Genomic DNA, 55,862 nt, shown 5'->3' with positions numbered 1-55,862 from the left:
CGGCGGCCCGCATTTCGCGCGCGAGCCGATCGACCCGCGCGAGCCCGACCGCACGCCGAGCCCGCGCCAGGTCGCGCTGATCCAGGATTGCCTGAAGCGCTATCTGCCGGATGCGGCCGGCGCGCCGCTCACGCTCAAGGGCTGCGTCTATACCGTCTCGCCCGACGAGGATTTCATCATCGACAGCGTTCCCGGCGTGCCGCAGGCGGTCTTCGCCTCCTGCTGCTCGGGACATGGCTTCAAATTCGCCAGTGCGATCGGCGAGATCCTGGCCGACCGCGCCACCGACACCCCCTCCCCCTTCGATCTCTCCCCCTTCTCGCTCGGCCGCTTCGCAGCGTGAGACGTCTCCGACAGGACAAGCCCCTTGGCCAGCGCAGCCGATAACCGACGCGGCATCATCTACACGCTCGTGGCGATGCTGCTGTTCGTCTGCAACGACGTGTTGATGAAACTGGCGCGCGAGGTGTTCCCCGCCGGCCAGGCGATCGCGATCCGCACCGGCTTCGCCGTCATCGTCGGGCTCGCCATGGTCTATGCGCTGCGCGACGGCGACAAGCTGCTGATGGGGCTGAGGCCGATCCTGCTGCTGCGCGGGATCATCGAAGCCGGCGTGGCGCTGACCTTCATCTGGTCGCTCGGCCTGCTGCCGCTGGCAAACATCACGGCGATCGTGCTGGCGACGCCGATCATCCTGGTGGTGATGGCGGTGGCGTTGCGGATCGAGACGGTGGGCTGGCGCCGCACCCTCGCCATCCTGGTCGGTTTCGCCGGCGTCCTGCTCGTGGTGCGCCCCACGGCGGAAGGGTTCAGCCCGGCGGCGATCGTCGCGCTGATCAGCGCCGTGCTGGTGGCGGCGCGCGACCTCACCACCCGCCGCATCCATGCCACCGTCCCGACCACCGTGATCTCGCTGACCACGACGGTGATCGTCGGCATCGTCGCCGCCATCTTCGGCAGCCTCGAAGTGTGGCAGCCGGTCTGGCGGCTGGAGACGGTCTATCTCGCGGTGGCCGCGGTGCTCGTCGCCTCGGGCAGCTTCTTCATCGTCGGCTCTTTCCGCAACACCGATGTCGGGGTCGTCGCCGGCTATCGCTATGCGGTGGTGATCTTCGCCCTGATCGGCGGCTATCTGGTCTGGGGCGACGTGCCGGACGCGCTCTCCTTCGCGGGCATCGGGCTGATCGTCGGCGCCGGCCTCTACACGATGCACAGGCAACGGGTCCGGCCGGATTCGCGGCTGAAGCCGACAGCCGGACCGGCGCCGTGACCGAGACACCGGCGAAACCCCGCCCGACGCTGCTGATCCTGGTCGCGATCTCGACGCTGCAGCCGATCGCGCTCAACCTGCTCGCGCCCTCGACACCCACCCTGGCCCGGCATTTCCAGACGAGCTACGCCGCGATCCAACTGACGTTGACCCTTTTTCTGGTGGCGGTCGCGGTGATGCAGCTGATCATCGGCCCGCTCTCGGACCGGTTTGGCCGCAGGCCCTGCGTCAATGCCGGCATCGCGCTCTTCGTCGCCGGATCGGTGTTGGGCGCGCTGTCCGACACCACCGCGGTGCTGCTCTTGGCGCGGATCCTGGAAGGGGCCGGCTCCGGCATCGCCTTCGCGCTGTCGCGGGCGATCATCCGCGACACGGCCAGCCGCGACCAGGCGGCCAGCCAGATCGCCAGCGTCACCATGGTGATGGTGGTGGCGCCGATGCTGGCGCCCTATCTCGGCGGGCAGATCGAGACACTGGCCGGCTGGCGCGCCATCTTCTGGTTCATGACCGCGGTCGGCGTGGTCGTGCTGCTGCTGACGCTGGCGAAACTGCCGGAGACCGCGCCCCATCTCGGCCGGCGCAGCTCGCTGCTGGGGGTGTTCAGCGCCTTCCCGGCGCTGATCCGCGACAGCGGCTTCGTCACCAACGTGATCGCGCTGGCGATGACCTCGGCCGCCTTCTTCTCCTTCGTCGCGGCGGCGCCCTATGTCGTGGTGGAGACGATGGGTCGGGGGCCGGATGTCTACGGCACCTATTTCATCATGACCGCCTTCGGCTACATGGTCGGCAACTTCCTGATGTCGCGGATCGCGATGACCTATGGCACGCGGCGGCTGGTGCGCATCGGGCTGGTGATCTCCTGCGCCGGCATGACGATCGCGCTCGCTCTGGCGCTCAGCCCCTATTGGACGCCGCTGACGCTGTTCCTGCCCCTGGTGCTCAACGCCGTCGGCAATGGCATGACGATCCCGGGCGCGACCGCCGCCGCCCTCTCGGCCCGGCCGGACCTCGCCGGTTCCGCAGCGGGATTGATGGGGGCGCTGCAGCTCGGCTCCGGCGCGCTGGGCACCGTGCTGATCGGCTGGCTGGTTACGCTCTGGGCGCCGTCGCTGGTGGTGCTGATGTGGCTGCTGACCTGCATCGGGCTGGCCGTGTTGCGTTTCGAGGGTCAAAAAAGCAGCAATTGAATCGGTGGGCAGCCGCTCGCGAAATCTTGTGCTGGTCCGAGCCTTCGTATAACAGCGCGGCATAGCTCGCATGCAAGGCGCGCATCCGTCTCGCAGACGGTCACGCGGAGGGATATTCGTGCAAGGATTGCTCAAGATCAGCCGTGTCATCGACGCGGTGAACAGCCAGATCGGCAAGAAGATCGCATGGCTGATCCTGCTGGCCGTCATCGTCGCCACGGTCAACGCGATTATCCGCAAGCTCTTCAACGTCTCGTCCAACGCCTGGCTCGAGCTGCAATGGATGTTGTTCGGCGCGGTGTTCCTGATGTGCGCCGCCTGGACGCTGCAGGTGAAGGAGCATATCCGCATCGACATCGTGAACAGCCTGCTGCCCCGCTCGGTGCAGCGCTGGATCGACCTGATCGGCCACACCCTGTTCCTGATGCCGTTCTGCCTGCTGATGGTCTATCACTCCTGGCCGTTCTTCGTCCGCTCCTACGCGATCAACGAGCAGTCGCTGTCGGCGGGCGGGCTGGCGCAATGGCCGGCCAAGGGGCTGGTGGTGATCGGCTTCGTGATGCTGACCTTCCAGGGCGTGTCGGAGATCATCAAGCAGATCGCGATCATGCGCGGACAGCTCGACGATGAAGAGACGCTGCGCGGCCATGCGGCGGCGGCGGAGGCCGAGGCGCAGCGCCTGCTCGACGTCGCCAAGGCCCAGGGCCTGGCCCCGTGACGAAGCGGCCAGCCGCAGCGCCTTCCGACAACCCGCGTAACTCGAACGACGTCCGGACCCCCTCCATGACCGCTTTCCGCCTCGCGCGTGTCGCCGGCCTGCTGCTCGCCGTGACCGCGGCAGCCTTCTTCACCCTGCATACCGGCGAGGCCCATGCGGCGGTCGGCGATTTCGTGCGCGCCAACATGGCGCCGGTGATGTTCGCCGCGCTCGTGGTGTTCCTGCTGCTCGGCTACCCCGTCGCCTTCGCGCTGGCCGCCAACGGCCTGCTCTTCGCGATCATCGGCATCGAGCTCGGCCTGTTCCAGGAGAATTTCCTGCAGGCGATGCCGGAGCGCATCTACGGCACGATGAACAACGACGTGCTGCTGGCGATCCCGTTCTTCACCTTCATGGGGCTGGTGCTGGAGCGCTCGGGCATGGCGGAGGATCTGCTCGACACGATCGGCCAGCTGTTCGGGCCGATCCGCGGCGGCCTCGCCTATGCCGTCATCTTCGTCGGCGCGCTGCTCGCCGCCACCACCGGCGTCGTCGCGGCCTCCGTCATCTCGATGGGCCTGATCTCGCTGCCGATCATGCTGCGCTACGGCTATGACCGGCGGCTCGCCTCCGGCGTCATCGCCGCCTCGGGAACGCTCGCCCAGATCATCCCGCCCTCGCTGGTGCTGATCGTGCTGGCCGACCAGCTCGGCCGTTCGGTCGGCGACATGTATGAGGGCGCCTTCATCCCGGGCCTCGTGCTTTCGGCGATGTATGCCGGCTACGTCTTCCTGGTGACGATGATCTATCCGCAGCGCGCGCCGGGGCTGCCGCCCGAGGCGCAGACGCTGCGCGATGCGGACGGGCAGACCCGCCGCTTCTCGCTGCTGGTGATCACGGTGATCTCCTTCGGCCTCGCCTATGCCTATATGAAGCTGTTCACCACGGTGAAGGCGGGCGCCGATTTCGTGGTGCTGACCATGTCGATCGCGGTCGGCGTCTCCTTCGTCATCGCCATCCTGAACAAGGTGCTGAGGCTCAACCTGCTGTCGCGCATGGCCGAGCAGGTGGTGTTCGTGATGGTGCCGCCGCTGGCGCTGATCTTCCTGGTGCTGGGCACGATCTTCATCGGCCTCGCGACCCCCACCGAAGGCGGCGCCATGGGCGCGGCCGGCGCGATCCTGCTGGCGCTGGGCAAGCGCCGTCTCAGCTTCGACCTGCTGCGGCAGGCGACGGAATCGACCGCCAAGCTCTCGGCCTTCGTGCTGTTCATCCTGGTGGGCGCGCGGGTGTTCTCGCTGACCTTCTACGGCGTCAACGGCCATATCTGGGTGGAGCATCTGCTGATCGGCCTGCCCGGCGGCGCGACCGGCTTCCTGGTCGTCGTCAACGTGATGGTGTTCCTGCTGGCGTTCTTCCTCGATTTCTTCGAGCTCGCCTTCATCATCGTGCCGCTGCTCGGCCCCGCCGCCGAGAAGCTCGGCATCGACCTGATCTGGTTCGGCGTCATCCTGGGCGTGAACATGCAGACCTCGTTCATGCACCCGCCCTTCGGCTTCGCGCTGTTCTACCTGCGCTCCGTCGCGCCCAAGCACGTCTATCGCGACAAGGTCACCGGCAAGCAGATGGAGCCGGTCACCACCGGGCAGATCTATTGGGGCGCGGTGCCGTTCGTGGTGATCCAGTGCATCATGGTGGCGCTGGTCATCATCTTCCCGCAGATGGTGATGCACTACAAAGCCTCGGCCGTGCAGCTCGACCAGAAGGCGATCGACAAGCAGTTCGACTCGATCCAGATCCCGGGCTTCGGCGCACCGGGCGGCGGCGGCGGGCTCCCGGGCCTGAACCTCGACGAACCACCCAAGCTCAACCTCAACTGAGCCGTGAGACGATGAAGGCCCCGGAGCGATCCGGGGTCTTTTTTGTGGCGCGGGCGTTCTTGAAGGTCGGGCGTCCTTGCGAGGAGCGTCGGCGACGAAGCAACCCAGGGGGGCGTGGAGCTCGACGCGCTGGCTTGCTTCGCTACGCTCGCAATGACGCCCTCACCGTCATTGCGAGGAGCGTCAGCGACGAAGCAACCCAGGGGGCCGTAGAGCTCAACGAGCTGGGTTGCTTCGCTAACGCTCGCAATGACGGGTTGGCGTCATTGCGAGGAGCGTCAGCGACGAAGCAACCCAGGGGGCGTGGAGCGCTACGATCTTGGGTTGCTTCGCTGCGCTCGCAAAGACGGATCAGCGTCATTGCGAGGAGCGGAGCGACGAAGCAACCCAGGGGGCCGTGGAGCTCGACGCTCTGGGTTGCTTCGCTACGCTCGCAATGACGGGGGCGTCCTTGCGAGGAGCGATAGCGACGAAGCAACCCAGGGGGCGTAGAGCTCAACAACCTGGCTTGCTTCGCTCACGCTCGCAATGACGGTCACGGTCACGCAGGTGTCGTCACGGTTCGGCAGACTGCCGCCATGCGCGAACCGGCTGTTTACATCATGTCGAGCCGTCGCAACGGCACGCTCTATACCGGCGTCACGTCGGATCTGTCGCGGCGCGTCTGGCAGCATCGCACGGGAGCGTGGACGGGTTTCAGCCAGCGCTACAATTGCAAATGGCTGGTCTGGTATGAGCGGCATCCGCGCATGGACGAGGCGATCGCTCGCGAAAAGCAGATCAAGGCCGGGTCGCGAGTCCGCAAGCTGGCCCTGATCGAAGCGATGAACCCGACCTGGCGCGATCTGTATGAGGAGCTGGCTTTGTGACGCTCGGTCGTTATTGCGAGGGGCGTTGGGGACGTCCTTGCGAGGAGCGTCAGCGAACGAAGCAACCCAGGAGGCGACAGAGCGCTATGAGGCTGGGTTGCTTCGCTACGCTCGCAATGACAGGTATCCGTCATTGCGAGGAGCGTCAGCGACGAAGCAACCCAGGGGGCGACAAAGCTCAACGAGCTGGGTTGCTTCGCTACGCTCGCAATGACGGATGAGCGTCTTTGCGAGGAGCGCAAGCGACGAAGCAACCCAGGGGGGCGTGAAGCGCTACGATGCTGGGTTGCTTCGCTCACGCTCGCAATGACGGGTGGGCGTCATTGCGAGGAGCGTCAGCGACGAAGCAACCCAGGGGGACGTAGAGCGCTACGATTCTGGGTTGCTTCGCTGCGCTCGCAATGACGGGTGGGCGTCTTTGCGAGGAGCGCAAGCGACGAAGCAACCCAGGGGGGGCGGGGAGCGCTATGAGCTGGATTGCTTCGCTAACGCTCGCAATGACGGGTGGGCGTCATTGCGAGGAGCGATAGCGACGAAGCAACCCAGGGGGACGTGGAGCGCTACGAGCTGGGTTGCTTCGCTACGCTCGCAATGACGGCTCGTCATTGCGAGGAGCAACTGCTCCGCTCACACTCGCAATGACGGCTCATTCCTCCAGGCGGGCGATCAGGCTCGAGGTGTCCCAGCGGCGCCCGCCCATCTTCTGGACTTCGGCGTAGAACTGGTCCACCAGCGCCGTGACCGGTAGCTGCGCGCCGTTGCGGCGGGCCTCCTCCAGCACGATGCCGAGGTCCTTGCGCATCCAGTCGACGGCGAAGCCGAAATCGAACTTGCCGGCATTCATCGTCTTGCCGCGATTATCCATCTGCCAGGAGCCGGCGGCGCCCTTCGAGATCACCTCGAGCATCGCCTCGACATCGAGCCCGGCGCGCTTGGCGAAATGGATGCCCTCGGAGAGGCCCTGGACCAGCCCGGCGATGCAGATCTGGTTGACCATCTTGGTGAGCTGGCCGGAGCCGGCCGGCCCCATCAGCTTGCACATGCGGGCGAAGGCGGCGATGGCCGGCTCGGCCCGGGCATAGATCTCGGGGGCGCCGCCGCACATCACGGTCAGCACACCGTTCTCGGCGCCGGCCTGGCCGCCGGAGACCGGGGCGTCGACGAAGCCGAACCCACCCGCCGTCGCCGCCGCATCGAGCTCGCGCGCCACACCGGCCGAGGCCGTGGTGTGATCGACGAAGATCGCGCCCTTCTCCATGCCGGCGAAGGCACCGGTCTCGCCCAAGGTCACCGAGCGCAGATCATCGTCATTGCCGACGCAGGCGAAAACGATCTCCTGGCCGCGCGCGGCATCGGCCGGCGTCGGTGCCGATGTCCCGCCATGCTGCGCCACCCAGGCCTGCGCCTTGGCCGGGTTGCGGTTGTAGACGGTGACGTCATGGCCCTTGGCCTTGAGATGGCCGGCCATGGGATAGCCCATCACGCCGAGACCGATGAAGGCGACTTTGGTCATGTTCCGCTCCGCAGCTGGTTTGCAATTCGCGGTCATGGGCTTAGCCCGCGGCGGCGCGGCTGGGAAGGGCGCGCCGCCTCAGCGCAGGACCATGTGCCGGGTCAGCCGCAACTCCATCCGATCCCAGACCCGGCGGATGAGCTCGACCATCAGCAGGTAGATCAGGGCGGCGTAGAGATAGATGCTGAGATCGAAGGAGCGGGCGAAGGCCATCTTGGTCGCGCCCATCAGGTCATAGAGCGTCACCAGCGAGGCCAGAGCGCTGGATTTGATCATCACGATCAGCTCGTTGCCCAGCGGGCGCAGAGCCAGGATCATCGCCTGGGGCATGATTACATGGCGCAGGGTCGCCCAGCGGTGCAGGCCGAGCGACAGCGCGCCCTCGAACTGGCCGCGCGGAATCGACTGGATCGCGCCGCGCAGGATCTCGGCCTGATAGGCCGCCGTGTTGATGGTGAAGGCGAAGACCGCGCAATAGAAGGGCTCGCGGAAGAACCACCAGAGACCGACATCCTGCCAGAAGGGGCGGAACTGGCCGAGCCCGTAATAGATCAGGAAGAGCTGGCAGAGCAGCGGGGTGCCGCGGAAGAAGGTGGTGTAGAAGGAGATGGCGCGCTGCGCCCAGCGTGGCCCGTAGAGCCGCGCTATGGCGAGGGCGCAGGCCAGGATGAAGCCCAGCACCACCGAGATCACCACCATCTGGACCGTGATCCAGAGGCCGGTGGCCATGCGGCAGCCATAGTTCTGCAGGACCTCGCTGCCAAGCCAATAGCCCGGTTGCTCGCACCAGCTCATCGCGTCGCGCCTCCGAAAGCGGCTATGCCGCGATTGGCGCGCGCCTCCATCCGGCCGATGCCCCAGGCGGAGACCAGCGAGAAGAACAGATAGATCGCCATCGCCGCGCCGAAGAACAGGAAGGGCTCCTTGGTGGCGACATTGGCGCGGGTGGTGATGAACATGATGTCGGGCAGCGTGATGACCGAGACCAGCGAGGTCTCCTTCAGCAGCACCATCCAGTTATTGCCGAGCCCCGGCAGGGCGACGCGCAGCAATTGCGGGAAGACGACCAGGCGGAAACTCTGCCAGGCGGAGAGGCCGAGCGCCGCCGCGGCCTCGCGCTGTCCCTTGGGGATGGAGTTCAACGCGCCGACCCAGACCTCGCTGGAAAAGGCCGAGAGCACGACGCCGAGCGCGATCATGCCGGCGACGAAGGGCGGCATCGAGAAGGCGCCGGGCAGGCCGATCGCGGCCCAGAGCTTCTGCAGCAGGATCTGCACGCCGAAATAGATGATGTAGAGCGTCAGCAGCTCGGGAACGCCGCGGAACACCGTCGTGTAGACGGTGGCGAGCCAGCGCGGGACAGGCTTGCGGGAGCGGGCGCCGAGCGCCACGACCAGGCCGAGCAGCAGCCCGAAGGGCAAAGTCGCCAGGGCGATGGAAATGGTGATGCCGGCGCCCTGCAGCAGGGCGAGGCCCCAGCCGCCGGGCCCGAAGCCGAGCAGAGCGAATTTGTCGAACATGAACCCGCCGGACCGGAGGAACAGGCAGCCGGCCGGCGCGCGCGGCGCCGGCCGGTCGGGCCGGGTCGATCACATGACCGGGAACTTGAAGTACTTGTCGGCGACCTTCTTGTGCGAGCCATCGGCCAGGGATTCGGCGATCGCCTTGTCGAACATCGCCTTCAGCGCCGTGTCCTCCTTGCGCACCGCACCGCCGACGCCGGGGCCGTGGATCTCGGGATCGCGGGTGATCTCGCCGATCTTCTTGCAGCAATCCTTGCCCTTGCCCTGCAGGAAATCGTCGAGCGCCAGCGAATCCGCGACGATGTAGTCGAGGCGGCCGTTCAGCAGATCGAGATTGGCCTCTTCCTGGGTGGGATAGGGGCGAGCGGTCGAATCCTTATAGGCCTTCTCGACGTAATTGGCGTGGATGGTCGAGCCCTGCAAGCCGATCGACTTGCCCTTCAGCGCCGCCGGCGAGAAATCGGTCGAGGTGGTGGATTTCGGGCCGATGATCCAGATCGGCGTCTTGGTGTAGATGGCGGTGAAATCGACCCGCTTCTTGCGCTCGTCGGTGGCGTTCATGCCGGCGATGATGATGTCGTATTTATTGGCGAGCAGCGCCGGGATGATGCCGTCCCAATCCTGGACGACCCAGGTGCACTTCACCTTCATCTTCTCGCAGAGCATGTTGGCGTAGTCGATCTCGAAACCCTCGAGTTCCTTCTTGGCGTTGAGGTTGTTGAAGGGGGGATAGGCGCCCTCGGTGCCGATCCGGATTTCCTTCCACTCCTTGGCCTGGGCCAGCGCGCCCGTGACGCCGGCGAGGCCGACACCGGCGACGGTCAAGGCCGCGGCCGCAAACAACTTGACGAAACCCTTCATGATACCTCCCACGCGTTGACCGTCCGGGCTCGTTGGACCGGTACGGATGCTACTGACAGATTGGGCAAGTCCCTTCCGCAGCGCAAGTAGGGTGATGCGGCTTTTGTGAGCGCGGCGGCCCACGGAAGCGGCAGCCCAAGCCACTGAGTTCACTGTCGTTTTCGAACATGTCGGCGCCGAGGCTCACGCGGCCCGGCGGCCCGATGCGGCGCGGATCGCGGCGAAGACGGTTTCGCAGCGCGCCAATCCCCAATCGATCTCCTCGCGGCTGATCGTCAGCGGCGGCGCGAAGCGGATCACCGTCTCATGGGTTTCCTTGGTCAGCACGCCGGCCTGGGCGAGATCGGCGACGATGCTCTTCGCCTCCGCGACGGCGGGATCGATGTCGACGCCGACCCAGAGGCCGATTCCACGGACCTCGCGGGCGAGCCCCGCCGTCATCGCCGCCAGCCGCGCCTTGAGATAGGCGCCCTCCTCGGCCGAGCGCTCGACCAGGCGCTCCTCCTCGATCACGCGGAGGGCCTCGAGCCCGATCGCCGCCGCCAGCGCGTTGCCACCGAAGGTGGAGCCATGGGAGCCGGGATCGAAGACCTGCATCACCTCGCGCGAGGCGAGGAAGGCGGAGACGGGGTAGACGCCGCCGCCCAGAGCCTTCCCGACGATCAGCCCGTCGGGCAGGATCGATTCGTGCTGATGCGCGAACCAGCGTCCGGTGCGGCCGAGGCCGGACTGGACCTCGTCCAGGATCAGCAGCACATGATGCCTGTCGCAGAGCCGGCGCAGCTGCGCGAGATAGCCTGCCGGCGGCATCACGATCCCGGCCTCGCCCTGGATCGGCTCGATCATCACCGCGGCGGTCTGCGGCGTGATCGCGTGTTCGATCGCGGCGATATCGCCGAAGGGCACCCTGTCGAAGCCGGGCGCGAAGGGGCCGAAGCCGTCGCGATAGCTCGGCTCGCTGGAGAAGCCGATGATGGTGGTGGTGCGGCCGTGGAAATTGCCGTCGGCGACGATGATCCGGGCCTCGCCATCCGGGATGCGCTTGACCCGGTGACCCCAGCGCCGCGCCGCCTTGATCGCGGTCTCGACCGCTTCCGCGCCGGTGTTCATCGGCAGTGCCATCGCCATGCCGGAGACGGCGCAGAGCTTTTCGAGGAAGGGCGCGAGCGGCGCGCAATGGAAGGCGCGGCTGGTGACGGCGAGGCGCGCCGCCTGCTCGCTCAGCACCGCGAGAATGCGGGGATGGCCATGGCCGAGGCTGACGGCGGAATAGCCGCTCATCATGTCCAGCCGCTTCACGCCGGCGGTGTCGCTCAGCCAGACCCCCTCCCCGCGCTCCAGCATGATGGGCAGGGGCGCGTAGTTCTGGGCGCAGACAGCGCGCTCGCGCTCGATCGAATTCATGGCGTCCTCCCTGTTTCCCCCGAGCATAGGCGAAGAAGACAGGCCGAAGCTGATGCGACGCCGGGCGGCGCACAGCAGAAGCTGTCGTTTGGCTGCCGTTTTCTGTCGTTCGGCGAAGGAAGGTCCCTGTCGTGCGGAGGGGCGGCGTGATACAGCGGCCGCCTTCTCCTACGGAGCGCGCGCGTGATCCCCTGGACCCTTCTCGATACGGCGAGGCTGCCGGGTGGCGGAGAGTTGCGGCTGAAGCGGCGTGGCGGCGAATTCTCGATCATGCTCGGCAGCAACGAGCTGATGAACAGCCGGCTCAGCGGCTCGGAGGAGGCGCTGGCGACGCTGAGCTGCGCGCGACTGGCGGAGCGCCCGCAGCCCCGGATGCTGATCGGCGGGCTGGGCATGGGGTTCACCTTGCGCGCGGCGCTGGCGGCGCTGCCCGCTTCGGCGCGGGTCGAGGTGGCGGAGCTGGTGCCGCAGGTCGCGGACTGGGCGCGGGGGCCGATGGCGGAGGTCTTCGCCGGCAGCCTGGACGATCGGCGGGTGGCGCTCGTCATCGGTGATGTCTCGGCGGTGATGCGGGCCGGCGCCGGCTTCTATGACGCGATCCTGCTCGATGTCGATAATGGCCCCGACGGGCTGACCATCCCCGCCAATGACCAGCTCTATGGCGAGGCCGGGCTGGCGGCGGCGCGGGCGGCGTTGCAGCCGGGCGGCGTGCTGGCCGTCTGGTCGCAGGGGCCGGACCGCGGCTTCACGCAAAGGCTGCGCCGGGCCGGGTTTGCCGTCGAGGAGAAGCCGGTGCGCGCCGGGCGCGGCCGCGGCGCCAGGCACATGATCTGGCTGGCGGTCTCGCCCGTCACGGTTCCGCCAGCGGGTAGCCGTCGAACTCCTTCAGCGGCTTGAGCACGAAGGTGGTGGCGATGCGGGCGATGCCGAGATGGCTGTCGGTCAGCCAGGCACCGGTCATCTCCTCATATTCCGCCAGGGAATCCGCGACGATGCGCGCGAGATAATCCGCCTCGCCGCTGACGACATGCAGCTCCACCACATTGGGGCAGGCGCGCAGCACCTTCTCCACCCCCTCGCGGCGGCCGATCGAATGGTCGCGCAGCGCGAGCTGGGCGAAGGCCGTGACGGCATGGCCGGCGAGTTCGGGCGCCAGGCTGGCGTGATAGCCGCGGATCAGCCCGGACGCCTCCAGCTTGCGGACCCTCTCCAGGCAGGGCCGCGCGGAGAGGCCGACCTGTTCCGACAGCGCCTGGTTGGTGATGCGCCCCTGCCGCAGCAGGATCGCGACGATCCGGCGGTCGATGGCGTCGAGCTGAATCCGGCGCTTCACGGCCGGCCCTTGCCCAGGGCCCGCGCCTCCGCGATCAGGCAGAGTTCGGTGAACAGCACCTGCGCGGCGCAATGGGCGGTGTTGCTGGTGGCGTCGTATTGCGGCGCGATCTCGACGACGTCGGCGCCGACGATGTCGCGTCCTTTGAGGCCGCGCAGGATGGAAAGCGCCTCGCGCGGCGTCAGCCCGCCGACCTCGGGCGTGCCGGTGCCGGGCGCGAAGGCCGGATCGAGCGAATCGACGTCGAAGGAGACATAGGTCGGCCCGTCGCCGATCACCGAAAGCGCCTTGGCGATCACCGCCGGCAGCCCCATCGCATCGACCTCGTCGGCATGGATCACGGTCATCCCGGATTCATAGGAGAATTCCCAGAGATATTCGGCACCGCCGCGAATGCCGATCTGGATGACGCGGGCCGGGTCGAGCACGCCTTCCAGAACCGCCTGGCGGAAGGGCCCGCCATGATGGAATTTCGAGCCCTCATAAGGGCCTGAGGTATCGCAATGCGCATCGATATGCACCATGCCGACCGGCCGTTTCGCGCCGACGGCCTTGAGGATCGGCAGCGTGATCGAATGGTCGCCACCGACCGCGAGCGGCGAGACGCCGGCGCCGACGATGGTCTTGAAGGTGGCCTCGATATCCTCGTGGCAGCTTTCCAGGGAATAGCGCGAGCGGAAGGGGACGTCGCCGATATCGGCGGCCTTGACCATGCCGAAGGGCGCGGTGCCCATCGCATGATCCATCGGCCCCATCCGCTCGATGGCGCGGACCGCGCGCGGGCCGAGCCTCGTGCCGGCGCGGTTGGTGACGCCGAGATCCATGGGCAGGCCGATGATCGCGACGTCGAGCCCGCCGAGATCGGCGCTGGTCAGCGCGTCGGGGCGGTAGGGCGCGCTGATGAAGGTCGCGACGTCGGAGAAGGGCCATTTCCGCTTGTCGCCCTTGAACTGATCGGCGGCGACCTTGGCGAAGCGCGGATTATGGATATCGGCGCCGCTCGCATCCGCATAGCGCGCCCTGAGCTCGGCCAGCCTGTCCTGATCCATCGTGATTCCTCCAGTCGCGACAACCGGCCTCAGCCGGAAAGAACCCGCTCAAACGTGGTGACGGGGCTGTCCTTATAGCGAGCGGCAGCGAAGCAACACAGGGCGTTGAGCTTTACGCCCACCCGTCATTGCGAGCGTCAGCGAAGCAACCCAGATCGTAGCGCTCCACGCCCCCCTGGGTTGCTTCGTCGCTGACGCTCCTCGCAATGACGGACCGTCATTGCGAGCGTAGCGAAGCAACCCAGATCGTAGCGCTCCACGCCCCCTGGGTTGCTTCGTCGCCGACGCTCCTCGCAAGGACGTTCATCCGTCATTGCGAGCGTAGCGAAGCAACCCAGCGCGTCGAGCTCTACGCCCACCTAGGTTGCTTCGTCGCCGACGCTCCTCGCAATGACGGATCGTCATTGCGAGCGCAGCGAAGCAACCCAGATCGTAGCGTTCTGTCGCCCCCTAGGTTGCTTCGTCGCTGACGCTCCTCGCAAGGACGGACTGTCAGTGCGAGCGCAGCGAAGCAACCCAGCAGCGTAGCGCTCTACGCCCACCTGGGTTGCTTCGTCGCCGACGCTCCTCGCAAGGACGCCAACCCGTCAGCGCCCAGCCTAGCGCAAATATGGGCAGGCGGAGCATGTTCGGCTGGCGTAGAAACAGACAGCTGAGGACTGCGCCAGAGGCTTAAACAAAAGTCGTTAGGCCGCTCGCTTTCGCTCAGGCGCCCGCCCGCTCCAGCATGGTGACTTCACTGTCTTTGTAACGAGTCGCACCGAATGCCTTGTAGCCAAGCTTTTGCGCGAGGCAAAGCGAAGCCGCGTTGGCGGGATCGATGATGCAGACGCTGCGGGACGGACCATGGCTCTCGGCGAACCAGGCAAGGGCCGCCCGCATCGCCTCCTGGGCATAGCCATGGCCGCGGCCCTGCGGCGACAGCAGCCAGCCCGCTTCGGGATAGGGGTCGAATTTTTCGCCCAGGCCGCGTTCGGCCCGCATCAGCCCGGCCTCTCCGACCATGCGCCCACCGGCCTTCTCGACCACGACGAAGAAACCGAATCCCAGTAGCGCCCAATGCCCGGCCGCGCGCGTGAGCCGTTGCCAGCTCTCCTCCCGCGTCAGCGCCTTGCCGCCGATGAACCGCATCGTCTCGGCGTCCGAGCGAAGGGCGTGAATGGCGTCGAAATCAGCAAGCGCATAGGGCCTCAACAGCAGGCGTGGCGTGTCGATCATGGCGCAATTTTAAGCATGTGGGCGCGATCCGGCTCGCGCAGAGAGGGTTGCCGGGCAACTCCGCCACAGGCTAAGACAAAAGTCGATAGAGCGCCCGCTGAAAGCTCTCGCGGTTTGGCAAATCTTCATCTAGAAGGCGACCAAGCGCGGCTAAACCGCCACCCGGCTCGTGAAAAACGCCAATCCGCATTCATTTTTCCCAAGGAGTCTTTTCTATNGAAGCGTCGTCAATTCATCCAGAGCGCTGCAGCCGGTGCGGCCGCGAGCGCCGCCATCGCCATGCCGGCCGTCGCCCAGTCCAATCCCGAGGTGAAGTGGCGCCTGGCGTCGAGCTTTCCGAAGTCGCTCGACACGATCTATGGCGGCGCCGAAGTCATGGCCAAGATGGTCTCCGACCTGACGGACGGCAAATTCCAGATCCAGGTCTTCGCGGCCGGCGAAATCGTCCCCGGCCTGCAGGCGGCCGACGCCGTGACCAACGGCACGATCGAAGCCTGCCACACCGTGTCCTATTACTATGTCGGCAAGGACCCGACCTTCGCGGTCGCGGCGTCCGTGCCCTTCGGCCTGAATGCGCGCCAGCAGAACGCCTGGCTCTACCAGAACGGCGGCAACGAGCTGTTCAACGAGTTCTACAAGAAGTTCAACATCTATGGCCTGCCCTGCGGCAATACCGGCGCCCAGATGGGCGGCTGGTTCCGCAAGGAGATGAAGACGGTCGCGGATCTGCAGGGTCTGAAGATGCGCATCGGCGGCATCGCCGGCCAGGTCCTGGCGAAGCTCGGCGTGGTGCCGCAGCAGATCGCCGGCGGCGACATCTACCCGGCGCTGGAGAAGGGCACGATCGACGGCGCCGAGTGGGTCGGCCCCTATGATGACGAGAAGCTCGGCTTCTCCAAGGTCGCGCCGTTCTACTATTATCCTGGCTTCTGGGAGGGCGGGCCGACCGTGCACGCCTTCTTCAACCTGGAGAAGTACAACGCCCTGCCGAAGGCCTATCAGGCCGCGCTGCTCGCCGCCTGCACCTATGCCAACACGCAGATGGCGGCGAAATACGACGTGCAGAACCCGGCGGCGCTGAAGCGCCTGGTCGGCGCCGGCACCCAGCTGCGCCCGTTCTCGCAGGAGATCCTGGAAGCCTGCCTCAAGGCCTCCAACGAGCTCTACGCCGAGATCTCGAGCAAGAACGCCGATTTCAAGAAGGCGATCGACTCGATGGCCGCCTTCCGCGCCGACCAGTATCTCTGGTGGCAGGTCGCCGAGCTGACTTTCGACGTGTTCCAGGTGCGCTCGCGCGCCCGCTGATCCCGGTACCGATTCCCGAAACACCGATGCGCAGGCCCGGCACCCCGCCGGGCCTGTTTCATTTCAGCCGATCCCCTGCGGAGAAATGCAGCATCCACGGCGAATCTGCCGATAATCCCCCCATGCCGGAGGTGATTTCCCAAAAGTCATGCAGACGGCGCATGGCGGTCATGCTTTTCCACTTGCACTTCCCCTCAGAGCCGGTTTTGGTGGTGCTCAAGCGACGCTCGGACTGAACCGGCGCGCCGAAGGATCTCTGAGGGAGGCTGCATATTATGAAACGTCGTCAATTCCTGAAGGTAGCGGGAGCCGGCGCCGCCGCCGGGGCCATTGCGAGCCCGGCCATCGCGCAATCCTCCCCCGAGGTGAAATGGCGCGTCACATCCTCCTTCCCGAAATCGCTGGACACCATCTTCGGCGCGTCCGAGGTGATGTCGAAGGCGGTCTCGGAGGCCACGGACGGCAAATTCCAGATCCAGGTCTTCGCGGCCGGCGAAATCGTCCCGGGCCTGCAGGCCGCGGATGCGGTGACCAACGGCACGGTCGAGATGTGCCACACCGCCTCCTATTACTATGTCGGCAAGGACCCGACCTACGCCTTCGGGACGGCGGTGCCGTTCGGGCTCAATGCGCGCCAGCAGAACGCCTGGTTCTACCATGGCGGCGGGCAGGACCTGCTCAATGAATTCTACAAGAAGGCGAACATCTATTCCCTGCCGGGCGGCAATACGGGCTGCCAGATGGGCGGCTGGTTCCGCAAGGAGCTGAAGACGGTCGCCGATCTGCAGGGCGTCAAGATGCGCATCGGCGGCTTCGCCGGCCAGGTGCTGCAGAAGCTCGGCGTGGTGCCGCAGCAGATCGCCGGAGGCGACATCTATCCGGCGCTCGAAAAGGGCACGATCGACGCCGCCGAATGGGTCGGCCCCGCCGATGACGAGAAGCTCGGCTTCAACAAGGTCGCGCCGTTCTACTACTATCCCGGCTGGTGGGAGGGCGGCGCCTCGCTGCACTTCTTCATCAACACCGCCAAATGGGATGCGCTGCCCAAGACCTACAAGTCGATCCTCACCACCGCGGCGGCGCTCGCCAATGTCGACATGCAGGCCAAATACGATGCCCGCAACCCCGGCGCGCTGAAGCGGCTGGTGGGCGCCGGCGCGCAGCTGCGTCCCTTCTCCCAGGAAATCCTCGAAGCCTGCCTGAAGGCCTCGAAGGAGGTCTATGCCGAGACGGCGGCCAAGAACGCCGACTTCAAGAAGATCTACGATTCCATGTCCGCCTTCCGGAACGACCAGTATCTCTGGTTCCAGATCGCGGAATACACCTATGACAACTTCCTGATCCGCGCCCGCGCGGCCAATCAGCTCTGAAGAGAGCGACCGGCCGAGCGATCGGCCCAACTCGAGACTGTCGAACCCCGGTCGCGAGACCGGGGTTTTTCATGGGATCGCGCGCTTCGACCGCCTAGCCTCTGGCCCCTGCCCCGGGTTTCGGGCACCATGATGCCGCCCTGATCGGCAGTCTATCTGACGCGTCGCTTCGGTTCGGACATCTGACATGCTGCGCATCTGCCTCGCCTTCGTCGCCGCCGCCGCCCTGCCCGCACCGGCTTTCGCCCAATCGATCGGCGAGCCGATCCCCGGCCAGATCCGGAGCGAGGCGAAGCCGCGATCCGGCAAGCCGGAGAGCGGCGCGCGTCCCTGCCCGGAATACGGCCCCGGCTTCGTGCGGGTGGAAGGCTCGTCCTTCTGCGTACGCGCCGGCGGCTCGGTCCGCATGGAGATGGGGCGCAGCAGCATGAACCGGACCGGCACCGCCGCTTCGGCGATGGTGCAGTTCGAAGGCCGGGGCGAGACCAGCCTCGGGCCGATGCGCAGCGTCGTCAGGATGCGTGGCACGGCGGAGCGTGGGCTCGCCTCCGGCACCGGCGCCTATGGCACGCGCTACTGAGGCGCGGGGCCCACTAGTCGCGCCACCTCCTGCCGCAGGACCAGCAGGAGCTCCGCCTCGAACCAGGGATGGCGCCTGAGCCAGCCGCTATTGCGCCAGGACGGGTGCGGCAGGGGCAGGATCCGCGGCCGGCGCGGCGCCGACAGGATGGCGCGCCAATCGGCGACGGTCTCGGTCAGGCTGGCCGGGGTGTCCTCGCCGAGATGCCAGAGCTGGGCGTAGCGGCCGATCGCCAGCACCAGCTCGATCTGCGGCATGGCGGCAAAGAGCCTTGCGCGCCAGGCCGGCGCGCATTCGCGCCGGGGCGGGAGATCGCTGCCGCGGCTGTCGAGCCCGGGGAAACAATGGTTCATCGGCAGGATGGCGACGCGGGACGCGTCGTAGAAATCCGCTTCCGCCAGGCCGAGCCAGACGCGCAGCCTGACCCCCGAGGGATCGGTGAAGGGGCGGCCGCTGGCGTGAACCCGCGTGCCGGGCGCCTGGCCGGCGATGCAGAGCCGCGCCGTCGCGGAGGCCTGGATCACCGGCCGCGGCTCATGCGGCAGCGGCCCGCCATGCAGGGGGGCATCGCGGCACAGCCGGCAGCGGCGCAGATCCGAGAGCAGCGCCTGCAGCGGCGCCTCCGCCGCCCTGCTCATCTGTCGGCGGGCGGGGCCCGGAGCGCGGCGGGCCGCGGCGTCAGCGGCTGAGGCTTCGCCCGCGAGATTAGCCCGTCGCAATGCCAGGGTTCGCCGCCATCGCCATGGCTGCGGGGATTGCCCGGCTCGATGCTGGCGAGCGCGTTGATCTGCCCGTTCGAGCGGTTGCGCAGCACATAGAGCTTGTTGGACAGCTCGACGGTGAAGCAATGCACCGTGCGGTTCTCTTGCGGCCCGTAATAATAGCAGACGTCGCTGGCGCGCGTGGTCCAGCAGGCGTCGCGGTTCGGCTGCCAGCCATTATGGCCGAGCGCGCGGCCATCGACATGATGGTATTCGGTGAAGACGCCGCCATTGGTGTAGCGGCCGCTGACGGTGTTGCCCTCGAAGGCGCGCCGGATGGCGGGGCCGTCGAGCTGATCGACAGCCTGCGCCGGAGAGGCGGCGGCGAGCGCCGCCAGCGGCAGGACCTGGAGGAGGCGCCGCATCAGGCCTTCCAGCTCGGCCGGCTGGAGAGCTCGCCATGCCAGCGCCGGATGTTTCCGAACTGCTCGGGCAGCGGGATGCGCGAGGGCTTCATGAAATCGATCGCGATGCCGGCCGTGATGTCGGCGATCGTCAGCCGCTCGCCACAGACGAAGGCGTTGCTCGCCAGCTGCATGTCCAGCAGCCAGAGATGATCGTCGATCAGCTCGCGATTGGCCTCCGCCCATTCCGGCACCTGGCCCTCGAGCTCGGCCATGGACGGGTGGCTGTGGCGGAAGACGGCGGCGACGCTGGCGAAGAGGCCGAGTTCGACGCGGCGGTTCCACATCTCGATCTGCGCCTGCTCCTTGGCGTCCCGCCCGAACAGCGGCGGCTCGGGGTGCAGCGTCTCGACATAGCGGCAGATGGCGACGGTCTCGGCCAGGGCCGTGCCGTCGTCGAGGACCAGCACGGGCAGGCGCTGGAGCGGGTTGATGCGGGTGAAGGCCTCGGTCTTATGCTCGCGGGCGCCGATGTCGATCGGCACCAGTTCCGGCAGGGGCACACCCTTCTCGGCGAAGAAGATCCGCACCCGCCGCGGATTCGGCGCCCGCCCACCATCATAGAGTTTCATCGTGCAATTCCTCTCGCAGGACTGAACCGGACCATGCCAGGCCGCGCCCGGTCAATCCTCGCTCTTGCGCTTCAATCATCGAATGATGCCGAAATCAGGGTCCGGCTCAGCGCGGATGGGCGCGGCGCCAGGCTTCCGGCCGGTCGAAATTCAGGGCCCAGAGCCCGCGCCCCGCCGCCCGGGCCGCATCCTCCTCGCGGCGGAAGGCGCCATAGGCGACGGCGTGTCCCGCCGCCACCATCGCGGCGTTGATGTCGACGCCGTCCTGCCGGCAGCGGGCCAGGCCGCGCCCGTAGCGATCGGACTTGCCGATCTCGCAGCTCAGCGGGCCCTGCCCCGCCAGCCGGGCCAGAGCCTGGCGCGCCTGCCGGCCGCAGCCGACGATCTGCCCGGCGCGGTCGGTGCAGCTCTGGCGCAATTCCGGCGCGTCGATGCCTTCCAGCCGCAATTCCCGTCCGTTCAGCCGCAGGGAATCGCCGTCGATCACCGTCGCATGGCCGCTCAGATGCGAGCCCTGCCCGAGCCGCAGCTGCAGGACCGCGCCGGCGATGGCGAGGAGGCCGAGCAGGCCCAGCGCGACGACGATGTCGACCGGGCGCCCCACCCGCCGCCAGCCGAGAAAATCCATCCGCGAATCGTCCTCAATTCCCGTGCAGGCCATCAGTAAGAGCTTAACGATTTGCAGAGCATGATGACGAGCCGGCCGTGCCTCCCGCTCCGCCGGGGAAGGAATGCGCGTCCAGTCCATGGCGGAAATCACGGCCGAACAGGTGCAGCGCGGGCGCGGCCCCGACCCGGCGGTGCTGGCGCGGCGCAAGCTCGTCACGCGCGAGGTCAAATCCGTCCGCGAAAGGCTGACCTCTTCGACGGGGCTCGAGCGCGCCTTCGATTACGAGCTCCTGCGGCTCTTCGCGCAGTACCGGCTGAACGGCAGCATCGGCACGCCGGTGCTGGCCTTCGGCGTCGCGGCCGCGGCCTGCGTCTGGGTTCCGGCCTTCAAGGTGGCGATCTGGACCTTCTTCGTCATCACCAGCATCGGCCTGATGGCGCTGCTGTGCCGCCGCTTCACGCTGCAGACCACGGGCCAGGTCCGGCTCAGGGTATGGCGACGCGTCTTCGTGGCGGCGGAAGGGCTGCACGGGCTGTCCTGGGCGATGCTGCTGCTGCTGTTCAGCCCCGAGGCGCCCGGAGCCTCCGTCTTTGTCACCACCACGCTGCTCATCATCAGCGCGGTGACGGTGATGCTGTCGGCCTCCATCCTCAGCGCCGTCTATGCCGGGCTGATGCCGATCACGATCGGGATCGGGCTGTTCTTCTGGGGCCGCTCCGAGATCGACAGCGTCACCACCGCCTTGATGGCGGCGGCCTCGCAGCTGTTCTTCATCTTCCTCGCCAACCGGCTCTATGCCAGCTCGGTCGCGACCATCGAGTTCCGGGCCGAGAAGGACGCGCTGATCGCGGAGCTCGAAACCGCCACCGCCAATTCGGACGAGGCGCGGCGCAAGGCCGAAGAGGCCAATCTCGCGAAGTCGCGCTTCCTGGCGACGATGAGCCATGAGCTGCGCACCCCGCTCAACGCCATTCTCGGATTTTCCGAGGTGATGAAGAACGAGGTCTTCGGCGCGCACGCCAATTCCGCCTATCGCGAATATTCCGGCGACATCCATGATTCCGGCCAGCATCTCCTCAACCTCATCAACGAGATCCTGGATCTGTCGCGCATCGAGGCCGGGAAATACGAACTCAACGAGGAGGCCCTGTCGCTCGCGGCGATCGTCGACGATTGCAGCCACATGCTCAATCTGCGCGCCAAGGCCAAGGGCCAGAGCATCCGCGAGGCGGTGGAGCCGGATCTGCCGAAGGTCTGGGCGGATGAGCGGGCGATCCGCCAGGTGGTGCTGAACATCCTGTCGAACGCGATCAAATTCACCCCGCAGGGCGGCGAGATCACCATCAAGGTCGGCTGGACCGCCAATGGCGGGCAATATGTCTCGGTCACCGATACCGGCCCAGGCATTCCCGAGGACGAGATCCCGGTCGTGCTGCAGACCTTCGGCCGCGGCTCGCTGGCGATCAAGACGGCGGAGCAGGGCTCCGGCCTCGGCCTGCCGATCGTCAAGGGGCTGATCGACCTGCATGGCGGCGGCTTCCTGCTGAAGTCCAGGCCGCGGGCCGGGACCGAGGTGACGGTGACGCTGCCGGCGGAGCGCGTGATGGATACGCTGGCGGCGGTCCCGCAGCCGAAGCCCAGCCGCCGCTCGGCAGCGTGACGCCGCCCGTCCTGCGCCGGAAGCGGCCCCCCTCCTCCGCCTGCCTCCCGCTCATCCGCCGAAGCTGCCGCTATCATCCGGCGCGACCTGATTCCCTCATCCGAGCTTTGCCATGACCCAAGCGCCTGATTTCGACGAGCTGATCGACCGCCGCGGCACCCATTCCGCGAAATGGGACATGATGGAGCCGAGCTATGGCGTCTCCCCCGCCGACGGGATCGCGATGTGGGTCGCCGACATGGATTTCCGCCCGCCGGCCTGCGTACAGGCTGCGGTCACCGCCATGGCAGACCATGGCGTCTACGGCTATTTCGGGGATGACCGGGCCAATCTCGCCGCGATCGGCTGGTGGATGAAGGAGCGGCATGGCTGGGAGGTGGAGCCGGCCTCGATCTTCACCACCCATGGCCTGGTCAACGGCACGGCGCTGTGCGTCGAAGCCTATACGAAGCCCGGCGACGGCGTGCTGCTGATGACCCCGGTCTACCATGCCTTCGCCAGGATCGTGCGGGCCTGCGGCCGCCGCGTGGTGGAATGCAGGCTGGCGCTGGAGGATGGGCGCTACGGCCTCGACATCGCCGGCTGGGAGCAGCTGATGACCGGCGCGGAGCGGATGCTGATCCTGTGCTCGCCGCATAATCCGGGCGGGCGCGTGTGGACGCGGGAGGAGCTGCGCGCCATCGCCGAGTTCTGCCGGCGCCACGAGCTGATCCTGGTCTCCGACGAGATCCATCATGATCTGGTGATGCCGGGCCACCGCCACCTGCCGATGCCCGTGGCGGCACCGGAGATCATGGATCGGCTGGTGATGATGACGGCGACGACCAAGACCTTCAACATCGCGGGCGCGCATATCGGCAACGTGATCATTCCCGACGAGGCGCTGCGGGCGCCGTTCCGCGCCCGGATGAACGCGCTCGGCATCTCGCCCAATTCCTTCGGCATGGCGATGGCCACCGCCGCCTACAGCCCGGAGGGCGCCGCCTGGGTCGATGCCCTCGTGCGCTATCTCGACGGCAATCGCCGCCTCTTCGATGAGGGGCTGGCGCGCATCCCCGGCGTGCGCTCGATGGCGCTGGAATCGACCTATCTGGCCTGGGTCGATTTCTCCGGCACGGGCATGGAGCCGAAGGAATTCACCGCGCGCATCGAGAAACAGGCGAAGATCGCGGCCAATCACGGCGGCAGCTTCGGCAGCGGCGGCGAGAGCTTCCTGCGCTTCAATTTGGCGACGCCGCGCGCGGTGGTCGAGGAGGCGGTGCAGCGCCTGCAGCGGGCCTTCGGCGACCTGCAATAGGCGCCTCAGCCGCCGCGCGAGACCCTGGCCTGGTCGAAGGTGGCCATGCCGCCATGCATCGCCGCCGCCGCCTTGACCAGGCCGGCGGCGAGCGCCGCGCCCGTCCCTTCGCCTAGCCGCATCTCCAGCGCCAGCAGCGGCTGCTTGCCGAGCCGCGCCAGCACGTCGCGATGAGCGCCCTCGGCCGAGAGATGGCCGGCGAGGCAATGGTCCAGCGCCGACGGCTCCAGCGCCTGCAGCACGGCGGCGGCGGCACAGACGACATATCCGTCCAGGATGACGGGGATGCGCTGCAGCCGCGCCGCGAGGATGGCGCCGCAGATCGCCGCCATCTCGCGGCCGCCGAAGCGACGCAGCACCTCGAGCGGATCGCCGAGATGGGGCCGGTGCAGAACGAGTCCTGCCTCGACCGCGGCGATCTTGCGCTGCAGCCCGGCATCGTCGACGCCGGTGCCGCGCCCGCACCAGAAGGCCGCCTCGCCGCCATACAGCGCCGCATAGACCGCCGCCGCCGCAGTGGTGTTGCCGATGCCCATCTCGCCGAGACAGAGCAGATCGCAGCCGCCGGCCAAGGATTCCATGCCGAAGGCCATGGTGGCGACGCAGGCGCGCTCGTCCAGCGCGTCGCCCTCGGTGAAATCGCCCGTCGGCAGGTCGAGAGCGAGATCGAAGACCTTGAAGCCGAGGTCATAGGCGGCGCAGATCTGGTTGATCGCGGCGCCGCCCGCCGCGAAATTCTCCAGCATCTGGCGCGTCACGCCCTGCGGATAGGCGGAGACCCCCTGGGCGACGACGCCGTGATTGCCGGCGAAGACGCAGACCAGCGGCCGATCGACGCGCGGCGGCGCCTTGCCCTGCCAGGCCGCCAGGAATTCGGCGATCTCCTCCAGCCGGCCGAGGCTGCCCGCCGGCTTGGTCAGCTCCTTGTCGCGGGCGCGTACGGCATTGGCGGCAGCCATGTCCGGGCCGGGCATGCCGGCGATCATGCCGCGGATATCGTCGAAAGGCAGGCCGGACACGGACATGGCGGTCTCATCGAGGCTGGGGCAGAGCCGGCGGCACGGCGCTTGCCCATGGCAGCCGGCCCTGCGCTGCTGCTATAGGCTCGGGACGGGGAAGACAATTCTCGATGGGGATGGCGCGGCATGGCCGGGATGCAGAGCTCGGGCGGAGCGCAGGCGGAGGAGCCGCGGCAGGGCGCCGCCGCACCGGCCGCCCCCCCGCCGTTCTGGCCGGGCTGGCTGCGGGCCGGCGCCATCTGCATCCGCTTCTATTCGCGCCTGCCAGTGCCGGCACTCCCCGGCGAGGCGGACCGGCACGCCCTGCCCGATTTCCGGCTGGTGCCGCGGGCGGTGCCGCTCGCCGCGCTCGTCATCGCTTTGCCCGCCGCGCTCGTCCTGCTCGGGAGCGGTGCGGCCGGCGTCCACCCGATGCTGGCGGCGGGGCTCGCCATCGCGGCGCTGGTCGTGACCACCGGCGCCTTTCACGAGGATGGGCTGGGCGACAGCGCCGACGGGCTGTTCGGCGGCCATAGCGCCGAGCGGCGGCTCGAGATCATGAAGGACAGCCGCGTCGGCTCCTTCGGCGCGGTCGCGATCGGGCTCGCTTTGCTGCTGCGGATCGCGGGCCTGGCCTCTATCCTCGGCGCCGCCGGGCCTGTCGCCGCGGCCGGCTGCCTGCTGCTCGCCGCCGCCTGGTCGCGGGCCGAGGGCGTCGGGCTCCTGGCGCGCGAACCCGCGGCGCGCAGCGGCGGGGCCTCGGCCGCGGTCGGCCGGCCGCTTCGGCGCACCGCCTGGATCGGCTTCGTCCTGGCGGCCGCCCTGTCGCTCGCGATCACGCTGGCCGCTGGGCTGCCGCTCGCAGCGCTGGCGCTGGCGCTCGCCCTCTGCCATGCCGCGGCGCGGGGGCTGGCGGCGCTGGCGAGGCGGATGATCGGCGGCCAGACCGGGGATATCGTCGGCGCCGTGCAGCAGATCGGCGAGATCGCGGTCTATTGCGGCTTCGCCCTGGTTCTGGGCGGGGCCCGGCCATGAGCACCACTTCCAGCCCCTGCATCAGGCTCTGCGTCATCGATCCGGCCAGCCGGCTCTGCGAAGGCTGCGGCCGGAGCCTGCAGGAGATCGCGCAATGGGCTCGGCTGAGCGAGGCCGAGCGGCTGGCCGTGATGGCGCTCCTGCCCGAGCGCCGCAAGGCCGCGGGGCTGGTCCGGCCGCCGTCCCCCTGACGGCAAAGCGCCCTCATTCGCGTGCCGGCGTCAGCCCAGCAGCGAGATCACGAAGCGCGCCGCGACGACCAGCAGGAACAGGCCGAAGGCGACCTCCAGCCGGCGCTTCGACAGGCGGTGGGCCAGGCGCGCGCCGATCGGTGCCGTCCAGATCGAGGTCGGGATGAACAGCAGGAAGCCGATGAAGGAGACGTAGCCGAGCGAGAGCGGCGGCAACACGTCCATTTTGGGCCAGCCGGCATAGATGTAGCCCAGCGCGCCGGGGATCGAGATCAGCACGCCCAGCCCGGACGAGGTCGCCACGGCCTGGTGGATCGGCCTTCCATAGAAGGTCATGAACAGGCTGGAGAGCTGGCCGCCGCCGATGCCCATCAGCGCCGACAGCACGCCGATGATGCCGCCATAGATCGTCATCAGGATCTTGCCGGGCATCTCCGTGCCGAGCTGCCATTTGTCGGAGGCGAAGAGCAGGCGCAGCGCGCTCGCCACCGCGACCACGACGAAGACGATCTTGAATAGATCGGGCGGGGCGAAACGCGCGATATAGCTGCCGCCGATCACGCCGAGCACCACCGGCACGGCCCAGATCCGCAGGATCGACATGTCGACCATCCCCTTGGCGCGATGCGCCTGGAAGGAGCGGATCGAGGTCGGGATGATGATGGCGAGCGAGGTGCCGACGCAGAGTGGCATGCGTACCTCCTCCGCCACGCCGATGACGCGGAACACCTCATAGAGGATCGGCACGATCACGGCGCCGCCGCCGACGCCGAACAGCCCGGCCAGGACACCGGTGAAGGCACCGGCCAGGACCAGCGACACGGCGAGGAAGGCGAGATCGCCCAGAGGGATACCAGCGAGCATCGGGGAGTTCCGGTGGGATGGGGCCGAAGCTGTGCTCGATTTGAGCCGTCACGGCAAGCTGCACGGCACAGGGCTGGCATGCCTCAGACTGGGTGTAGCGAAGGCCACGGCAAGCAAGACGCAGGCCCGCGAGCATGCGGTGACGTCAGGTCCGCCCGCTCTTCATGAGGGCTCGACCGGAGCGTGCAGCGCTGCTGATCTGCAAGCGGCGCCCCGCATCGCGCGGCGCCCGATCCCCGCCCGCCCCAGGAGACCGCACGACGAAACGCATCTGAACCCTAAGTCTAAATCGTTTCAATCACTATAAAATCGAGGGAGGATACGATGGAAGACGATTTCGCAGAAACTCAAGCAAATGAGCGGCTCACCCGGCGAGGCCTGCTCGGAGCCGGCGCCGTCGGGCTGCTCGCCGCCTCGGCAGGACCGGCCCTCGCCCAGGGCAGCCCCGGCCCCGCCGCCCCGCCGAGCACGATCACGAATCCGCCACGGGACTTCAGCCGGCGCGGCGCGCCGACCACCTATTTCTGGGATCCCGACATCCTGACCCTCGACCCCTCCTTCGGCGGGCTAGCCCAGCCCAATGCCGCGATCGAGCGGCTCTGGACCGGCGCGCTCTGGTCGGAAGGGCCGGCCTGGAACGCCCAGGGCCGCTATCTCGTCTGGAGCGACATTCCCAACAACCGGCAGATGCGGTGGCTGGAGGATGACGGGCGGGTCAGCGTGTTCCGCTCCCCTTCCGGCAACAGCAACGGCAACAGCTTCGATTTCCAGGGCCGGCAGCTCTCCTGCGAGCATCTCAACCGCCGCGTGGTGCGCTACGAACTCGACGGCTCCGCGACGGTGCTGGCCGATGCGTTCGAGGGCAAGAAGCTGAACTCGCCCAATGACGTGGTCGCCCATCCCGACGGCAGCTACTGGTTCACCGATCCGCCCTATGGCGGGCAGCTCTATGAAGGCGCGCCGGATGCCGCGGGCGGGCCGAGCAACGCCAATGGCAGGATCAATCCGCGGCTCGGCCAGCCGCCCGGCATCGGCCTGGCGAAGCGCGAATTGCCGACCAATTGCTACCGCATCGATCCGAGCGGGCGCGTCGATCTCGTGGTCAGCGAAAGCCAGGTGCCGGACCCGAACGGGCTGTGCTTCTCGCCGGACTACAGGAAGCTCTACATCGCCTCCACAGGCAAGGGGCCGGGCGATACCGGGCCCGGCGGCAAGGGCGACATCCATGTCTTCGATGTCGGGCCCGACAACAGGCTCTCCAACCAGAAGCTGTTCTCGGATTGCATGGTCGACGGGGTGAAATGCGGGCCGGACGGGCTGCGCTGCGATGTCGAGGGCAATCTCTGGGCCTCCAGCAATGCCGGCCGCGCCGTCGGCTATAGCGGGGTCTGCGTGTTCAACCCGGAGGGCAAGCTGATCGGCCGGATCCGGCTGCCGGAGATCTGCGGCAATATCTGCTTCGGCGGGCCGAAGCGGAACCGCCTGTTCATGGCGGCGAGCCAGTCGCTCTATGCCGTCTACCTCGCCACCCAGGGCGCCGGGCCGGGCTGACCCGGCCGGGCTCAGTCGGCGACGCCATCGCGGCCTGCAACGCTCATGCAGGTCGCGGTCATCACCGCGCAGAGCTTTTCGCCGTCCCCGGTGACGGCGAAGACCTCCGCCATGGCCAGGGTCAGGGTCCGGCCGGCCTTGACGACCCGCCCCCTGGCCAGCAGCCGCTCGCCCGCAGCGGGCGCGACGAGATTGATCTTGAACTCGGCGGTCAACACCCCGACGCCCGGCGCCATCAGGCTCAATGCCGCATAGCCGCAGGCGGAATCGGCGATGGAGGCGACCGCGCCGGCATGCACGAAACCGTGCTGCTGGCAGAGATGCCCCGCGACCGGCATGGCGATCTCGACCTCGCCCGGCGCGACCCGGATGAGCGAGGCGCCGAGCGTCCGCATGAAGCTCTGTTTGTCGAAGCTCGCGCGGACGCGGGCGCCAGCCTCCTCGGCTGTCAGTGTCGTGCTGCTCATCGGCCCTCCTCAGGCTGCCGCGATCTGCGGCTCGTCCCGGGCGACATGCGCCACGGCGGCGCGCAGATCGGCGAGCCCGGCGCCGAGGCCGACGCAATGCTCGGCGAGATGACGGCGGAAGAGACGCGAGCCACGCCGGCCCGGGAAGAGCCCGACGAGATGGCGGGTGAAGGCGTGGAGGCGGCCGCCGGCGGCCAGATGGGCGGCGATATGCGGCTCGAGCGCCTCCAGCATCTCGAAGGCGTCCGCGACCGGCGCCGCCTCGCCGAACAGCAGCGGATCGACCTGCAGCAGGATTTCCGGGTTTTGATAGGCTTCGCGGCCGATCATCACCCCGTCGCAGGCGGCGAGATGAGCGGCCCATTCGGCGGGATGCCGGATGCCGCCATTGACCGCCACAGGCAGATCGGGATGGGCCGCCTTGAGCCGATAGGCCCTGTCGTAATCGAGCGGCGGCACCTCGCGATTCTCCTTGGGCGAGAGCCCCTGCAGCCAGGCCTTGCGGGCATGGACGATCAGCGCGTCGACTCCGGCCTCGCGCGTGGCGCGGGTCAGCGCCTCCAGCGCCGCCTCCGGATCCTGGTCGTCGACGCCGATCCGGCATTTCACGGTGACCGGGATGGCGACCGCCTGCTTCATCGCCGCGACGCAGTCGCCGACCAGCGCCGGCTCCCGCATCAGGCAGGCGCCGAAGGCCCCGCCCTGGACGCGGTCGGACGGGCAGCCGCAATTGAGGTTGATCTCGTCATAGCCGAAATCCTGGCCGATCCGCGCCGCCTCCGCCAGCAGCCGCGGATCATTGCCGCCGAGCTGCAGCGCGACCGGATGCTCCATTGCGTCGAAGCCGATCAGCCGCGCGCGATCGCCCCGGATCACCGCCTGGGCCGTGACCATCTCGGTATAGAGACGCGCATGGCGCGACATCAGCCGATGGACGACCCGGCAATACCGATCGGTCCAGTCCATCATGGGGGCGACACTGAAGCGCCAGGGCGCGGCAGGATGCGGCATCGTCTGCGAAGCGATCACGGCGAGGCGATATCCGAGTTCGGGTGAAGGCTGGCCGCAGCCCTGGGCCGGCCCGGCCGAAACCCTCTACCAAAAAACCCGGTCGTCCGTAAACGCGCCCTGCCGCCTCACGCCAGCAGCCGCTGATCCGCCAGATGCACCAGGCGGCCGGCGACGATCGTGGCTGCGATGCGCGGCTGCGGGCCGGGCTCGACCAGGACGAGGTCGGCCCGCAGGCCCGGCCTGATCGCGCCGCGGTCGACAAGGCCCAGCGCCTCGGCCGGGTTGCGCGAGACGAGCGCCCAGGCGCTGGCCAAGGTGGCGGCGCCGCGCTCGACCAGCGCGAAAGGCGCCTGCAGCAGCGCAGCATAATAGTAATCCGAGGCGAGGATGGTGCAGAGCCCCTCCCGCACCATCTCCTCGGCGGCGGGACAGCCGGTATGCGAGCCGCCGCGCACGACATTGGGTGCGCCGAAGACGATGGCTTCGCCCGCAGCCGCCGCCTCGCGCGCCGTCGCCTCGTCGATCGGGAATTCGGCGATGCCGACGCCCCGCTCCCTGTACCAGCGGCGCATCGCCGGGGTCATATCGTCATGGGAGAGCATCGGCACCCCGGCCTCCCGCGCCGCCTGCGCCAGCCGCTCGATCGAGCCCGCGACCTCGCCCTTGCGGGCATAGACCCGCTCGACCAGCGCGTCGAAGGCCGCGCGATCGAGGCCGGTCCGCTCGACCATCTTGCCGATCTTGTCGGGGCGGTGGCGCGCCTTGAGCGTGCCCTCGGTGTGATCGTTGAAGGCCAGCGCACCGACGCGCCCCTCGCGCAGCCAGCTTCGGATCTCCTCCTCCGCATCGAGATTGAAGGTCTCGTGGCGCAGATGGAAGCGGGTATCGGCGCCGAGCGAGGGGGCGAGCGCCGCGATCCGCTCGACCAGCCGGCGCGCATTCTCGGCCCCGCGCAAGCCGGGCTCCCAGGACCAGGTGACGCCGTGATAGGCGGTGGTGATGCCGCTGGCGAGCAGCGCCCGGTCGGCGTCGCGCAGCGCCAGATCGAGGTCGAAGGCGACGCCCGGCCGCGGCATGATGTGGCGCTCGAAGGCATCGCCATGGCAATCGACGATGCCGGGGAGGACGAGCAGGCCGCGCGCCTTCAGCCGCAGCGCCGCGGCCGGCGGGCTCGCCGTCTCCGGCGCGATGCGGCCCGCCTCCAGCAGCAGGTCTGACGGCCCGAGCTCATCGCGCAGCACCGTTCCGCCCTCGATCCACAGCGCCATGGCCAGTTCCCTCGATTTGATGAGACGGCCGCGCTTGGACGGGCACCATGACAGGGAGATGACGGCCACGTCACGGGACTGTCGGCAAACTGTCACCGGTGCGTCGTGTAGCCGGGTTAGCGCCTCCTCAGATTTCAGGAGGGACATTCGATGCTGAAAACGCTCAGCCTGGCTTTCACCGCGGCGGCGATCGCCCTGGCCGCCCCCGCCGCCAAGGCACAGGAGACGCTGCGCTTCGCCGTCACCGATATCGACGGGCTGGAATCGCTGCAGCGCGAATTCGGGCCCTTCAAGGCGGCGTTCGAGAAGCTCGCCGATCTCAAGGTTCAGTTCTTCGCGGTTTCCGGCCGCACCGCCGCGGTCGAGGCGATGGCGGCGGGCCAGGTCGATTTCGTCCTGACCGGCCCGGCGGAATATGTGGTGTTCAAGGCCCGGACGGACGCAATCCCCGTCGTCGGCTGGCAGCGGCCGGATTATTTCAGCCAGGTGGCGGTGCTCGCCACGGGACCGATCAAAACCGTCGCCGATCTCAAGGGCAAGACGATCTCCTTCGGCGAGATCGGCTCGACCTCGCAGCATCTCGGCCCGGCGCAGGCGCTGGCGGATTTCGGCCTGAAATACAATGTCGACTACAAGCCGATCTTCGTGAAGCGCAATGTCGCGGTGGAGGCGATGAAGCGCGGCGACATCGCCGCCATCGGCCTCAACCTGACCCATCTCCAGCGCATCCGCGAATCCGACGGCAAGACCGGCTTCACGGTGGTGGCGCGCGGGCGCGACCTGCCCAACGACGTCATGATCGCCAGCCCCAAGGTGAAGCCCGAAATCGTCGCCAAGGTCCGCAAGATCTTCCTCGATCACGGCACCGAGCTGATGAAGGCGGTCGTCACCGGCACGGATGACAACCGCAAATTCACCGGCGGCGTCTTCCTGCCCGCGGTCAAGGACAGCGATTACGATTATGTCCGCTCGATCTACGCGACGATCGGCATCAACGACTTCAAGAAGTTCATCGAATGAGCGGGCTCGGCCTGCCCGCCCTCCCCGATAACGGGAGCCCGCGAGGCCCCGTCGTCAGCCTCGCCGGATTGCGCAAGAGCTTCGGCCAGCGGCGCATCCTCGACGGGCTCGACCTCGCCATCCCGGCGGGCGAATCGCTGGCGCTGATCGGCGCCAACGGCACCGGCAAATCGACGCTGCTGCGGATGATCGTGCGGCTCACCGAAGCCGATGAGGGCCGCATCGAGGTGCTGGGCGAGCCGGTGCGGCAGCTCGGCGGCGCCAGCCTGAAGCGTTTCCGCGCCAGGGTCGGCGTCGTCTTCCAGAAGCATAATCTGGTGGCGCGGATCAGCGCGCTGTCGAATGTGGTGCATGGGGTGCAGGCGCGCCGGAGCGGCCCGCGGAGCTGGGCACAATGCCTCGCGCCGAAAGCCGTGCGCGAGGAAGCCATGGCCTGCCTCGAGGCGGTCGGCCTCGCCGACAAGGCGATGCAGCGCGCCGATTCCCTGTCCGGCGGCCAGTCGCAGCGCGTCGCGATCGCGCGCATGCTGATGCAGCGGCCCGAGCTGGTGCTGGCCGACGAGCCGGATGCGAGCCTGGATCCGCGGGCCGGGCGGGAGATCATGGAGCTGCTCTTCCGGCTGACGCGCGACAAGGGCCTGACGCTGGTCTTCGTCTCGCATCACATGGCGCATGCGATCGGCTTTTCCGACCGCATCGTCGGGCTGGCGCAGGGCGGCATCGCCATGGACCGGCGCGCGCTGCATTGCCGCGAGGCGGAGCTCGCGGCGTTCTTCGAGGAGGCGCCCGTCATGGCCTCGGCCGAAACCATGGCCAAACCCGTCTTGGAGGCGCTGGCATGAGCCTGACATCCGATCTGCACGCGGGGCCGGGCGACCGCTTCGCGCGGCCGAGCGCCGCCGCCTTCACCGGCGGCTTCCTCGCGCTCGCCTTGCTGATCTGGTCGTTCAGCGGCTCGGAGCTCTCGGCGGAAAAGCTCATCCGCGGCATACCCGCCATGGGCAACATCATCGGGCGGATGTTCCCGCCCGATCTCGGCCGGCTCGACGCGATCCTGGCCTCGCTGGCCTCGACCTTCCAGATGGCGGTGTCGGGCTGCGTGCTCGGCCTCGTCCTGTCGTTTCCGCTGGCGATCCTCGCGGCGGACGGGCTCTCGCCGCATCCGGTGATCCGGGCGCTTTCGCGCGGGCTGATCGCCTTCTTCCGCACGGTGCCGGATCTGATCTGGGCGCTGTTCTTCGTCATCGCCGTCGGGCTCGGCCCTGCGGCCGGCGTGCTGGCGCTGATGATCGACACGATCGGCTATGCCGGCCGCTTCTTCGCGGAGGCGATGGAGGAGACCGACAAGGGCCCGCGCGAGGCGCTCTCGACGATCGGCGCGAGCCGGACCGGACTGATCTTCTCCGCCGTGGTGCCCAATGCCACGCCGTCCTTCATCGCCACCTCGCTGTTCTGTGTGGAGAAGGCGACGCGGGCCTCGGTCGTGCTGGGGCTCGTCGGCGCGGGAGGGATCGGCGTCGAGCTGAAGGTCGCCTTCGACCTGTTCGACTACGACACCGCGCTGACGATCATCCTGGCGGTCTTCGCGCTGGTCGTGCTGGTCGAGCAGGTCGGCGGCTATCTGCGCCGCCGGATCATCTGACCGGGCGGCTCAGCCGGCCAGCAGCGCCAGGCCGGCCAGCGCGACGCCGCCACCGGCCAGCCTAGCCGCGAGCGGGGAGCGCGCCGTCAGCAGCCGCGCCGCCTGCAGGCCGATCACATGCAGCGCGCCGGTGGCCATCACGAAGCCGAGCGCATAGGAGAGGCCGCCGGCCGCTTCCGGCAATTCGGCGCCATGGGCATGGCCGTGGAAGATGGCGAAGATGGCGCAGGCGGCGGCGCCGGCCAAAATAGGCGGATTGGCGCGCAGGGCGATGGCGAGGCCCAGCACCAGCACGCTGACGGCGATGCCGATCTCGACCCCGGCCAGCGCGGCGCCCGACATGCCCCAGGCGCCGGCCACCAGCATCATGCCCAGGAAGGCCGCGGGGAAGGCGATGCGCGCCCGCCCGCCGATCAGCCCGGCCCAGAGGCCGACCGCCAGCATCGCCAGGAGATGATCGACGCCGGTCAGCGGGTGAGCGAGGCCCGACAGCAGACTGTAGCCGGCCTCTCCCCCGCTATGCGCCGAGGCGGTGCCGGAGAGGCCGATCCCGGCCAGGGCCACACCGTATTTCAAAGCCTGAAGCGTCATCGCCATCGTCTCCATTCTCAGCCTGCCGCCGTCGCGGGTTTCAGGCCGCCGGCCGTCTCGATGAAATCCATGACGATGTCGACGCCGTCGCCCGCGCGCGTGTTGGTGAACACGAATGGGCGCTTGCCCCGCATCAGCCGGGAATCGCGGTCCATGACTGCAAGATCCGCGCCGACATGCGGGGCGAGATCGGTCTTGTTGATCACCAGCAAATCGGAGCGCGTGATGCCGGGCCCGCCCTTGCGCGGGATCTTCTCGCCGGCGGCGACGTCGATGACATAGATGGTGAGGTCGGCGAGTTCCGGCGAGAAGGTGGCGGCGAGGTTGTCGCCGCCGGATTCGATCAGGATCAGATCGAGCCTGGGGAATTTCGCGCGCATTTCGGAGACCGCGGCGAGATTGATCGAGCAATCCTCGCGAATGGCGGTATGCGGGCAGCCGCCGGTCTCGACGCCCATGATCCGCTCCTCCGGCAGGGCTCCCGCCACCGTCAGCAGCCGCGCATCCTCCTTGGTGTAGATGTCGTTGGTGATGGCGCAGAGATCATAGATGTCGCGCATGCGCTTGCAGAGCGCTTCCATCAGCGCGGTCTTGCCGGAGCCGACTGGGCCGCCGATGCCGACGCGCAAGGGGCCGTGGGGGGAGATGGTCATGAGCGGAACAGCCTCGAATACTGGGTTTCGTGCCGCAGGGCGGCGAGATCGGAGCGGAAGGCGCAACCGCCGAGATCGTCGAGCGTGAGCCCGGCGGCGGCCGCCGCAGCCCGATGCAAGGCCGGCACCAGCTGCGCGATGACGCGCTGCCCATCGGTCTGTCCGACGATGCCGAGGCGCACGGAGGCCGAGACCAGATTGGCGACGAAGGCGAGGCCATAGGCGTCGAGGCTCGCCGGGAGAGGCAGATCATGCCCCGCAGCCGCCACCGCGACCGCCACGGGATAGGCGACGTCCCCGGCCCAGGCCGCTGCCAGCGCCTCGAAGCCGGCGCAGGGCCAGGAGGCTTTCGCCGCGATGACGAAGGCATTGCCCTGGGTGACGGTCTCCAGCCGGCGCTCGGCCGAATTGGCCATCGCCACCGCGAGCTCCGCCACCTCACCCAGAGCGGCGAGGTCACCTGCGACAGCGGCGCGAAAGGCCGACACGAAGAGGATCAGATCATTGCGCAGCGACCCCTGCTCGACCAGCGCCAGCAGCCAGTCATGCAGGCCGGCGGCATCAGTGACATCGCCGCAGTCGAACGCCCATTCCAGCCCATGGGAATAGGCGAAGGCGCCGACCGGGAAGGACGGCGACAGCCACACCATCAGGGGGAGCGGATAGGCGCTCACGCGGCGTCAGTGATCGTGCGAGTGGCCCTTATGCCCATGGGCGAAACCGTGCTTGTGCGCATGATCATGGTCATGCGCGTGATGATCGTGATGGTCGTCTGCGCCCGCGGCATGGGCATGGTCGTGACCGCAGCCACAGGACGCGCCATGGCTGTGGGTGTGATGCTCATGCGCATGGGTGTGCTCATGCGAGTGATGGCCATGCGCGTGTTCATGATCGTGATGCGCATGGTCGTGAGCCTCGTGCCCAGGATTCGCATGCCCGTGATGCGCATGGTCGTGAGCCTCGTGGCCATGATGCGCGTGGTCGTGATGATGGTGGCCGTGATCATGGTCGGGATGGTCGCAACCGGCGTGATCATAGGCCCCGCCCTCGGGCTGGAAGGGACGGCTCACCATGGCCATCGCACAGCCCTGGCCGCGCACCATTTCCGCCAGCACATGGTCGTTCTCGATATAGATCGCGTCCGCGGTGATCTCGGCCGGGGTATGGCGATTGCCGATATGCCAGGCGACGCGCATCAGCCGCAGCGGGTTTTCCGCGCGGATTTCGAGCAGGCTCTGCGCCGCGGCCTTGACCCGGACCAGGCGCCCATCCTCGAGCTTGACGGCGTCGCCATCGTTCAGGCCCGTGGGCTTGTCGAGATCCAGCAGGATGTCGAGGCCCTGGTCGCCCTTCAGGGCGATGCGGCGGCGGTTGCGATCTTCATGATCGAGCGTGATGGTCTCGATGACCTTGTCGGCTTTGACCGCAGCCTTGCGAACGACGGAGGTGGCGCGAAGCATGATGGAGGTTCCGTTCTGACGGGCGCGTTGTGGAGCGACGCGAGCGAAGGTCAGTTCCACCACCGGCAGCGCCGCGATGCAAGCCCCGCGGGTCGAGAGAAGGCCCCCGTGGGCCAAGAGAAAGCCCCCGCGGGTCATGACGCTCAGCCGGTGACGCTCGCCGCTTCGGCTCAGTGCCGGCGCGGCACGGCCCCGAACAACAGGCCGGAGCCGGCGCCCCAGGCGGTGCTGAGGCACAGGCCCAGGGCGAGGCGCAGCGGCGAGAACCCGGCGAAGAGCGCCCCGCTCTGCTTGATCAGGGGCACGAGGATCCAGCTGCCCAGCAGGAGCGGCCCGATCAGGCTGAAGATCACGCCCTTCTGCCAGTAATGGCGGCCGGGAACGAGGGGCCAGACGAAGGCGAAGAGCGTGCCCCAGAGACCGCCCCAGAACATCTGGCTGACGATCAGCGGGACGCCTAAGGGCGGGATCGGCCGCAGCGACCAGGGGCTGTTGGGGGTCAGCCCGGCGAGGAAGGCGCCGAGGATCACGCTCTGGTGGAAGGCGACGACGGCGATCGCGCCGGCGGCGAAGCCGAGAGCGAGATCACGCAGCGACAGGCTCGCTTCGGAAAATCCGGGGGCTTCCATCACGCAGTTTCAACCCAGCTCGACTGACGCAAGGTTGGCATGCCGCAGCGCCACCCGCAACGCCGTGAGTGAGGGCGGAAAGCACATCCCTGATGATGAGATGCGCACGCTTCAAATGTTCGTTTTTGACTTCAGAATAGAAAGTAGCGCTGCGCGAGCGGCAGTTCCTTGGCCGGCTCGCAGACCAGCAGCTCGCCATCGGCGACGACGGCATAGGTTTCCGGGTCGATCTGGATATCGGGCGTGGCGTCGTTGTGGATCATGCTCTTCTTGGAGATCCCGCCGCGGGTGTTCTCCACCGCTACCATCTCCTTCTCCGTGCCGAGCCGTTCCCGCAGCCCATTGGCCATCGCCGCCTGGGAGACGAAGACGAGCGATGTCGTGGTGACCGCCTTGCCGAAGGCGCCGAACATCGGCCGGTAATGCACCGGCTGCGGCGTCGGGATCGAGGCGTTGGGGTCGCCCATCGGCGCGGCGGCGATCATCCCGCCCTTGATCACCAGATCCGGCTTGGCGCCGAAGAAGGCCGGCGACCAGAGCACGAGATCGGCGAGCTTGCCGATCTCGACCGAGCCGATATGGCGCGAGATGCCGTGCGAGATGGCGGGATTGATCGTGTATTTCGCGACATAGCGCTTGGCGCGGAAATTATCGGCGCCGCTGCCGGCATCCTCGGCCAGCGGCCCGCGCTGCATCTTCATCTTATGGGCGGTCTGCCAGGTGCGGGTGATGACCTCGCCGATGCGGCCCATGGCCTGGCTGTCCGAGGACATCATCGAGAGCGCGCCGAGATCATGCAGGATGTCCTCGGCGGCGATGGTCTCCTTGCGGATGCGGCTCTCGGCGAAGGCGAGATCCTCCGGGATCGAGGGCGAGAGGTGGTGGCAGACCATGAGCATGTCGAGATGCTCGTCGAGGGTGTTGACCGTGAAGGGCCGCGTCGGGTTCGTCGAGGAGGGCAGCACATTGGGCAGCCCGGCCACCTTCATGATGTCGGGCGCATGGCCGCCGCCGGCGCCCTCGGTGTGGAAGGCGTGGATCGTGCGGTTCTTGAAGGCCCTGATCGTGTCCTCGACGAAGCCGCTCTCGTTGAGCGTGTCGGTGTGGATCATCACCTGGATGTCATGATCGTCGGCGACCGAGAGGCAATTATCGATCGCCGCCGGGGTGGTCCCCCAATCCTCGTGCAGCTTGAGCGCGCAGGCGCCCGCCTCCACCATCTCGACCAGGGCGCCGGGCAGCGCCGCATTGCCCTTGCCGGCGAAGGCCAGATTCATCGGGAAGGCGTCGGCGGCGCGGATCATCTGGCCGAGATGCCACGGCCCGGGCGTGCAGGTGGTGGCCAATGTGCCATGGGCCGGGCCGGTGCCGCCGCCGAGCATGGTGGTGAGCCCGCTCATCAGCGCATCCTCGATCTGCTGCGGGCAGATATAATGAATATGGCTGTCGAAACCGCCGGCGGTGAGGATCTTGCCCTCGCCCGCGATGACCTCGGTGCCGGGGCCGACGATGATCGTCTCCGCCGGATCGAAATTGCCGAAGCCGCTCTGGATATCGGGATTGCCGGCCTTGCCAATGGCGCAGATGCGCCCGCCCTTGATGCCGATATCGGCCTTCACGATGCCCCAATGGTCGAGGATCAGCGCGTTGGTGATGACGGTGTCGACGGCGCCGTCGGCATTGCGCGCCTGGCTCTGCCCCATGCCGTCGCGGATGACCTTGCCGCCGCCGAACTTCACCTCCTCGCCATAGGTGGTGTAGTCCTTCTCGACCTTGATGAGGAGTTCGGTATCGCCGAGCCGCACCGTATCGCCGGTGGTGGGGCCGAACATCGCGGCATAGGCATTGCGCGGGAAGGGAAAGGGCATTTTCGCTCCTACCGTAAAGCGGATTGGAAACCCGCCTCGGACGGGGCCCCATGATCGAACGTCCAGGTCATCTCACAGCCCGCGCGCCCATTGAGATAGCCGATCAGGGCATCGGCGAAGCCATGCCGTCCCTCCCTCGCCAAGGACAGGGCGGCGACGACCTGATCGCGATTCTGAAGTACGAAGATCGGGCTGCTCAACAAGGTCTCCAGCGCCGTGTGAATTTCCGCCGACTTGCCCCTGAACCGGGTTCGGATCGTCCAGACGACCTCCATCAGCACGATCAGGTTGATGTAGCCGGTCCTGACGCGCGTCAGTCTGCCAAGCAACTCCCGCGCCATCGGCGACTGGATAGGGTCGTCGTCCAGCAGGACCCGCAGCAGAACATTAGCGTCGAGCCCGATCACGCCGCGCGCGGCTTTCGGCGCTTGGATCTGGTCGCGTCGTCTCTGGCGGCGAGTTCGGCGCCGATCGCGTCATCATCGGTGGGATAGGTCGGGTCCGGCGTCAGATGTGCGAGAAGGCCGAACAATGCCGATGCCGGCAGGTTGCGCGGTCGCAGACAGATCTGACCGTCGGAACCGCGGTAGAATTCCAGCGCATCCCCTTCCTTCAACGACCATTCCCGCCTCAGCTCGGCCGGCAAGGTGATCTGGCCGTCGGAGCTGATTGTGACCTCGTAGCTTGCCATCGCGACCGCCCTCCACTGCCCTGAAACTATGCGAGAACGCCAGACATGCCCATGGCGTGCTACAACTTCCCCATCACCTCCTGGCGGAAGCCGTAGACCTCGCGCTTTCCGGCGAGCGCCACGAGCCTGACCTCGCGCGTCTGGCCCGGCTCGAAGCGCACGGCCGTTCCGGCGGGGATGTCCAGCCGGAAGCCGCGGGCGCGCTCGCGCTCGAAACGCAGCGCCGGGTTGGCCTCGAAGAAATGGTAATGCGAGCCGATCTGGATCGGACGATCGCCGGTATTGGCGACCATGAGGCTGAGGCTCTCGCGGCCTTCGTTCATGATCAGATCGCCCGGCAGCGTCGTGACCTCGCCCGGCTTGAGGCGGCCGGCCGAGCCGCGGATCGGCTCATGCACGGTGACGAGCTTGGTGCCGTCGGGAAAGGTCGCCTCGACCTGCACGTCGTGGATCAGCTCGGCGATGCCGTCCATCACCTGGTCGGCGCTGACGACATGGGCGCCGGCCGCCATCAGATCGGCGACCGAGCGGCCGTCCCGCGCACCCTCGACCACGAAGTCGGTGATCAGCGCGACGGCCTCCGGGTAGTTCAGCTTGACGCCGCGTTCGAGCCTGCGCCGCGCCACCATGGCGGCCATGGCGACCAGCAGCTTGTCCTTCTCGCGCGGCGTCAGATTCATGCTGTCCCCTTCGTCTCCTTGCCGGATTCGGGCGAGGCGTCGTCCTCATCCTCGTCCTCGTCGTCTTCGTCTTCCTCGTCGTCTTCGCCCGCCTCTTCGTCCTCGTCCTCATCGTCCTCTTCGTCGTCGAGGTCGATGAAATCATAGCCGAAGACGATCTCGCCGGTATGAGGATCGAAGCCGCTGGTGGTCGATTCCTCGAAGGCGCGTATCAGCATCTCCGCGTCTTCGGGCCCGTCGATGTCGAAGCGGCGGACGGCGTTTTCGCCCTCGGCTTCCAGGGCCAGTTCCATGGCCCAGCTCCGCGAGCCGGTGTCGTAGATGCATTTCAAACCCTGGATCGCCAGCATGGTGCTCTCCTCAGATGGACCAGGTGCGCGGCAGCGCACGGCCCGTGACTTGCCCGAGGAGCGTGACGAGAACACGACGCAGCGCCTGGGCATCCCGAGAGAGCAGTCTGACGACGAGGAGATCACTGAGCAGGCCGGCACCGGATTCGACGCTGTCGCCGCCGCTTTCGCGCAGCAGCAGGCGGATGGAGTCGATGTCGCGGCTGCGCTGGCCGCCCGAGGCGAGGACGGTCGCCGCGGCGCAGGCCCCGGCGCCGATGGCGGGCCGGGCGAGCTGATCGGCGATGGCGCCGTCGATCCTGAGATCCTCCGCCAAGAGCAGCCGGCCGTCGCGGCGCAGGCGCCAGCGATCGTGGAGGGCGCCGCGCTGCACACTCTCGCCCATCGCCGAGCGGCCGAAGAACATGGTTTCGCAGGCGACGAGCTCGGCATCGCCGCTCATCTCGATGGTCAGGCTGCGGTTCAGACGCGCTCCGGAAAAGAGGATGGTCTCCTGGGGCAGCCAGGCCAGCCGCGCGCCCGACGCCACGCTGAGCCGGGTCGCGACCTCGGTATCCGCCCCCTGGCTGCGATAGATCTTCTCCGCCGCCTGGGAGGTGATGACGGCATCGCACCCTGCCTCCAGCGCGGCCTCGACGCGCATGGCGTCGCCGCCGGCCATGCCGCCGCCGGTATTGATCAGCACCGCCTCGCAGCTCTGATCATAGCTGGTGGGAAAGCGCACCCGGTAACCACCGGATTCGGCGACCTCCCGCCGCTGGGTGCGGCCGCCGCTGCAGCCGAAGCGCAGGCGCACCCCACCCGCCGCGCGGATCGAGAGTGGCAGCAGCGCTTCACGGGCGACCGGCACAGGCGGCGCGAGCATCGGGGCAACTTCCGGCAGGTCAGACGCGTCAATCTTCCTCGCCCGGTCACGCCGGGCAAGAGGTCGGGCGCCGGTCTCTGCCTAAATTTTCGGCAGCGATGGCGCGACGCTGCGCTTCACCCGTGCTGTGCCAGGAAGCGCTCGAGCTCCTCGCGGCTCGGCGTGCCGGAGCGGCCGCCGAAGCGGGCGCATTTCAGCGCGGCCGTGGCCGAAGCGAAACGCACGGCCTCGCGCTCGCTCATCCGCTCGGCCAGCGCCAGCGCGAAGGCGCCGTGCCAGACATCGCCGGCGCCGAGCGTGTCGACGGTCTCGACGGCGAAAGCGGGCAGATGGGCGATGCCTCCCGCCTCCTGGAACAGCACGCCCTCCTTGCCGAGCGTCACGGCGAGCCAGGTGTCGACCCCCTGCGCGGCGCGGGCCAGCCCCTCGCGCGGATCGTCGTCGCCGGACACTTCGCGCAGCGCCTGCGCGCTGAAGGCGACATGGCTCGCCGTCGACAGCAGAGCGGGATGCGGCGGTTGCCGGTCGGCGTCGAGCACGCCCGGCACGCCGCTGTCGCGCGCCAGGCCGAGCGCGGCGAAGGAGCCGTCGCCCCAGCGCGTATCCGCCAGCACCGCCCCGGCCGCTTCGGGAAGCTCGGTCGGCAGCCAGCCGATATCCTCGGGCATGGCGGGATCGGAATAGGAGATCACCATGCGCTCGCCCTCGCCATCGACGAGGATGGCGGAGACGGGAGAGCGCAATCCGGGGACGCGCAGCGCGAAGCCCGCCTCCACGCCCTCCGCCTTCAGATCGGCCAGGATCCTGTCCCCGGTCAGATCATCCGCCAGCCGGGTCGCCAGCCAGGCCTGACCGCCGAGCCGGGCTATGGCGACGGCGGCATTGCTGGCGCAGCCGCCGCCGACCACGACGAGATCGCGCGCCCGGTATTTCTCCCCCTTCGTCGGCAGGCTGGCGACGCTGTAGACGTAATCGAGCGTGGCGATACCCAGGCAGAAGACGCCGGCCATGACTCTACTCCCCGAACCGATATTCGCTGACTTGCCGATAGAGCTCGCCCGGCCGCAGCACGGTGCCGGGCAGATGCGGCAGGTTCGGGGAATCGGGCGCGTGCTGCGGCTCCAGCGCGATGCCGGCGCTGGGGCCATAGGCAACGCCGTCATGGCCCGGAACGGTCAAGGCGAGCTTGTAGCCGTCATAGACCTGAAGCGCCGGCTCCGTGGTCCAGAGCTGCATGGCGAGCCCGGTCACGGTCGAGCGCAGCGTCGCCGCATGGGCGAGTTCCAGCCCGTTCGCCACCGAGGGCTCGCGCCTGTCCCGCCGCAGCATGTAATTATGGTCGTAGCGGAAGCGCGCGCCGTCGGGGCCGGCCTGGCGGATCGGCCTGGCGCGCCGGAAATCGAAGGGCGTGCCCGCGACGTGCAGGAGCGCGCCGTCGGGGATCGAATCCGCATCGACCGGAGTCATCAGATTGGCGCGGACCTCCAGAATATGGTCGAGCGCGTCGGGCGCGTCATCCAGCCGGAAATAGGAATGATGGGCCAGGTTGACGATGGTCGGCGCATCGGTGGTGGCGCTGAGCTCGAGGCGCAGCGTCGCCGCTCCGGTCAGGCTGTAGCGGCACCAGCAGCGCAGCGTGCCGGGATATCCGGCGTCTCCATCGGGCGAAACCAGAGCGAGCGTCGCGCTGGTCTCGTCGTGATGCACCAGGGTCCAGGGCCGCTTGCCGAAACCCTGGCCGCCGCCATGCAGGGAGTGCCGGCCGTCCTGGTTCAAGGGAAGCTGGTAGTCGCGCCCATCCAAGGTGAAGCGGCCATGGCCGATGCGGTTGGCGTAGCGCCCGGCGATCGCGCCCATATGCGGGGAATGGCCGGGGTAATCGGCGAGCTGCGGCAGGCCGAGGACCACGCGCTGCCGCCCGCCGCCGGGACGCGGTACGATCAGATCGCGCAGCACCGCGCCCCATTCCATGATCCTGGCCTCGGCTCCCGAAGGCGAGCGCAGGGTGACCTCGCGGATGGGCTGGCCAGCGATGGTGCCGAGGACTGAGCTGGTCACATGCGGATCTTTCGCTTGGGGTCGCGCCGGGCGGCGCAGGGCTGCCCGAGTCGCGGCGAGCCTACCCCCGCCGCCGCGAATTTCCCACAGCGGGCAGCCGAGCTGCGCGGGGGCGCAGCCGGCCGCGCTCGCCCGCGGCCGCCCCTTCCCGGCCGTTACCAGCTGCCGGTATTCGGCATGCTGCTCCAGGGTTCCGCCGGCGGCTTCGGATCGCCCTTCTGGAGCAGCTCGATCGAGATGTTGTCGGGGGAGCGGATGAAGGCCATGTTGCCGTCGCGGGGCGGCCGGTTGATCGTGACCCCGGCCTTCATCAGCCTGTCGCAGGTCTCGTAGATATCGTCGACCTCATAGGCGAGATGGCCGAAATTGCGGCCGCCCGTATAGGTCTCGGGATCCCAATTATAGGTCAGCTCCAGGGTCGGCCGGCCGCGCGAGCCCTGCGAGCGCACCGTCTCGACCTCGTCGGGCGCAGCGAGGAAGACCAGCGTGAAACGGCCCTTCTCGTTCTCGAGGCGGCGGGTCTCCACCAGCCCGAATTTGGTGACGTAGAAGTCGAGCGAGGCATCGAGATCGGTCACGCGGACCATGGTGTGGAGATAGCGCATCGGACGAGCCTTCGGGTTTCGGAGCGGGGCCGGGTTGATCTTGTCACTAGATCGGGCCAAACGAGGCGCATTCCAAGGGGCCGCATGCGGGACGGGCCATGAAGCAAACGCAAGGCGAGCCATCGCCCCGCCTCGACGCCGCCACCCTCTCCCGCATCAAGCAGCGCGCCGCGATCCTGTCGGTGATGGCGACGGTGCTGCTGACGCTGGCCAAGGGCGTCGCCGCCGTGATGTCGGGCTCGCTCGCGCTGCTCACCGACGCGCTGCAGGGGCTCGTCGACGTCGGCTCGACGCTGTTCACCTGGTTCGCCGTGCGCGCCGCCGACAAGCCGGCCGATGACGAGCATCATTACGGGCATGGCAAGGTCGAGGCGCTGGCGGCGCTGGTCGAGACCGCGATCCTGTTCACCCTGGCCGGGGCGATTCTCTGGGAGGCCGGCAGCCGGCTCTGGACCGGCGCGCTGAGTGCCGTCTCGGTGACGCCGGTGGTGATCGGCGTGCTGATCCTGTCGATGGTGGTCGATGCGGTGCGCTGGCGCTCGCTGCAGAAGGTCGCGCGGGAGACCGGCAGCGAGGCGCTGGCGGCGGAAGCGACGCATTTCTCCGCCGATTTCGTCGGCTCCGCCATGGTCTTGGCCGGGCTCGTCGCCTCCTGGTACGGTTTCGCCAGGGCCGATACGGTCGCGGCCTTCGCCATCGCCGCCTTCACCGCCTTCTCGGCCTTCAAGCTGGCGCGGCGGACCATCGACACGCTGCTCGACACCGCGCCCGAAGGGCTGAGCGAGCGCATCACCGAGGCTGCCGCCGCCGTCGGCGGGGTGGTGGCGGTGGACTGGCTGAGGCTGCGCCATGCCGGCGGGCGGGTCTATGGCGAGATCGGCATCCGCGTCTCGCGCACTTTGCCTCTGGACCGGGTCGTGGCGATCAAATCGGCGCTGCTCGCCGCGATCGCGCAGCAGGAGCCGCTGGCCGAGATCACGATCACCGCCAACCCGGTGCAGGTCGATGACGAGACGGCGCTGGAGCGCGTGTTGCTGATCGCGCTGAAGATGAAGATCCCCGTACATCACGTCACGGTGCACACGATCGGCGAACGGCTTTCGGTCAGCCTCGACATGGAGGTGGAGGCGGCGCTGGCGCTCGGCGAGGCGCATGAGCTGGCCTCGCGGCTGGAGGCGGCGATCCGCGCCGAATTCGGCGGCGAGACCGAGGTCGAGACGCATATCGAGCCGATGGCGATCGGCGCGCCCAGCGGCCACAACGCCGCCTGGGAGACGGTCGAGGACATCGGCAAGGCGCTGGCGGCGGAGGCGCTGCGGCTCGGCGGGCCGGTGCACGACATCCACAGCGTGCGCGTGCGCCAGACCGCCAACGGGCTGGTGGTCAATTATCATTGCCGGGCGGATGCCGCGCTCGACGTCGCGGCCGTCCATGCCGCCGTCGATGCGATCGAGCGCGCCGTCCGACTGTCGCGCCCGCAGGTCTGCCGGCTGGTCAGCCATGCCGAGCCGAGCCACCAGGCGGGCTGAAGCCTGGCCGGCGCTGCGGCGATGCCGCTTCCCCGCCCGGGCTTCCGGCGCGCGTCGGCCCGGTCTACACCCGTCTCTTCATCACAGCCTGCGGGACTTCCATGCGCGCCGACGACACTCCCCTGATCCGCCTCGAGGCCTATCGCCCCTCGGACTGGCTGATCGACACGGTCGATCTCGACATCCAGCTGGAGCCGCAGGCGACGCGGGTGCGGGCGCAGCTCGGGCTGCGGCCGAATCCGGCGGGGCGGCCGGGCGCTCCTCTCGTGCTGGACGGCGACGAGCTGGCGCTGGAGCGGTTGCTGCTGGACGGGCAGCCCGTCGCCGCGGATCTCTACGAGGCGACGTCCCAGGCGCTGACGCTGCACGCGCCGCCGCAGCGGGCCTTCACGCTGCTGGTCGAGACGGTGGTCGACCCCTCCGCCAACACCAAGCTGATGGGGCTCTACCGGTCCTCGAACGTCTATTGCACGCAATGCGAGGCCGATGGCTTCCCCCGCATCACCTATTTCCTCGACCGGCCCGATGTGATGTCGGTCTATACGGTGCGGCTGGAGGCGCGGAAGGCCGATGCGCCGGTGCTGCTGTCCAACGGCAATCTGGTGGCGACGGGCGAGGTCGCCAATTCCGACCGGCATTTCGCCGTCTGGCATGATCCTCATCCCAAGCCGGCCTATCTCTTCGCCCTCGTCGGCGGCGCGCTGGACCATCTGCGCGAGCGTTACGTCACGGCGGATGGGCGGGCGGTGGAGCTCGCGGTCTATGTCGAGCCGGGCAAGGCCGGCCGCGCCGGCTGGGCGATGGATTCGCTGATCCGCTGCATGCGCTGGGACGAGCGCGTCTTCGGCCGCAACTATGATCTCGACGTCTTCAACGTCGTCGCCGTGTCGGATTTCAACATGGGGGCGATGGAGAACAAGGGCCTCAACATCTTCAACGACAAATATGTGCTGGCCGATCCGCAGACCGCGACGGATGGCGACTATGCCAGCATCGAGTCGATCATCGCGCATGAGTATTTCCACAATTGGACCGGCAACCGCATCACCTGCCGCGACTGGTTCCAGCTCTGCCTGAAAGAGGGTCTGACGGTGTTCCGCGACCAGGAATTCACCGCGGATGAACGCTCGCGGCCGGTCAAGCGCATCGCCGATGTCAGGACCTTGCGGGCGACGCAGTTCTCGGAGGACGCCGGCCCGCTGGCGCATCCGGTGCGGCCGCGCGCCTATAAGGAAATCAACAACTTCTACACGCCGACGGTCTATGAGAAGGGCGCGGAGCTGATCCGCATGCTGAAGACCCTGATCGGCGCGGAGGCCTTCGCGGCGGGCATGGAGCTGTATTTCGCGCGCTGCGACGGGACGGCGGCGACGGTGGAGGATTTCCTCGCCTGCTTCGCCGAGAGCGCCGGCCGCGACCTCACCCATTTCGCGCAATGGTACGAGCAGGCGGGAACGCCCACCATCGTCGCGTCGGGCCGCTACGACGCGGCGGCGCGCAGCTATACGCTCGACCTCGCCCAGACCACCCCGCCCACGCCGGGGCAGCCGGACAAGGCACCGATGCTGCTGCCGGTGGCGCTGGGCCTGGTCGGCAGCCAGGGCGATTTGCCGCTGCGGACGCAATCCGAGGCCTATGCCGGCGACGGGCTCGTCATCCTCGACAGGACATCGGCGACGGTGACCTTCACCGGGCTGGACGAGGCGCCGATCCCGTCGCTTCTGCGCGGCTTTTCCGCGCCGGCGCGGCTGGAGCTGGATCTGGCGGATGCGGAGCTGCTGCGGCTGTTCACCGCCGACAGCGATTCCTTCAACCGCTGGCAGGCTCTGCAGAGCGTGGCGATGCGGGCGCTGGTGGCGGCGGGCCGTCCGGGCGCGGAGACCTCGGCGCTGACGGCGCGCGCGCAGGACATCGCGGAGGCGCTCGCGCTGTTCCTGGGCCGGCACGGCACCGGCGACCCGGCCTTCGCGGCGCAGGTGCTGCGACTGCCCGCCCCGGCCGATGTCGCCCGCGAGATCGGCCGCGACGTGCATCCCGACCTGATCTTCTCGGCGCATCGCCAGCTCGCCGCGATCATCGGCCGGCAGATCGGCCGGACGCTGACGTCGCTGCGCGAGGCGTTGACCAGGCCGGGGCCGTTCTCTCCCGATGCCGCCTCCGCCGGGCGGCGGGCGCTGCGCAACGAGGCGCTCGGCCTGATCGCGCTGGCGGAACCGGCGCAGGGCGCGGCGCTGGTGCAGGCCCAATTCGCGGAGGCCGATAATCTGACCGACCGCCTCGCGGCGCTGGCGGCGATGACGCTGATCCCGGGCGAGGCGCGCGAAGAGCTGATCGGGCGGTTCGCGGCGCTCTATGCCGAGGAGCCGCTCGTCCTCGACAAATGGCTGATGGCGCAAGCGCTGATCGCCGAGCCGGGGACGCTCGACCGGGTCAAGGCGCTGATGGCGCATCGCGCTTTCGCGCTCGGCAATCCCAACCGCGTGCGGGCGCTGATCGGCGGTTTCGCGGCCAATCTCACCCAGTTCAACCGCATCGACGGCGCGGGCTATCACTTCATCGCGGATATGGTGATCGCGCTCGATCGCACCAACCCGCAGGTGGCCTCGCGGCTGCTCGGTTCGTTCAAGAGCTGGCGCATGCTGGAGCCGGTGCGCAAGGGGCTGGCGGAGGCTGCGCTCGCCCGCGTCGCGCAGACGCCGGGGCTGTCGCGGGACGTCTCGGACATCGCCGAACGGGCGCTCGCCTGAAAGGTTAACGCGCACCTGTCCGAAAGATTAACGGATCATTACGCGCACAGGATTCATCCGAATCGGCACTACAACCCAAAGGCGAATTCTGCAGTGCTGATTCAACTCAAGGCTAGACAAACCGCCTCGCGAGGATTCAACTGAAAGTGATTCGAGGGGATGCGGCACGTCTCCCGATCTTGCTGACGGTAACGGTTTTCCGAAGGGGGACGGGCATGACGCGTGCGAACGCGAGCTGCGCGCCTATGCGCGCACGCACGATTCTGGGGGTAGCACGTTCGGTGCGCAACCCGCTGCACAGCCGCTTCGAAGCCCTGGAGCCCAGCGTCCGCGCCCTCCTCCCCGCTGTCGTCGTGGCCTTCATCCTGACGCTGTGCCTCGGCGCGCTGGTCCAGAACACGGCGATGCGCGACGACGCGCTGGAGACCGCGACGCGCGACATCGACGTCCTCTCCGCGCTGATCGCCGCGGAGCTCGATGCCGCCAGCCGGGTCGAGAAGAGCGCGGAGATCGCGCTGGCCGCCCTCGCCGCCCGCTACATCTCGAAACAGGGGCGGATCGTGCATGTCAGCGCCGCCGATGGCCATATCGTCGCCAGCGAGCCGGTGATCGGCCGCACCCAGCGCACACTGGTCGACATTCTGGGACCGACGCAGCCCCTGACCGTGTTCGGCGAGCGTGCCGGCGTGATGCGCATCACCCCGCCCGGCGGCCCCGACATGCTGGCCTCGGTGCGCAATCTCGCCGCCCCGCTCGGCCAGGTCGCGGTGATGCAGCCGGTCTCGCGGGCGCTGGGCGTCTGGCATGAGCGCCGGCGCGGCCTGGCGGTGCTGTTCGGCGCAGCCGGGCTCGCCCTGGGCGCGACCACCATCGCCTTCATGCTGCAGGCGCGCCGCGCCCGCGCCGCCGACGAGGATTGCGACCGGGTGCGCGAGCGCATCGACACCGCGCTGAACCGCGGCCATTGCGGGCTGTGGGACTGGGACCTGGCGCGCGGCCAGATCTACTGGTCGGATTCCATGTATGCGATGCTGGGCTATGACCGCGCCGGCGACTTCATGTCCTTCGGCGAGGTCTCGGCCTTCATCCATCCCGACGACGCCGATTTCTACGCGCTGGCCGATGCGATCAGCCGTGGCGAGGCCGACCATCTCGACCAGGAATTCCGGGTGCGCGACGCCGCCGGCGAATGGGTCTGGCTCAAGGCGCGGGCCGAGCTGGTCACCGACCGGCGCACGCGCTCGCAGCATCTCGTCGGCATCGCCGTCGACATCTCGGAGCAGCGCCGCATGGCCGAACGCACGGCGACCGCCGATGCGAGGCTGCGCGACGCGGTCGAGGCGATCTCCGAGGCCTTCGTGCTCTGGGATTCCGAGCAGCGCCTGGTGCTCTGCAACGCAAAGTACCAGCAATTGCACCAGCTGCCGCCGGAACTGCTGCAGGCGGGGATCAGCCATGACGAGGTGATGGCGCTGAGCGCGCAGCCGAGCATGGACCGCGAGCCCAGGCTGATGACCGGTGCCTGCGGCTCCTACGAGGCCCGGCTGTCGGATGGCCGCTGGCTGCAGATCAACGGCCGGCGCACCAAGGATGGCGGCTCGGTGTCGGTCGGCACCGACATCACCAAGCTCAAGCAGCAGGAAGAGCGGCTGACCCAGTCCGAGCACCAGCTGCTGCTGCACGTCACCGATCTCAAGGCGTCGCGGCAGAAGCTCGAGGCGCAGGCCCAGCAGCTCGCCGACCTGGCCGAGCGCTATCTCGAGCAGAAGGCGGCGGCGGTCAGCGCCAACCGCGCCAAATCGGAATTCCTGGCCAATATGAGCCATGAGCTGCGCACCCCGCTGAACGCCATCATCGGCTTCTCGGAAATCATGGAGAACGGCCTGTTCGGCAGCCTGGGCTGCGACAAGTATCTCGATTACGTCCGCGACATCCGCTCCAGCGGCGGCTATCTCCTGGGCGTCATCAACGACATCCTCGACATGTCGCGCATCGAATCCGGGCGGATGCGGCTGGAGAAATCCGAGGTCGCGATCGGGCTGGTGGTCGACGAGGCGATGCGCAAGATCTCCGACGAGAGCGACCGCAAGCAGCTGACGCTGACCATGGAAGGCCCTCGCGACGTCGCCATTCACGCCGATCCCCATGCGCTGTACCAGATCCTCGGCAACCTCCTGGACAACGCCGTCAAATTCACCCCCGAAGGCGGCAGCGTCGCGCTGCGGGTCCGCCAGGTGCCGGGCGCGCTCAACATCTTCGTCGAGGATACGGGAATCGGCATCCCCAAGGACAAGATCGACCGGATCGGCCGCCCCTTCGAGCAGGTCGAGGGCGATCTGACCCGCAGCTACAAGGGCTCGGGTCTCGGCCTCGCCATCGCCCGCTCGCTGGTGGAGCTGCATGGCGGCTCGCTCAGGCTGCGCTCGGCGATCGGCGCCGGCACGATCGTGATGGTGCATCTGCCGCTCGGCCTGCCGACGAGCAAGCTCGCCCAGGCGGCGTGAGACAGCGGCGACGGCCGTCTAGCCCTTCCGGGCCGCACCCAATATCGCCAGGAAGCGCGCGCGCACGCCCTGGCGCAGCTCGTCGAGCTCCGCCTTCAGCACCTTGGCGTCAGGTCGGCCGACGGCCGTGGCGATGCGGCTGAGCACGCGGGGCGGGACGGCACCGGCCTCGGCCCCCTCCTCCACGGTGAAGCGCTGCCAGAGCTGGACCGCGCCGACCAGCGCATAGGCCTCGTCGAGGAAGCCGGCATCGCCCGGGCTGAGCAGCCCCGCCGCTTCCGCGGCCCGAAACACCGCCCCCGTCTCGGGAACCAGCAGCTCGGGATGACGGGCCGCATGAGCGAGAACCAGGAACTGCGCGAGGAAATCGAGATCGGTGAGGCCGCCGGCCGCGAGCTTCAAATCCCAGGGGTCGCCCTCGCCCTTCTCCCGCGCGATCAGGCTGCGCATCTCGAGCACGGCGGCGGCGACCGTCGCCGCCTTGCGCTCGCGGCGCAGGATCGCGGCGATGCTCCGCCGGGCACGCTCGGCCAGCGCTCCGTCGCCGAGGATGACGCGGGCGCGGGTCAGCGCCATCTCCTCCCAGATCTCCGCCTCGCCCTGGTGATAGGCCTCGAAACCGGCGAACTGGGTCGCGACCGGGCTCTTATTGCCGGAAGGGCGCAGGCGCATATCGACCTGGTAGAGCGTTCCGCGCCGCGTCGGCACCGTCAGCGCCGCGACGAGGCGCTGGGTGAAGCGGATATGCCAGGTCACCGGGTCGAGCGGCCTTCGCCCGTCGCTGGGCTCGGCCTCGCCCGGCCTGTCATAGAGCAGGATGAGATCGAGATCGGAGGACGGGGTCAATTCGCCGGCACCGAGCCGCCCGAGCCCCAGCACCACCGTCTGCCCGCCGGCGACGCTGCCATGCTCGGCGGCGAAGGCGGCGCGCGTATCCTCATAGGCGACGCGCAGGCACGCCTCCGCCACGGCGCAATAGGCCTCGCCGGCCCGGTGCGCATCATAGACCCCGGAGAGCAGCCGGGCCCCGACCAGGAAATTCTCCTGCCGGGCGGCGTCGCGCAGCCGGTCGAGCCCGTCCTCGACGCTGGGCGGCGGCGTGCCGACGAAGGCGCGGATGCGCCTGGCCTTGGCCTCGACATCCAGCGTCGCCGAGGTGAAGGCGGGGTCGATGATGCCGTCGAGCACATGGGGATGCATCGCGGCGACGCGGGCCAGACGCGGGGCGCTGCCCAGGATATCGGCGAAAATCGTCAGCAGCCGGTCATGCGAGCGCAGCAAGGTCAGCAATTCGACGGCGGCCGGCATCCTGACGAAGGCGTTGTCGAGATGGGCGAGCGCGCCATCGGGATCGAGCGTCCGGCCGAGCGCCACCAGCAGCGCCGGCGTCAGCTCGGTGAGCACCTCGCGCGCGCGGGCGCTGGTCACGGCGGCGCGGCGGCCGAAATGCCAGCCGCGCACCGTCTCGGCGGCCGTCCTGGGATCGCGGAAGCCGAGCTTGCGCAGCGTCTCCAGCGTCTCCGGATCGAGATCCTGGCCGGTGAAGCTCAGCGTACCGGCCTCGGCGGCGAGGCTCGGCCCCTCCTCGAACAACAGGGCGTAATGGCCCTCGACCTTGCGGGCACAGGCGGTGAGCGCCTTGCCGAAGGCCGCCGCCGAAGCATAGCCGCAGAAGCGGGCGAAGGCCTCGAGGTCGGCCGCGGCTTTCGGCAGGGTCTGCGTCTGCTCGTCATGGCGCATCTGCAGGCGGTGCTCGATGGTCCGCAGCCAGCGATAGCAGGCGGCCAGCTCGTCGCGGGCCTTGGGCGTGATCCAGCCCTCCTCCGTCAGCTCCGCCAGCATGTCCAAGGTACGCGGCCCGCGCAAAGCCGGCCGGCGGCCGCCAAAGACGAGCTGCTGGGTCTGCACGAAGAATTCGATCTCGCGGATGCCGCCGCGGCCGAGCTTCACATTATGGCCCGCCACCGCGATGGTCTCGTGGCCCTTCACGGTCTGGATCTGGCGCTTCATCGCGTGGATATCGGCGATGGTCGCGAAATCGAAGTATTTGCGCCAGATGAAGGGGGCGAGATCGCGCAGGAATTGCTGGCCGAGCGCGATGTCGCCGGCGATGGGGCGCGCCTTGATCATGGCGGCGCGCTCCCAATTCTGCCCGACGGTCTCGTAATAGGCATAGGCGCTGGGCAGCGGCACGGCGACATGGGTCGAGGCCGGGTCGGGCCGCAGGCGCAGATCGACGCGGAAGACATAGCCGTCGGGGGTGCGCTCCTGGATGATCCGCGCCATCACCTGCGTCAGCTTGACGAAGAAGGTCGTGGGCTCGGCGACGCCCGCGGCCTCCGCCGCCTCCGGATCGAAGAAGACGACGATGTCGATATCCGAGGAGTAGTTGAGCTCGCCGGCACCGTGCTTGCCGAGCGCCAGCACGACCAGGCCTGTGCCCGCACCGGGCTTTACCGGCTCCGCCAGCCGGATCCGGCCGAGATCCGCCTGCTGGCGCAGCGCATGCTCCGCCGCCAGGCGCACCGCCGCATCCGCCGTAGCGGTCAGGGCCTGCGTCACGGCCTCGACGGTCCAGACGCCGCCGATATCGGCGAGCGCGACGAGCAGCGCCATCGCCTGACGGAAGCGGCGCAGCAGCCGCATCAGCCCCGGCGTATCGGCGCTGCCGGCCTCGGTCTCCAGCGCCGCCAGCAGGGCGTCGCGCCTGTCCTCCGGCACCTCGATCAGCGTCGCGAGCAGGAGATCGGGATTTTGCCGCATGATCTGCGTCAGGAAGGGCGAATGCGCCAGCACCCCCGCGACCAGCGCGAGGGACGAAGGCTGTTCGGCGAGATGCGCCTGCAGCGCGGCGGCGAGCTCCTCGTCGCGCAGGCGCTCGATCAGCTCGCGTGCGACCAGGGCCGCGGCCTTGGCCCGCGCCGGCAGGACCGGCGCCTGCTTCAGCCTTTCGAAGAGCCGCCCCTGCATGATGCCGCCACCTCTCGCCCTGCCCTGCCCCCCGCGGCCCGGCCGGATCGATCGGATGCGCCGGCGGGCCTCTAGGGTGGGGCGAGCCGAGCAGGCTCCGCCGGCGGTGTCGAGGGGATGGCGGTGCCCGGCGCCGGTGTGTCCACAGCTGCTTGCGCGGCGGAAGCGGCGGCGGGCAGGGTCATGACCACGCGCAGCCCGGGCGCATTATCCTCCAGCCGGAGCTGGCCGCCATGCAGCTTCACCACGGCGACCGCCAGCGACAGGCCGAGGCCGAAGCCCGGCTTGCTGCGGCTCCGGTCCAGCCTGACGAAGCGCTCCAGCACCCTCGAGCGATCGGCCTCCGGAATGCCGGGGCCGTGATCGGCGACGGAGAGTTCGATCATCGGCCCGCTCGGCGCGGCTTCGATCAGGATCTCCGGGGCGGCAGCGCCGCTCTCGCCGTATTTCAGCGCGTTGTCGATGAGATTGGCCAGCGCCTGGCCGAGCAGCTCGCGATGGCCGGCGATACGCAGCCCCGGCGCGATCCGGGTCCGCAGCGCCAACCCGGCCTCCTCCGCCAGGGGTTCGTAGAGTTCGGCCATCCCCGCGACGATCTCCGAGAGATCGAGATCGTTCATGCTGTCGGTGATGCGCCCGGCCTCCAGCCGCGCGATCATCAGCAGGGCGTTGAAGACGCGGATCAGATTATCCGCCTCGTCGATCGCGCCATCCAGCGCCGCGCGCAGCTCGTCGGCCGTGGAAGCGGTGCGCAGCGCCTCTTCCGCCCGGTTGCGCAGGCGCGTCAGCGGCGTCTTCAGATCATGGGCGATATTGTCGGAAACCTGCTGCATCCCGGCCATCAGCTCGCCGATCCGGTCGAGCATGGCGTTGAGGTTGTCGGCCAGCCGGTCGAGCTCGTCGCCGGTGCCGGCGATGGCTAGGCGTCCCTGCAGATCCCCGGCCATGATGCTCTGGGCGGTCTCCGTCATGCCGTCGATGCGCTTGAGGACGCGGCGGGCGACGAACCAGCTGGCGAAACAGCCGAGCACGACGACCAGCAGCATCGACCAGCCGGCGGCGCGCCGGATCACGGCGCCGAGCCGCTCGCGTTCCTCGAGATCGCGCCCGACGAGCAGCCTGAACCCGGCTGGCAGGATGAAGACGCGCACCAGCGCCCGGCTCGGCGTCTCGACGCCGTCGCTGGTGCGGGCATATTCGATCTCGCGCTCGCCCGGCCGGTCGAGCGCGCCGGGCGGCAGCGCCTCGACATTGCCGGCGATCCGCTCGCCGATCGGCGAGGCGACGAGGTAGAGCGAGGCGCCGGGCCCGCGCGAGCGCCGCTCGATGACGTTGATCAGGCGGCGCATGCCGCCGAGCCGCTGCTGCTCGGCGAGGCCCTGGATCTCGGCATCGATGGTGAAGCGGATCTGGTCGTCGAGCAGGCGGCGGGCGTTCCAGGCGACATAGCCGAGCACGAAGCCGGCGAAGAGCGCGAAGACGACGAGATAGACCGCCGTCAGCTTGAAGGCGGTCGTACGGAACAGGTTGGGCAGCAGATGCTGGCGCCGGCTACGCCCTGCGACGGGATCAGCGGCTGGCGTCACGGACCATGTACCCCGCGCCGCGAATGGTGTGGATCATCGGATGCTCGAAACCCTTGTCGACCTTGGCGCGCAGGCGGCTGACATGGACGTCGATGACGTTGGTCTGCGGGTCGAAATGATAATCCCAGACATTCTCGAGCAGCATGGTGCGCGTCACCACCTGCCCGGCATGCTTCATCAGATATTCCAGCAGGCGAAACTCGCGCGGCTGTAGCAGCACCTCTTCGGCGCCGCGCGTGACGCGATGGGCCAGCCTGTCGAGCACGAGATCGCCGACGCGATAGGTGGTGGGCTCCGAAGCCGGGGCCGCACGGCGGCGCGACAGCACCTCGACGCGGGCGAGCAGCTCGGAGAAGGCATAGGGCTTGGGCAGGTAGTCGTCGCCGCCGGCGCGCAGCCCCTTCACCCGGTCGTCGACCTGCGCCAGCGCGGAGAGGATCAGCGCCGGGGTCGTGTCGTTCTGTTCGCGCAGCGACCTGATCAGCGAGAGACCGTCCAGCCGCGGCAGCATGCGATCGATCACCAGCACGTCATAACCGCCGCCCTCCGCCATGGCGTAGCCTTCCAGCCCGTCGGCCGCGTGATCGGCGACATGGCCGGCCTCGCGAAAGGCCTTGGTCAGATAGGCCGCAGCCTCGGCGTCATCTTCAACGATCAGGAGTCGCA

Annotated in this window: 55 protein-coding genes and 1 pseudogene (1 of these 56 running past the window's edge); 21 read left to right on the top strand and 35 right to left on the bottom strand. The window is 68.4% G+C overall.

The window, feature by feature from the left end:
- The 6 genes from solA to ASG72_RS17955 all read left to right on the top strand — a co-directional run.
- Positions 1-343: the 3' end of an N-methyl-L-tryptophan oxidase gene (gene solA, locus ASG72_RS17980; protein ID WP_056715383.1), read on the top strand. The gene continues 797 nt to the left of window position 1, outside the view; 343 of the gene's 1,140 nt are visible here — the last part of the coding sequence; its start codon lies beyond the left edge, outside the window; it ends in the stop codon at positions 341-343.
- A 24-nt stretch (positions 344-367) separates the two neighbouring features.
- On the top strand, positions 368-1,270 hold the full coding sequence (locus ASG72_RS17975) for a DMT family transporter (protein ID WP_056715379.1): 903 nt from the start codon (positions 368-370) through the stop codon (positions 1,268-1,270).
- The gene (locus tag ASG72_RS17970) at positions 1,267-2,457 is read left to right on the top strand and encodes a multidrug effflux MFS transporter (RefSeq protein ID WP_056715375.1); all 1,191 of its coding nucleotides are present in this window, start codon (positions 1,267-1,269) and stop codon (positions 2,455-2,457) included. Before ASG72_RS17975 ends, ASG72_RS17970 begins: the two co-directional genes overlap by 4 nt.
- Positions 2,458-2,575: 118 nt before the next feature.
- Positions 2,576-3,175 (top strand): TRAP transporter small permease subunit, encoded by a 600-nt coding sequence (locus tag ASG72_RS17965; RefSeq protein ID WP_056715371.1) that lies wholly within the window; start codon positions 2,576-2,578, stop codon positions 3,173-3,175.
- 185 nt (positions 3,176-3,360) lie between these two features.
- Entirely contained in the window at positions 3,361-5,034 is a 1,674-nt protein-coding gene (locus ASG72_RS17960; protein ID WP_056715585.1) for a TRAP transporter large permease subunit, read from the top strand.
- 578 nt (positions 5,035-5,612) lie between these two features.
- Entirely contained in the window at positions 5,613-5,903 is a 291-nt protein-coding gene (locus tag ASG72_RS17955; RefSeq protein ID WP_056715368.1) for a GIY-YIG nuclease family protein, read from the top strand.
- Positions 5,904-6,549: 646 nt separating this feature from the next.
- Here ASG72_RS17955 and ASG72_RS17950 read toward each other — a convergent pair.
- The 5 genes from ASG72_RS17950 to rocD form a co-directional block, all read right to left on the bottom strand.
- Positions 6,550-7,416: an NAD(P)-dependent oxidoreductase gene (locus tag ASG72_RS17950; RefSeq protein ID WP_056715366.1), complete on the bottom strand. Its 867-nt coding sequence runs from the start codon at positions 7,414-7,416 to the stop codon at positions 6,550-6,552.
- Between the two features lie 78 nt (positions 7,417-7,494).
- Complete coding sequence (locus ASG72_RS17945; RefSeq protein WP_056715363.1) at positions 7,495-8,211, bottom strand: ABC transporter permease; 717 nt, start codon at positions 8,209-8,211, stop codon at positions 7,495-7,497.
- Complete coding sequence (locus ASG72_RS17940) at positions 8,208-8,936, bottom strand: ABC transporter permease subunit (protein WP_056715360.1); 729 nt, start codon at positions 8,934-8,936, stop codon at positions 8,208-8,210. The genes ASG72_RS17945 and ASG72_RS17940 overlap by 4 nt, the downstream gene beginning before the upstream one ends.
- Before the next feature lie 69 nt (positions 8,937-9,005).
- On the bottom strand, positions 9,006-9,800 hold the full coding sequence (locus tag ASG72_RS17935; RefSeq protein WP_056715357.1) for a transporter substrate-binding domain-containing protein: 795 nt from the start codon (positions 9,798-9,800) through the stop codon (positions 9,006-9,008).
- 183 nt (positions 9,801-9,983) lie between these two features.
- A complete protein-coding gene (rocD, locus tag ASG72_RS17930) occupies positions 9,984-11,204 on the bottom strand; it encodes an ornithine--oxo-acid transaminase (protein WP_056715582.1) in 1,221 nt (406 codons plus the stop codon).
- Positions 11,205-11,387: 183 nt separating this feature from the next.
- On the opposite strand from rocD, the gene ASG72_RS17925 reads away from it, so the two are divergent.
- Positions 11,388-12,101, top strand: a complete 714-nt coding sequence (locus ASG72_RS17925) for a hypothetical protein (protein ID WP_056715354.1) — start codon at positions 11,388-11,390, stop codon at positions 12,099-12,101.
- On the opposite strand, the gene ASG72_RS17920 is transcribed toward ASG72_RS17925, so the two are convergent.
- The 3 genes from ASG72_RS17920 to ASG72_RS17910 form a co-directional block, all read right to left on the bottom strand.
- Positions 12,055-12,537 carry an Lrp/AsnC family transcriptional regulator gene (locus tag ASG72_RS17920; RefSeq protein WP_056715351.1) on the bottom strand — a complete coding sequence of 161 codons (483 nt, stop codon included), beginning with the start codon at positions 12,535-12,537 and terminating at the stop codon, positions 12,055-12,057. The two genes, ASG72_RS17925 and ASG72_RS17920, sit on opposite strands and share 47 nt — an antisense overlap.
- Complete coding sequence (gene speB, locus ASG72_RS17915) at positions 12,534-13,592, bottom strand: agmatinase (RefSeq protein WP_200939976.1); 1,059 nt, start codon at positions 13,590-13,592, stop codon at positions 12,534-12,536. Before speB ends, ASG72_RS17920 begins: the two co-directional genes overlap by 4 nt.
- 699 nt (positions 13,593-14,291) lie before the next feature.
- Positions 14,292-14,804, bottom strand: a complete 513-nt coding sequence (locus tag ASG72_RS17910; RefSeq protein WP_056715343.1) for a GNAT family N-acetyltransferase — start codon at positions 14,802-14,804, stop codon at positions 14,292-14,294.
- A gap of 218 nt (positions 14,805-15,022) precedes the next feature.
- Between ASG72_RS17910 and ASG72_RS17905 the strand changes: the two genes are divergently transcribed.
- Positions 15,023-16,109: TRAP transporter substrate-binding protein (locus tag ASG72_RS17905; RefSeq protein WP_244488866.1), on the top strand; the 1,087-nt coding region annotated here is incomplete at its 5' end.
- Between the two features lie 58 nt (positions 16,110-16,167).
- Here ASG72_RS17905 and ASG72_RS20900 read toward each other — a convergent pair.
- Positions 16,168-16,329: a hypothetical protein gene (locus ASG72_RS20900; RefSeq protein ID WP_156396040.1), complete on the bottom strand. Its 162-nt coding sequence runs from the start codon at positions 16,327-16,329 to the stop codon at positions 16,168-16,170.
- A gap of 55 nt (positions 16,330-16,384) precedes the next feature.
- On the opposite strand from ASG72_RS20900, the gene ASG72_RS17900 reads away from it, so the two are divergent.
- Positions 16,385-17,479, top strand: coding sequence for a TRAP transporter substrate-binding protein (locus ASG72_RS17900; protein ID WP_056715340.1), 1,095 nt, complete (start codon positions 16,385-16,387; stop codon positions 17,477-17,479).
- Positions 17,480-17,666: 187 nt separating this feature from the next.
- Positions 17,667-18,059, top strand: a complete 393-nt coding sequence (locus ASG72_RS17895; RefSeq protein WP_056715336.1) for a hypothetical protein — start codon at positions 17,667-17,669, stop codon at positions 18,057-18,059.
- Here ASG72_RS17895 and ASG72_RS17890 read toward each other — a convergent pair.
- From ASG72_RS17890 to ASG72_RS17875, 4 genes are all read right to left on the bottom strand, one after another.
- Positions 18,053-18,697: a uracil-DNA glycosylase family protein gene (locus ASG72_RS17890; protein ID WP_056715334.1), complete on the bottom strand. Its 645-nt coding sequence runs from the start codon at positions 18,695-18,697 to the stop codon at positions 18,053-18,055. The genes ASG72_RS17895 and ASG72_RS17890 overlap by 7 nt on opposite strands.
- Positions 18,694-19,185: a hypothetical protein gene (locus ASG72_RS17885; RefSeq protein ID WP_056715332.1), complete on the bottom strand. Its 492-nt coding sequence runs from the start codon at positions 19,183-19,185 to the stop codon at positions 18,694-18,696. Before ASG72_RS17885 ends, ASG72_RS17890 begins: the two co-directional genes overlap by 4 nt.
- Positions 19,185-19,796, bottom strand: coding sequence for a glutathione S-transferase (locus ASG72_RS17880; protein ID WP_056715329.1), 612 nt, complete (start codon positions 19,794-19,796; stop codon positions 19,185-19,187). Before ASG72_RS17880 ends, ASG72_RS17885 begins: the two co-directional genes overlap by 1 nt.
- A gap of 106 nt (positions 19,797-19,902) precedes the next feature.
- Entirely contained in the window at positions 19,903-20,424 is a 522-nt protein-coding gene (locus ASG72_RS17875; protein ID WP_082540456.1) for a thermonuclease family protein, read from the bottom strand.
- Positions 20,425-20,542: 118 nt separating this feature from the next.
- Between ASG72_RS17875 and ASG72_RS17870 the strand changes: the two genes are divergently transcribed.
- Together ASG72_RS17870 and ASG72_RS17865 are read left to right on the top strand one after the other, a co-directional pair.
- Positions 20,543-22,066 (top strand): ATP-binding protein, encoded by a 1,524-nt coding sequence (locus tag ASG72_RS17870; protein WP_056715326.1) that lies wholly within the window; start codon positions 20,543-20,545, stop codon positions 22,064-22,066.
- Between the two features lie 112 nt (positions 22,067-22,178).
- Positions 22,179-23,363 (top strand): MalY/PatB family protein, encoded by a 1,185-nt coding sequence (locus ASG72_RS17865; protein ID WP_056715322.1) that lies wholly within the window; start codon positions 22,179-22,181, stop codon positions 23,361-23,363.
- Between the two features lie 5 nt (positions 23,364-23,368).
- Here the strand turns inward: ASG72_RS17865 and cobT are convergent, their stop codons facing one another.
- Positions 23,369-24,388 (bottom strand): nicotinate-nucleotide--dimethylbenzimidazole phosphoribosyltransferase, encoded by a 1,020-nt coding sequence (gene cobT / locus ASG72_RS17860; RefSeq protein ID WP_056715321.1) that lies wholly within the window; start codon positions 24,386-24,388, stop codon positions 23,369-23,371.
- Positions 24,389-24,508: 120 nt separating this feature from the next.
- Between cobT and ASG72_RS17855 the strand changes: the two genes are divergently transcribed.
- Both ASG72_RS17855 and ASG72_RS17850 read left to right on the top strand, forming a co-directional pair.
- Complete coding sequence (locus tag ASG72_RS17855) at positions 24,509-25,396, top strand: adenosylcobinamide-GDP ribazoletransferase (protein WP_244488865.1); 888 nt, start codon at positions 24,509-24,511, stop codon at positions 25,394-25,396.
- Positions 25,393-25,587, top strand: a complete 195-nt coding sequence (locus tag ASG72_RS17850) for a DUF1289 domain-containing protein (RefSeq protein WP_056715318.1) — start codon at positions 25,393-25,395, stop codon at positions 25,585-25,587. Before ASG72_RS17855 ends, ASG72_RS17850 begins: the two co-directional genes overlap by 4 nt.
- A gap of 30 nt (positions 25,588-25,617) precedes the next feature.
- Here ASG72_RS17850 and ASG72_RS17845 read toward each other — a convergent pair whose 3' ends face one another.
- Positions 25,618-26,451: a sulfite exporter TauE/SafE family protein gene (locus ASG72_RS17845; RefSeq protein ID WP_056715315.1), complete on the bottom strand. Its 834-nt coding sequence runs from the start codon at positions 26,449-26,451 to the stop codon at positions 25,618-25,620.
- Positions 26,452-26,775: 324 nt separating this feature from the next.
- Between ASG72_RS17845 and ASG72_RS17840 the strand changes: the two genes are divergently transcribed.
- A complete protein-coding gene (locus tag ASG72_RS17840) occupies positions 26,776-28,002 on the top strand; it encodes an SMP-30/gluconolactonase/LRE family protein (RefSeq protein ID WP_056715313.1) in 1,227 nt (408 codons plus the stop codon).
- Between the two features lie 11 nt (positions 28,003-28,013).
- Here the strand turns inward: ASG72_RS17840 and ASG72_RS17835 are convergent, their stop codons facing one another.
- The 3 genes from ASG72_RS17835 to ASG72_RS17825 all read right to left on the bottom strand — a co-directional run bounded on the left by ASG72_RS17835 (position 28,014) and on the right by ASG72_RS17825 (position 30,748).
- Positions 28,014-28,469, bottom strand: a complete 456-nt coding sequence (locus ASG72_RS17835) for a PaaI family thioesterase (RefSeq protein ID WP_056715309.1) — start codon at positions 28,467-28,469, stop codon at positions 28,014-28,016.
- 9 nt (positions 28,470-28,478) lie between these two features.
- Positions 28,479-29,480, bottom strand: coding sequence for a tRNA dihydrouridine(20/20a) synthase DusA (dusA, locus tag ASG72_RS17830; protein WP_056715574.1), 1,002 nt, complete (start codon positions 29,478-29,480; stop codon positions 28,479-28,481).
- A 125-nt stretch (positions 29,481-29,605) separates the two neighbouring features.
- Positions 29,606-30,748: an alpha-D-ribose 1-methylphosphonate 5-triphosphate diphosphatase gene (locus tag ASG72_RS17825; RefSeq protein WP_056715306.1), complete on the bottom strand. Its 1,143-nt coding sequence runs from the start codon at positions 30,746-30,748 to the stop codon at positions 29,606-29,608.
- A gap of 150 nt (positions 30,749-30,898) precedes the next feature.
- Between ASG72_RS17825 and ASG72_RS17820 the strand changes: the two genes are divergently transcribed.
- The 3 genes from ASG72_RS17820 to phnE are packed head-to-tail and all read left to right on the top strand — an operon-like array spanning position 30,899 to position 33,410.
- Positions 30,899-31,768, top strand: a complete 870-nt coding sequence (locus ASG72_RS17820) for a PhnD/SsuA/transferrin family substrate-binding protein (protein WP_056715303.1) — start codon at positions 30,899-30,901, stop codon at positions 31,766-31,768.
- Entirely contained in the window at positions 31,765-32,610 is an 846-nt protein-coding gene (locus tag ASG72_RS17815) for an ATP-binding cassette domain-containing protein (RefSeq protein WP_082540455.1), read from the top strand. Before ASG72_RS17820 ends, ASG72_RS17815 begins: the two co-directional genes overlap by 4 nt.
- Complete coding sequence (phnE, locus tag ASG72_RS17810; protein ID WP_056715299.1) at positions 32,607-33,410, top strand: phosphonate ABC transporter, permease protein PhnE; 804 nt, start codon at positions 32,607-32,609, stop codon at positions 33,408-33,410. Before ASG72_RS17815 ends, phnE begins: the two co-directional genes overlap by 4 nt.
- A gap of 9 nt (positions 33,411-33,419) precedes the next feature.
- On the opposite strand, the gene ASG72_RS17805 is transcribed toward phnE, so the two are convergent.
- The 14 genes from ASG72_RS17805 to ASG72_RS17740 all read right to left on the bottom strand — a co-directional run bounded on the left by ASG72_RS17805 (position 33,420) and on the right by ASG72_RS17740 (position 43,860).
- On the bottom strand, positions 33,420-34,007 hold the full coding sequence (locus ASG72_RS17805) for a HupE/UreJ family protein (protein ID WP_244488864.1): 588 nt from the start codon (positions 34,005-34,007) through the stop codon (positions 33,420-33,422).
- Positions 34,008-34,018: 11 nt separating this feature from the next.
- On the bottom strand, positions 34,019-34,654 hold the full coding sequence (gene ureG, locus ASG72_RS17800; protein WP_056715296.1) for an urease accessory protein UreG: 636 nt from the start codon (positions 34,652-34,654) through the stop codon (positions 34,019-34,021).
- Positions 34,651-35,328, bottom strand: coding sequence for an urease accessory UreF family protein (locus ASG72_RS17795; RefSeq protein ID WP_244488863.1), 678 nt, complete (start codon positions 35,326-35,328; stop codon positions 34,651-34,653). Before ASG72_RS17795 ends, ureG begins: the two co-directional genes overlap by 4 nt.
- A gap of 6 nt (positions 35,329-35,334) precedes the next feature.
- Positions 35,335-36,114, bottom strand: a complete 780-nt coding sequence (locus ASG72_RS17790; RefSeq protein ID WP_082540454.1) for an urease accessory protein UreE — start codon at positions 36,112-36,114, stop codon at positions 35,335-35,337.
- Between the two features lie 170 nt (positions 36,115-36,284).
- Positions 36,285-36,743, bottom strand: a complete 459-nt coding sequence (locus tag ASG72_RS17785) for a hypothetical protein (RefSeq protein ID WP_056715291.1) — start codon at positions 36,741-36,743, stop codon at positions 36,285-36,287.
- 131 nt (positions 36,744-36,874) lie between these two features.
- Positions 36,875-38,611, bottom strand: coding sequence for an urease subunit alpha (gene ureC / locus ASG72_RS17780; RefSeq protein ID WP_056715290.1), 1,737 nt, complete (start codon positions 38,609-38,611; stop codon positions 36,875-36,877).
- Positions 38,612-38,619: 8 nt separating this feature from the next.
- Positions 38,620-39,018, bottom strand: coding sequence for a type II toxin-antitoxin system VapC family toxin (locus ASG72_RS17775; protein ID WP_056715287.1), 399 nt, complete (start codon positions 39,016-39,018; stop codon positions 38,620-38,622).
- A complete protein-coding gene (locus ASG72_RS17770; RefSeq protein WP_056715284.1) occupies positions 39,015-39,302 on the bottom strand; it encodes an AbrB/MazE/SpoVT family DNA-binding domain-containing protein in 288 nt (95 codons plus the stop codon). Before ASG72_RS17770 ends, ASG72_RS17775 begins: the two co-directional genes overlap by 4 nt.
- Before the next feature lie 59 nt (positions 39,303-39,361).
- A complete protein-coding gene (locus ASG72_RS17765) occupies positions 39,362-39,982 on the bottom strand; it encodes an urease subunit gamma (RefSeq protein ID WP_056715281.1) in 621 nt (206 codons plus the stop codon).
- Positions 39,979-40,332 (bottom strand): hypothetical protein, encoded by a 354-nt coding sequence (locus tag ASG72_RS17760; RefSeq protein WP_056715277.1) that lies wholly within the window; start codon positions 40,330-40,332, stop codon positions 39,979-39,981. Before ASG72_RS17760 ends, ASG72_RS17765 begins: the two co-directional genes overlap by 4 nt.
- A gap of 10 nt (positions 40,333-40,342) precedes the next feature.
- The gene (locus tag ASG72_RS17755; protein ID WP_056715272.1) at positions 40,343-41,197 is read right to left on the bottom strand and encodes an urease accessory protein UreD; all 855 of its coding nucleotides are present in this window, start codon (positions 41,195-41,197) and stop codon (positions 40,343-40,345) included.
- A 116-nt stretch (positions 41,198-41,313) separates the two neighbouring features.
- On the bottom strand, positions 41,314-42,207 hold the full coding sequence (locus ASG72_RS17750) for a PfkB family carbohydrate kinase (RefSeq protein WP_056715269.1): 894 nt from the start codon (positions 42,205-42,207) through the stop codon (positions 41,314-41,316).
- A 4-nt stretch (positions 42,208-42,211) separates the two neighbouring features.
- Entirely contained in the window at positions 42,212-43,255 is a 1,044-nt protein-coding gene (locus ASG72_RS17745; RefSeq protein ID WP_056715266.1) for an aldose epimerase family protein, read from the bottom strand.
- Between the two features lie 155 nt (positions 43,256-43,410).
- A complete protein-coding gene (locus ASG72_RS17740; protein ID WP_056715264.1) occupies positions 43,411-43,860 on the bottom strand; it encodes a VOC family protein in 450 nt (149 codons plus the stop codon).
- A gap of 98 nt (positions 43,861-43,958) precedes the next feature.
- Between ASG72_RS17740 and ASG72_RS17735 the strand changes: the two genes are divergently transcribed.
- The 3 genes from ASG72_RS17735 (at position 43,959) to ASG72_RS17725 (ending at position 50,640) form a co-directional block, all read left to right on the top strand.
- Complete coding sequence (locus ASG72_RS17735; RefSeq protein WP_056715261.1) at positions 43,959-45,389, top strand: cation-efflux pump; 1,431 nt, start codon at positions 43,959-43,961, stop codon at positions 45,387-45,389.
- A gap of 101 nt (positions 45,390-45,490) precedes the next feature.
- Positions 45,491-48,136 (top strand): aminopeptidase N, encoded by a 2,646-nt coding sequence (gene pepN / locus ASG72_RS17730; RefSeq protein ID WP_056715258.1) that lies wholly within the window; start codon positions 45,491-45,493, stop codon positions 48,134-48,136.
- A gap of 245 nt (positions 48,137-48,381) precedes the next feature.
- Positions 48,382-50,640 carry an ATP-binding protein gene (locus tag ASG72_RS17725; RefSeq protein WP_244488862.1) on the top strand — a complete coding sequence of 753 codons (2,259 nt, stop codon included), beginning with the start codon at positions 48,382-48,384 and terminating at the stop codon, positions 50,638-50,640.
- A gap of 18 nt (positions 50,641-50,658) precedes the next feature.
- Here the strand turns inward: ASG72_RS17725 and ASG72_RS17720 are convergent, their stop codons facing one another.
- The 3 genes and pseudogenes from ASG72_RS17720 to ASG72_RS17710 form a co-directional block, all read right to left on the bottom strand.
- Positions 50,659-53,610, bottom strand: a complete 2,952-nt coding sequence (locus ASG72_RS17720; protein ID WP_056715252.1) for a bifunctional [glutamine synthetase] adenylyltransferase/[glutamine synthetase]-adenylyl-L-tyrosine phosphorylase — start codon at positions 53,608-53,610, stop codon at positions 50,659-50,661.
- Between the two features lie 71 nt (positions 53,611-53,681).
- Positions 53,682-55,196 (bottom strand): HAMP domain-containing sensor histidine kinase, encoded by a 1,515-nt coding sequence (locus ASG72_RS17715; RefSeq protein WP_082540452.1) that lies wholly within the window; start codon positions 55,194-55,196, stop codon positions 53,682-53,684.
- Positions 55,180-55,862 (bottom strand): annotated as a pseudogene (locus ASG72_RS17710) (response regulator transcription factor); the annotation flags it as partial. The gene ASG72_RS17715 and the pseudogene ASG72_RS17710, both read right to left, overlap by 17 nt.

It is taken from the genome of Allobosea sp. Leaf344, from assembly GCF_001426225.1.
GTDB lineage: Bacteria > Pseudomonadota > Alphaproteobacteria > Rhizobiales > Beijerinckiaceae > Allobosea.
Note: the sequence above shows the minus strand (reverse complement) of the source record. Positions and strands in the feature narration are given on the sequence as shown.

Coding starts and splice junctions, on each gene's coding strand:
- ASG72_RS17760 (WP_056715277.1), bottom strand. CDS start 40,332: ATGCTGGCGATCCAGGGTTTGAAATGCATCTACGACACCGGCTCGCGG.
- ASG72_RS17960 (WP_056715585.1), top strand. CDS start 3,361: ATGGCGCCGGTGATGTTCGCCGCGCTCGTGGTGTTCCTGCTGCTCGGC.
- ASG72_RS17950 (WP_056715366.1), bottom strand. CDS start 7,416: ATGACCAAAGTCGCCTTCATCGGTCTCGGCGTGATGGGCTATCCCATG.
- ASG72_RS17840 (WP_056715313.1), top strand. CDS start 26,776: ATGGAAGACGATTTCGCAGAAACTCAAGCAAATGAGCGGCTCACCCGG.
- ASG72_RS17850 (WP_056715318.1), top strand. CDS start 25,393: ATGAGCACCACTTCCAGCCCCTGCATCAGGCTCTGCGTCATCGATCCG.
- ureG (WP_056715296.1), bottom strand. CDS start 34,654: ATGACCATCTCCCCCCACGGCCCCTTGCGCGTCGGCATCGGCGGCCCA.
- ASG72_RS17935 (WP_056715357.1), bottom strand. CDS start 9,800: ATGAAGGGTTTCGTCAAGTTGTTTGCGGCCGCGGCCTTGACCGTCGCC.
- ASG72_RS17885 (WP_056715332.1), bottom strand. CDS start 19,185: ATGCGGCGCCTCCTCCAGGTCCTGCCGCTGGCGGCGCTCGCCGCCGCC.
- dusA (WP_056715574.1), bottom strand. CDS start 29,480: ATGCCGCATCCTGCCGCGCCCTGGCGCTTCAGTGTCGCCCCCATGATG.
- rocD (WP_056715582.1), bottom strand. CDS start 11,204: ATGAATTCGATCGAGCGCGAGCGCGCTGTCTGCGCCCAGAACTACGCG.
- ASG72_RS17785 (WP_056715291.1), bottom strand. CDS start 36,743: ATGGAAGCCCCCGGATTTTCCGAAGCGAGCCTGTCGCTGCGTGATCTC.
- ASG72_RS17770 (WP_056715284.1), bottom strand. CDS start 39,302: ATGGCAAGCTACGAGGTCACAATCAGCTCCGACGGCCAGATCACCTTG.
- ASG72_RS17880 (WP_056715329.1), bottom strand. CDS start 19,796: ATGAAACTCTATGATGGTGGGCGGGCGCCGAATCCGCGGCGGGTGCGG.
- ASG72_RS17955 (WP_056715368.1), top strand. CDS start 5,613: ATGCGCGAACCGGCTGTTTACATCATGTCGAGCCGTCGCAACGGCACG.
- ASG72_RS17835 (WP_056715309.1), bottom strand. CDS start 28,469: ATGAGCAGCACGACACTGACAGCCGAGGAGGCTGGCGCCCGCGTCCGC.
- ASG72_RS17750 (WP_056715269.1), bottom strand. CDS start 42,207: ATGGCCGGCGTCTTCTGCCTGGGTATCGCCACGCTCGATTACGTCTAC.
- ASG72_RS17910 (WP_056715343.1), bottom strand. CDS start 14,804: ATGATCGACACGCCACGCCTGCTGTTGAGGCCCTATGCGCTTGCTGAT.
- cobT (WP_056715321.1), bottom strand. CDS start 24,388: ATGTCCGTGTCCGGCCTGCCTTTCGACGATATCCGCGGCATGATCGCC.
- ASG72_RS17720 (WP_056715252.1), bottom strand. CDS start 53,610: ATGCAGGGGCGGCTCTTCGAAAGGCTGAAGCAGGCGCCGGTCCTGCCG.
- ASG72_RS17755 (WP_056715272.1), bottom strand. CDS start 41,197: ATGCTCGCGCCGCCTGTGCCGGTCGCCCGTGAAGCGCTGCTGCCACTC.
- ASG72_RS17725 (WP_244488862.1), top strand. CDS start 48,382: ATGCGCGCACGCACGATTCTGGGGGTAGCACGTTCGGTGCGCAACCCG.
- ASG72_RS17855 (WP_244488865.1), top strand. CDS start 24,509: ATGGCCGGGATGCAGAGCTCGGGCGGAGCGCAGGCGGAGGAGCCGCGG.
- ASG72_RS17945 (WP_056715363.1), bottom strand. CDS start 8,211: ATGAGCTGGTGCGAGCAACCGGGCTATTGGCTTGGCAGCGAGGTCCTG.
- ASG72_RS17790 (WP_082540454.1), bottom strand. CDS start 36,114: ATGCTTCGCGCCACCTCCGTCGTTCGCAAGGCTGCGGTCAAAGCCGAC.
- ASG72_RS17815 (WP_082540455.1), top strand. CDS start 31,765: ATGAGCGGGCTCGGCCTGCCCGCCCTCCCCGATAACGGGAGCCCGCGA.
- ASG72_RS17940 (WP_056715360.1), bottom strand. CDS start 8,936: ATGTTCGACAAATTCGCTCTGCTCGGCTTCGGGCCCGGCGGCTGGGGC.
- ASG72_RS17875 (WP_082540456.1), bottom strand. CDS start 20,424: ATGGATTTTCTCGGCTGGCGGCGGGTGGGGCGCCCGGTCGACATCGTC.
- ASG72_RS17900 (WP_056715340.1), top strand. CDS start 16,385: ATGAAACGTCGTCAATTCCTGAAGGTAGCGGGAGCCGGCGCCGCCGCC.
- ASG72_RS17870 (WP_056715326.1), top strand. CDS start 20,543: ATGGCGGAAATCACGGCCGAACAGGTGCAGCGCGGGCGCGGCCCCGAC.
- ASG72_RS17895 (WP_056715336.1), top strand. CDS start 17,667: ATGCTGCGCATCTGCCTCGCCTTCGTCGCCGCCGCCGCCCTGCCCGCA.
- ASG72_RS17765 (WP_056715281.1), bottom strand. CDS start 39,982: ATGAATCTGACGCCGCGCGAGAAGGACAAGCTGCTGGTCGCCATGGCC.
- ASG72_RS17845 (WP_056715315.1), bottom strand. CDS start 26,451: ATGCTCGCTGGTATCCCTCTGGGCGATCTCGCCTTCCTCGCCGTGTCG.
- phnE (WP_056715299.1), top strand. CDS start 32,607: ATGAGCCTGACATCCGATCTGCACGCGGGGCCGGGCGACCGCTTCGCG.
- ASG72_RS17740 (WP_056715264.1), bottom strand. CDS start 43,860: ATGCGCTATCTCCACACCATGGTCCGCGTGACCGATCTCGATGCCTCG.
- ASG72_RS17890 (WP_056715334.1), bottom strand. CDS start 18,697: ATGAGCAGGGCGGCGGAGGCGCCGCTGCAGGCGCTGCTCTCGGATCTG.
- pepN (WP_056715258.1), top strand. CDS start 45,491: ATGCGCGCCGACGACACTCCCCTGATCCGCCTCGAGGCCTATCGCCCC.
- ASG72_RS17735 (WP_056715261.1), top strand. CDS start 43,959: ATGAAGCAAACGCAAGGCGAGCCATCGCCCCGCCTCGACGCCGCCACC.
- ASG72_RS17820 (WP_056715303.1), top strand. CDS start 30,899: ATGCTGAAAACGCTCAGCCTGGCTTTCACCGCGGCGGCGATCGCCCTG.
- ASG72_RS17825 (WP_056715306.1), bottom strand. CDS start 30,748: ATGGCGCTGTGGATCGAGGGCGGAACGGTGCTGCGCGATGAGCTCGGG.
- ureC (WP_056715290.1), bottom strand. CDS start 38,611: ATGCCCTTTCCCTTCCCGCGCAATGCCTATGCCGCGATGTTCGGCCCC.
- ASG72_RS17865 (WP_056715322.1), top strand. CDS start 22,179: ATGACCCAAGCGCCTGATTTCGACGAGCTGATCGACCGCCGCGGCACC.
- ASG72_RS17805 (WP_244488864.1), bottom strand. CDS start 34,007: ATGGCGATGACGCTTCAGGCTTTGAAATACGGTGTGGCCCTGGCCGGG.